46 protein-coding genes and 1 pseudogene are annotated in these 45,123 nt (G+C 71.0%); 24 read left to right on the forward strand and 23 right to left on the reverse strand.

Annotated elements, in window-relative coordinates; all coding sequences use genetic code 11:
- Positions 1 to 806 (reverse strand): FAD-dependent monooxygenase (locus ON36_RS13005; RefSeq protein WP_245558065.1); only part of this gene is annotated, 806 nt, incomplete at its 3' end.
- A gap of 175 nt (positions 807 to 981) precedes the next feature.
- Here ON36_RS13005 and ON36_RS13010 point away from each other — a divergent pair.
- Both ON36_RS13010 and ON36_RS13015 read left to right on the forward strand, forming a co-directional pair.
- A complete protein-coding gene (locus ON36_RS13010; protein ID WP_043651982.1) occupies positions 982 to 1,320 on the forward strand; it encodes a DUF732 domain-containing protein in 339 nt (112 codons plus the stop codon).
- A gap of 63 nt (positions 1,321 to 1,383) precedes the next feature.
- Positions 1,384 to 2,028, forward strand: coding sequence for a TetR/AcrR family transcriptional regulator (locus ON36_RS13015; protein WP_043651984.1), 645 nt, complete (start codon positions 1,384 to 1,386; stop codon positions 2,026 to 2,028).
- A gap of 81 nt (positions 2,029 to 2,109) precedes the next feature.
- Here the strand turns inward: ON36_RS13015 and ON36_RS13020 are convergent, their stop codons facing one another.
- The 6 genes from ON36_RS13020 to ON36_RS13045 all read right to left on the reverse strand — a co-directional run bounded on the left by ON36_RS13020 (position 2,110) and on the right by ON36_RS13045 (position 7,863).
- Positions 2,110 to 3,060 (reverse strand): AurF N-oxygenase family protein, encoded by a 951-nt coding sequence (locus ON36_RS13020; protein ID WP_043651985.1) that lies wholly within the window; start codon positions 3,058 to 3,060, stop codon positions 2,110 to 2,112.
- A 22-nt stretch (positions 3,061 to 3,082) separates the two neighbouring features.
- Positions 3,083 to 4,348, reverse strand: coding sequence for an acyl-CoA dehydrogenase family protein (locus ON36_RS13025; RefSeq protein WP_043651986.1), 1,266 nt, complete (start codon positions 4,346 to 4,348; stop codon positions 3,083 to 3,085).
- A gap of 19 nt (positions 4,349 to 4,367) precedes the next feature.
- Positions 4,368 to 5,246 carry an SDR family oxidoreductase gene (locus ON36_RS13030; protein WP_043651987.1) on the reverse strand — a complete coding sequence of 293 codons (879 nt, stop codon included), beginning with the start codon at positions 5,244 to 5,246 and terminating at the stop codon, positions 4,368 to 4,370.
- A gap of 65 nt (positions 5,247 to 5,311) precedes the next feature.
- Positions 5,312 to 6,181, reverse strand: coding sequence for a MaoC/PaaZ C-terminal domain-containing protein (locus ON36_RS13035; protein ID WP_043651989.1), 870 nt, complete (start codon positions 6,179 to 6,181; stop codon positions 5,312 to 5,314).
- The gene (locus ON36_RS36130) at positions 6,178 to 6,612 is read right to left on the reverse strand and encodes a type II toxin-antitoxin system Rv0910 family toxin (protein WP_043651991.1); all 435 of its coding nucleotides are present in this window, start codon (positions 6,610 to 6,612) and stop codon (positions 6,178 to 6,180) included. Before ON36_RS36130 ends, ON36_RS13035 begins: the two co-directional genes overlap by 4 nt.
- A 45-nt stretch (positions 6,613 to 6,657) precedes the next feature.
- The gene (locus tag ON36_RS13045; protein WP_043651992.1) at positions 6,658 to 7,863 is read right to left on the reverse strand and encodes a lipid-transfer protein; all 1,206 of its coding nucleotides are present in this window, start codon (positions 7,861 to 7,863) and stop codon (positions 6,658 to 6,660) included.
- Positions 7,864 to 8,441: 578 nt separating this feature from the next.
- Here ON36_RS13045 and gadC point away from each other — a divergent pair.
- Positions 8,442 to 9,914: a glutamate/gamma-aminobutyrate antiporter GadC gene (gene gadC / locus ON36_RS13050; RefSeq protein ID WP_083885108.1), complete on the forward strand. Its 1,473-nt coding sequence runs from the start codon at positions 8,442 to 8,444 to the stop codon at positions 9,912 to 9,914.
- Positions 9,911 to 10,360 (forward strand): hypothetical protein, encoded by a 450-nt coding sequence (locus ON36_RS13055; RefSeq protein ID WP_043651994.1) that lies wholly within the window; start codon positions 9,911 to 9,913, stop codon positions 10,358 to 10,360. The genes gadC and ON36_RS13055 overlap by 4 nt, the downstream gene beginning before the upstream one ends.
- 12 nt (positions 10,361 to 10,372) lie before the next feature.
- Here ON36_RS13055 and ON36_RS32710 read toward each other — a convergent pair whose 3' ends face one another.
- Positions 10,373 to 10,912, reverse strand: a complete 540-nt coding sequence (locus tag ON36_RS32710; RefSeq protein ID WP_052313932.1) for a TIGR03086 family metal-binding protein — start codon at positions 10,910 to 10,912, stop codon at positions 10,373 to 10,375.
- 110 nt (positions 10,913 to 11,022) lie between these two features.
- On the opposite strand from ON36_RS32710, the gene ON36_RS13065 reads away from it, so the two are divergent.
- The 3 genes from ON36_RS13065 to ON36_RS32715 all read left to right on the forward strand — a co-directional run bounded on the left by ON36_RS13065 (position 11,023) and on the right by ON36_RS32715 (position 12,367).
- Positions 11,023 to 11,412 carry a winged helix-turn-helix transcriptional regulator gene (locus ON36_RS13065; RefSeq protein ID WP_218001194.1) on the forward strand — a complete coding sequence of 130 codons (390 nt, stop codon included), beginning with the start codon at positions 11,023 to 11,025 and terminating at the stop codon, positions 11,410 to 11,412.
- Positions 11,413 to 11,738: 326 nt separating this feature from the next.
- Positions 11,739 to 12,065: a spore germination protein GerW family protein gene (locus ON36_RS13070; RefSeq protein ID WP_043651995.1), complete on the forward strand. Its 327-nt coding sequence runs from the start codon at positions 11,739 to 11,741 to the stop codon at positions 12,063 to 12,065.
- Positions 12,066 to 12,184: 119 nt separating this feature from the next.
- Positions 12,185 to 12,367 carry a hypothetical protein gene (locus tag ON36_RS32715; protein ID WP_052313933.1) on the forward strand — a complete coding sequence of 61 codons (183 nt, stop codon included), beginning with the start codon at positions 12,185 to 12,187 and terminating at the stop codon, positions 12,365 to 12,367.
- Positions 12,368 to 12,527: 160 nt separating this feature from the next.
- Here ON36_RS32715 and ON36_RS13080 read toward each other — a convergent pair whose 3' ends face one another.
- The 4 genes from ON36_RS13080 to ON36_RS13095 all read right to left on the reverse strand — a co-directional run bounded on the left by ON36_RS13080 (position 12,528) and on the right by ON36_RS13095 (position 17,119).
- On the reverse strand, positions 12,528 to 13,655 hold the full coding sequence (locus ON36_RS13080; RefSeq protein ID WP_281004857.1) for an MCE family protein: 1,128 nt from the start codon (positions 13,653 to 13,655) through the stop codon (positions 12,528 to 12,530).
- 60 nt (positions 13,656 to 13,715) lie between these two features.
- Entirely contained in the window at positions 13,716 to 14,852 is a 1,137-nt protein-coding gene (locus ON36_RS13085) for a CaiB/BaiF CoA transferase family protein (RefSeq protein ID WP_043651997.1), read from the reverse strand.
- Complete coding sequence (locus ON36_RS13090; RefSeq protein WP_043651999.1) at positions 14,852 to 15,994, reverse strand: acyl-CoA dehydrogenase family protein; 1,143 nt, start codon at positions 15,992 to 15,994, stop codon at positions 14,852 to 14,854. Before ON36_RS13090 ends, ON36_RS13085 begins: the two co-directional genes overlap by 1 nt.
- Before the next feature lie 114 nt (positions 15,995 to 16,108).
- Complete coding sequence (locus ON36_RS13095) at positions 16,109 to 17,119, reverse strand: AraC family transcriptional regulator (RefSeq protein WP_169334698.1); 1,011 nt, start codon at positions 17,117 to 17,119, stop codon at positions 16,109 to 16,111.
- Positions 17,120 to 17,270: 151 nt separating this feature from the next.
- On the opposite strand from ON36_RS13095, the gene ON36_RS13100 reads away from it, so the two are divergent.
- The 7 genes from ON36_RS13100 to ON36_RS13130 are packed head-to-tail and all read left to right on the forward strand — an operon-like array spanning position 17,271 to position 24,097.
- A complete protein-coding gene (locus ON36_RS13100; protein ID WP_043652055.1) occupies positions 17,271 to 18,137 on the forward strand; it encodes a MaoC/PaaZ C-terminal domain-containing protein in 867 nt (288 codons plus the stop codon).
- A 31-nt stretch (positions 18,138 to 18,168) separates the two neighbouring features.
- Positions 18,169 to 19,368, forward strand: a complete 1,200-nt coding sequence (locus ON36_RS13105; RefSeq protein ID WP_043652001.1) for a lipid-transfer protein — start codon at positions 18,169 to 18,171, stop codon at positions 19,366 to 19,368.
- Positions 19,369 to 19,409: 41 nt separating this feature from the next.
- Complete coding sequence (locus ON36_RS13110; RefSeq protein ID WP_043652003.1) at positions 19,410 to 19,841, forward strand: type II toxin-antitoxin system Rv0910 family toxin; 432 nt, start codon at positions 19,410 to 19,412, stop codon at positions 19,839 to 19,841.
- Between the two features lie 33 nt (positions 19,842 to 19,874).
- Positions 19,875 to 20,762 carry an SDR family oxidoreductase gene (locus ON36_RS13115; protein WP_043652006.1) on the forward strand — a complete coding sequence of 296 codons (888 nt, stop codon included), beginning with the start codon at positions 19,875 to 19,877 and terminating at the stop codon, positions 20,760 to 20,762.
- The gene (locus ON36_RS13120; protein ID WP_157224864.1) at positions 20,759 to 21,616 is read left to right on the forward strand and encodes an alpha/beta fold hydrolase; all 858 of its coding nucleotides are present in this window, start codon (positions 20,759 to 20,761) and stop codon (positions 21,614 to 21,616) included. Before ON36_RS13115 ends, ON36_RS13120 begins: the two co-directional genes overlap by 4 nt.
- 19 nt (positions 21,617 to 21,635) lie before the next feature.
- Positions 21,636 to 22,469 (forward strand): SDR family oxidoreductase, encoded by an 834-nt coding sequence (locus ON36_RS13125; RefSeq protein ID WP_043652011.1) that lies wholly within the window; start codon positions 21,636 to 21,638, stop codon positions 22,467 to 22,469.
- 20 nt (positions 22,470 to 22,489) lie between these two features.
- The gene (locus ON36_RS13130; protein ID WP_043652014.1) at positions 22,490 to 24,097 is read left to right on the forward strand and encodes an AMP-binding protein; all 1,608 of its coding nucleotides are present in this window, start codon (positions 22,490 to 22,492) and stop codon (positions 24,095 to 24,097) included.
- 489 nt (positions 24,098 to 24,586) lie between these two features.
- Here the strand turns inward: ON36_RS13130 and ON36_RS13135 are convergent, their stop codons facing one another.
- The 5 genes from ON36_RS13135 to ON36_RS13155 form a co-directional block, all read right to left on the reverse strand.
- Positions 24,587 to 25,147: a flavodoxin domain-containing protein gene (locus ON36_RS13135; RefSeq protein WP_043652016.1), complete on the reverse strand. Its 561-nt coding sequence runs from the start codon at positions 25,145 to 25,147 to the stop codon at positions 24,587 to 24,589.
- Between the two features lie 110 nt (positions 25,148 to 25,257).
- Complete coding sequence (locus ON36_RS13140) at positions 25,258 to 27,000, reverse strand: sensor histidine kinase (RefSeq protein ID WP_043652018.1); 1,743 nt, start codon at positions 26,998 to 27,000, stop codon at positions 25,258 to 25,260.
- A gap of 75 nt (positions 27,001 to 27,075) precedes the next feature.
- Positions 27,076 to 27,483 (reverse strand): hypothetical protein, encoded by a 408-nt coding sequence (locus ON36_RS13145; protein WP_043652020.1) that lies wholly within the window; start codon positions 27,481 to 27,483, stop codon positions 27,076 to 27,078.
- Between the two features lie 23 nt (positions 27,484 to 27,506).
- Positions 27,507 to 28,022, reverse strand: a complete 516-nt coding sequence (locus ON36_RS32720) for a GNAT family N-acetyltransferase (protein ID WP_052313936.1) — start codon at positions 28,020 to 28,022, stop codon at positions 27,507 to 27,509.
- Positions 28,023 to 28,037: 15 nt separating this feature from the next.
- Positions 28,038 to 28,958: a universal stress protein gene (locus tag ON36_RS13155; protein WP_043652021.1), complete on the reverse strand. Its 921-nt coding sequence runs from the start codon at positions 28,956 to 28,958 to the stop codon at positions 28,038 to 28,040.
- A gap of 218 nt (positions 28,959 to 29,176) precedes the next feature.
- Here ON36_RS13155 and ON36_RS33495 point away from each other — a divergent pair.
- Positions 29,177 to 30,174, forward strand: a pseudogene (locus ON36_RS33495) (zinc-binding alcohol dehydrogenase family protein).
- Positions 30,175 to 30,207: 33 nt separating this feature from the next.
- Here ON36_RS33495 and ON36_RS13160 read toward each other — a convergent pair.
- Entirely contained in the window at positions 30,208 to 31,071 is an 864-nt protein-coding gene (locus tag ON36_RS13160; protein ID WP_043652023.1) for a universal stress protein, read from the reverse strand.
- Positions 31,072 to 31,272: 201 nt separating this feature from the next.
- Here ON36_RS13160 and ON36_RS13165 point away from each other — a divergent pair, with 201 nt between their 5' ends.
- Positions 31,273 to 32,220 (forward strand): CHAD domain-containing protein, encoded by a 948-nt coding sequence (locus ON36_RS13165; RefSeq protein WP_043652025.1) that lies wholly within the window; start codon positions 31,273 to 31,275, stop codon positions 32,218 to 32,220.
- A 48-nt stretch (positions 32,221 to 32,268) separates the two neighbouring features.
- Here ON36_RS13165 and ON36_RS13170 read toward each other — a convergent pair whose 3' ends face one another.
- Both ON36_RS13170 and ON36_RS13175 read right to left on the reverse strand, forming a co-directional pair.
- Positions 32,269 to 32,913 (reverse strand): response regulator, encoded by a 645-nt coding sequence (locus tag ON36_RS13170; protein WP_043652026.1) that lies wholly within the window; start codon positions 32,911 to 32,913, stop codon positions 32,269 to 32,271.
- Complete coding sequence (locus tag ON36_RS13175) at positions 32,910 to 33,470, reverse strand: flavodoxin family protein (protein ID WP_052313937.1); 561 nt, start codon at positions 33,468 to 33,470, stop codon at positions 32,910 to 32,912. Before ON36_RS13175 ends, ON36_RS13170 begins: the two co-directional genes overlap by 4 nt.
- Positions 33,471 to 33,661: 191 nt before the next feature.
- On the opposite strand from ON36_RS13175, the gene ON36_RS13180 reads away from it, so the two are divergent.
- Complete coding sequence (locus ON36_RS13180; protein WP_043652064.1) at positions 33,662 to 35,368, forward strand: SulP family inorganic anion transporter; 1,707 nt, start codon at positions 33,662 to 33,664, stop codon at positions 35,366 to 35,368.
- Between the two features lie 89 nt (positions 35,369 to 35,457).
- Entirely contained in the window at positions 35,458 to 36,357 is a 900-nt protein-coding gene (locus ON36_RS13185) for a universal stress protein (protein WP_052313938.1), read from the forward strand.
- A gap of 13 nt (positions 36,358 to 36,370) precedes the next feature.
- Here the strand turns inward: ON36_RS13185 and ON36_RS13190 are convergent, their stop codons facing one another.
- Together ON36_RS13190 and ON36_RS13195 are read right to left on the reverse strand one after the other, a co-directional pair.
- Positions 36,371 to 37,348 carry an Acg family FMN-binding oxidoreductase gene (locus ON36_RS13190; RefSeq protein WP_245558068.1) on the reverse strand — a complete coding sequence of 326 codons (978 nt, stop codon included), beginning with the start codon at positions 37,346 to 37,348 and terminating at the stop codon, positions 36,371 to 36,373.
- A gap of 82 nt (positions 37,349 to 37,430) precedes the next feature.
- A complete protein-coding gene (locus ON36_RS13195) occupies positions 37,431 to 38,339 on the reverse strand; it encodes a universal stress protein (protein WP_052313939.1) in 909 nt (302 codons plus the stop codon).
- Between the two features lie 287 nt (positions 38,340 to 38,626).
- On the opposite strand from ON36_RS13195, the gene ON36_RS13200 reads away from it, so the two are divergent.
- Genes ON36_RS13200 through ON36_RS13220 form a run of 5 tightly spaced genes read left to right on the forward strand, consistent with a single transcriptional unit; the run spans position 38,627 to position 43,472 of the window.
- A complete protein-coding gene (locus tag ON36_RS13200) occupies positions 38,627 to 39,631 on the forward strand; it encodes an Acg family FMN-binding oxidoreductase (RefSeq protein ID WP_043652030.1) in 1,005 nt (334 codons plus the stop codon).
- On the forward strand, positions 39,628 to 40,344 hold the full coding sequence (locus ON36_RS13205) for a hypothetical protein (protein ID WP_052313940.1): 717 nt from the start codon (positions 39,628 to 39,630) through the stop codon (positions 40,342 to 40,344). Before ON36_RS13200 ends, ON36_RS13205 begins: the two co-directional genes overlap by 4 nt.
- A complete protein-coding gene (locus tag ON36_RS13210) occupies positions 40,341 to 41,258 on the forward strand; it encodes an ABC transporter ATP-binding protein (protein WP_043652031.1) in 918 nt (305 codons plus the stop codon). The genes ON36_RS13205 and ON36_RS13210 overlap by 4 nt, the downstream gene beginning before the upstream one ends.
- Positions 41,255 to 42,862, forward strand: a complete 1,608-nt coding sequence (locus ON36_RS13215; RefSeq protein WP_043652034.1) for an ABC transporter permease — start codon at positions 41,255 to 41,257, stop codon at positions 42,860 to 42,862. The genes ON36_RS13210 and ON36_RS13215 overlap by 4 nt, the downstream gene beginning before the upstream one ends.
- A 10-nt stretch (positions 42,863 to 42,872) precedes the next feature.
- Complete coding sequence (locus ON36_RS13220; RefSeq protein WP_157224865.1) at positions 42,873 to 43,472, forward strand: Rv1733c family protein; 600 nt, start codon at positions 42,873 to 42,875, stop codon at positions 43,470 to 43,472.
- Here ON36_RS13220 and ON36_RS13225 read toward each other — a convergent pair.
- A complete protein-coding gene (locus tag ON36_RS13225) occupies positions 43,377 to 43,952 on the reverse strand; it encodes a DUF1003 domain-containing protein (protein ID WP_083885107.1) in 576 nt (191 codons plus the stop codon). The genes ON36_RS13220 and ON36_RS13225 overlap by 96 nt on opposite strands.
- A 239-nt stretch (positions 43,953 to 44,191) precedes the next feature.
- On the opposite strand from ON36_RS13225, the gene ON36_RS13230 reads away from it, so the two are divergent.
- The coding region (locus ON36_RS13230) for an alpha/beta hydrolase (protein WP_043652075.1) at positions 44,192 to 45,123 on the forward strand (932 nt) is incomplete at its 3' end.

The raw sequence follows: 45,123 nt of genomic DNA on the forward strand, positions 1-45,123 counted from the left end.
GCGGAGGGGAAGAAGAACATGGCCATGGCGCGGGTGGCGTCCTGGATCGGGCGCAGGCCCGCCGAGCGGCCGCCCTCCTGGTACTCGAGCATCCATCGGTCGAGCCCGAACTCGTTGGGCACACTGAAGAACGCGAGGGCGTAGCCGAGGTGGCGGAGGTACCGGTCGTGCGGGCCGAACACCATCGACCGCAGCGACGAGTGCAGGCCGTCGGCCCCGATGACCAGCTCGAAGCGCCGCCGCGCGCCGCCGTCGAAGACCACGTCGACGCCGTCCGCGTCCTGGGTGAGCCCGGCGATCCGGTCGCCGAAGCGGTATTCGACGTCGGCGCGGGTGGCGTCGTAGAGCACCGCGGACAGGTCGCCGCGCAGGATCTCGATCTCGGCGATGAAGCCGTCCCCGCCGTCGTCGTCGGCGCGGAAGGTCTCGAGCACCGCGCCGTCCGCGTCGACGGTGTGCGCGCCGATGGTCTGGGTGCGGGCCGCGCGGACCGCGGCGTCCAGGCCCATCCGCCGGATGACCTCCTTGGTGACCCCGCGCGCGTCGACCGCCTGACCGCCCGGTCGCAGCGCAGGCGCCCGCTCGACGACGGTCACCTCGGCGCCGTGCCGGTGCAGCCACAGCGCCAGGGCGGGACCGGCGATGCTCGCCCCGCTCACCAGTACCCGGGGTGCCCCCGAGCGGGAGACGGGCTCGCGGTGCCCGTCGGTGTGCCGCTGATCGCCGACGCTCATCGTCGCCTCCTGGTCGTTCTCGTCGCGCCGGATCCGTGCCCGCGCCTGCCCACCGCCGTTCGGTGGGTCCATCGATGCAGACGGGGTGCCCGCCCGGAATTCGTCGGTGGGCCGGGAATCGCCGGGCCCGGGTGCCGGCGCGACAGGGTGGGGCGCACCAGCCCTGGGGTGGGTTCCGCGGCGCGCGCGACTGCCGGATCGTTGGTGGCACAACGACATCGCCTCCCGACCCCGAGGAACCACGATCATGACGATCAGCCGAATCCGCCTCCGTCCCGTCGCCGTCGCCGTCGCGGTGAGCCTCGCGGCACTCGGTGGCCCCGCCCTGGCCGCGGGCACCGCGGCCGCGGACGTCACCCCCGCCGAGACCGCGTTCCTCGACGAGATCGGGCTGAACAACGCCACCCTGCCCGGCCGGTCGCCGGAGGAGATGGTCACCGCGGGCTACGCGAGCTGCAACCATCTGCGCGCGGGGGTGTCGGTGCTCGACGAGATCTCCGCGGTCGAGCGGTCCTACGGGTTCGGCCAGGGCACGCTGTTCGTCAGCGCGGCGACGACGAACCTGTGCCCCGGCTTCGCGTCCTGACCGGCTGACTGCCCGCGCGCGGCGAGTTACCTGCCGAACTGTACGTAACTGTACGATCGGGGAATGCCCAGGCCCGCCGCCGCGACGCGATCCCGTCGTACCCAGGAACAGCGGTCGAGCGAGACGCGTGCTCGGCTGCTGGACGCCACGATCGACTGCCTCGTGCAGTACGGGTACGCGGGGACGACGACGCCACGGGTGGCCGAGCACGCGGGTGTGACCCGGGGCGCGCAGGTCCACCACTTCGGCTCCAAACAGGACCTGGTCGTGGCCGCGATCAGCAGGCTGGCCGAGCGCCGGATCGCGGCGCTGCTGCCGGAGATGGAGCGCGCGGCGGCCGACGACGACGTCGTCGGCGCCGTCCTCGACCTGCTCTGGGACGTCCACCAGGGTCCGCTGTACGTCGCCCTGGTCGAGCTGTGGCTGGCGGGCCGGACCGATCCGCAGCTGGCCGCGGAGCTGCGCCGCGTCGAACCGGTGGTCAACAACGCGATGCTCGGCGCGGTGGCCCAGCTGGTGCCGAACGAGCTGGTGCGCAAGCCGGCCCGCGACTTCATCTACACCGCCATGGACGCGCTGCGCGGCATCCTGCTCTCGACCATGGTGGCCGACGATCCCGAGCGCGCCCACCGGCGCTGGCAGCGCGCGAGCGCGGACCTGCGCATCGTCGGCGAGCGACTGCTCTCGGGCCTCGCCGACCCGGACTGAGGTCGTGCGTCCGCGGTCCGGCGGTCGCGGTGCGGGTCCGCGCCGTGCCGGACCCGCACCGGGCGCCCGCCCGTCGCCCGCTCAGCGGACGGGTTCGCTGCGGTAGCGCGACGGCCTGCCGTCGACCCGCAGCATCCGCCACAGCCGCGCCGACACCGGGTTCATCAGGCCGCAGTCCACCGCCAGGCCGCGCACGTCGGAGAGCATGTCGCGGCGCATCCGCCGCGATTCCGGTGATCGCCAGAACGTCTCGCGCATCACCGCGCGCGGGATGCTCTGCGCGGCGGCGAAACGGGGGGACGGCTTGGCGATCAGGTCGCAGGCGATGGTGAACATCACCGGGAACAGGACCGACAGGACCGCACGGCGCGCTGCGGGCAGGGCGGGCACCGTGCGGCGCAGGTACTCGTGGGCGAAGGAGATGTGTCGCGCCTCCTCGGCCACGTGGATCTGCATGATCCGCAGCATCAACGGATGGGCGGGCCCGCCCGCCCGCAGGATCGTCTTCTGCATGTGGTCGATCGGCTCCTCGCCGCACAGGACCATGGCGAAGAAGAACTCGGGGACGACGCTCACCGTCAGCGGGATCACCGCCTGGAACGCCCGCACGACCGGGTGGACGCCGGGAACGTCGACGCCGGTGCGGTTCACGAACTCCTGGAACATCTGGGTGTGGTGGGCCTCCTCGGTGATCTCGTGGGTGAGATAGCGGAACTCCACGTCCCGGTCGGGCAGCAGGAACACGTATTCCAGCAACCCGCGCATGAGCAGGTTCTCGAACTGCAGGCCCACCTTGGCGGTGTTGGCCTGGCGGGCGAGGCCGATCCTGATCCGGTCCGCCTCCGGCAGGGCGCGGTACCACGCCGAGGCGCCGAGCGGCTCGCACTCCGGCAGCACCCAGCGCGGATCGTGCGGGTCGATCGCGTAGTCCGGATCGTCCCAGGGGATGTCGGTGAAGGCGTCGAAATGCCGCTCCACCGAGCCTTCCGACAGTGTGCGCAGCAGTTCTTCGTAACTCGGCGACGAGGTCATGGCCGTGTACTCCTGACTGGTCTCAGTATCCGAGCAGGCCCTTGGCCACGTGGGTGACCTGGATTTCGTTGGAGCCGGCGTAGATCATCAGCGACTTGGCGTCGCGGGCGAGCTGCTCGACGCGGTATTCGGCCATGTAGCCGTTGCCGCCGAAGAGCTGCACGGCCTCCATCGCCACGTCGGTGGCGGTCTCGGTCGCGTACAGCTTCATCGCCGACGCCTCGGCCAGGCCGGGGAGTCTGCCCGCTGCCGCGCCCTCGAGGACGTTGAAGACCATGTTCTGCACGTTGAGGCGGGCGATTTCCATCCTGGCCAGCTTGAGCTGGATCAGCTGGAACCGGCCGATCTCCTGGCCCCACAGTCTGCGGTTCTTCGCGTAGTCGACGCAGAGCCGGTGACATTCGTTGATGATGCCCATCGCCAGGACCGCGCAGCCGACCCGCTCGCTGACGAACGCGCTGCGGGCGCTGTCGCGCCCGTCCCCGCCGTGATGGTCCTCGGTCTCGCCGAGCAGCCGGTCCCGCGAGACGCGGACGTCGTCGAAGAACAGCTCGCCGGTGGGGGAGGAGTGCATGCCCATCTTGCGGAACGGCCTGCCCTGGGTGAGGCCCTCCATGCCCTTGTCGAGGACGAAGGTGAGCACCTTGCGGTCGCGCCGGTCGGTGCCGCTGCCGTCGTCGAGTTTGGCGTAGACGACGATCACGTCGGCGAAGGGGCCGTTGGTGATGAAGGTCTTCTGCCCGTTGAGGATGTAGTCCTCCCCGTCCCGGCGCACCGAGGTCTTCATGCCGCCGAAGGCGTCCGAGCCGGAGTCGGGCTCGGTGATCGCCCATGCGGCCACCTTCTTCAGCGTGACCAGATCGGGCAGCCACCGCTCCTTCTGCGCGAGCGTCCCGCGCGAGAGGATGGTCGCGGCGCCCAGCCCCAGGCTGACCCCGACCGCGGCGACCGTGCCCAGGGAGACGCCGGCGATCTCGCTGAGCAGCATCACGCCCATCGAGGCCTGCGCGGCCAGCGGATTCGCGCCGCCCTTCTTCCCGCCGGACTTCGCCGCCGGTTCCGTGCCGTCGGCGAGGGCCGCCTCTTTCGCGCGCCGGCGCTCGAGCATCTTCGTCACGGCTTCCTCGGCCATGGCGTCGATCCCGAACTGCGCGAACAGCTTGCGGGCGATGTCGTAGGGCGGCAGGTCGCCGTGCTCGAGCTCGTCGAGGTGGGGGCGGATCTCCTTGTCGATGAACTCCCGTGCCGCGTCGCGGATCATCAGGTCGGTCTCGGACCATTCGAACATCGTTGTCCTCCGGGGTCTCTCAGGGCAGGCGGGCCGCGATGTCGGCGATGCGCCACGGCCCTTCGGTCTCGATGGTCTTCACGTCGTGCCAGCCGGCCAGCTCCGAGATGGCCCCACCCTGCACGGCGAACACCTTCCCGGTCAGCGGGCAGCCGTCCGAGGCCAGGTAGGCCACCAGGGGCGCGATGTTGGCCGGGCTGAAGGCGTCGAACTCGCCGTCGGCGAGCGCGGCCGCCTCGGCGGCCATGACCGCGCCCATGCCGGGCGTGGCCAGGGTGAGCCGGGTCCGGGCGATCGGGGCGATGGCGTTGACCCGCACCCCGTAGCGGGCCAGCTCGTCGGCCGCGACCAGGGTGAGCGCGGCGATACCCGCCTTGGCCGCGCCGTAGTTGGCCTGCCCGGCGTTGGGCACGGTGGTGCCCGAGGCCGAGGCGGTGTTGACGACCGCCGCGCTGAGCGGTTCGCCGGCCTTGGCCCGCTCCTTCCAGTACGCGGCCGCGTGCCGGAGCAGGTTGAAATGGCCCTTGAGGTGGACCGCGAGGACCGCGTCCCACTCGGGTTCGGACAGGCCGGCGATGAATCCGTCGCGCAGGATGCCCGCGTTGTTCACGACCACGTCGAGCTTGCCGAACGCGGCGACCGCCTGCTCGACCAACGCGCGCGCGCCGTCCCACGACGCGACGTCGCCCGCGCTGGCGACCGCGCGCCCGCCTGCGGCGACGATCTCGTCGACGACCTGCTGCGCCGGGGTGGTGTCGGCGCCCTCGCCCGCGTTGCTGCCGCCCAGGTCGTTCACGACGACCGCGGCGCCCTCGCGGGCGAACAGCAGCGCGTGCTCGCGGCCGATCCCGCGACCGGCGCCGGTCACGACGGCGACCTTGCCGTCCAATGCACCCATCGGAGTGCTCCTCTCGGAAGATCCGGTCCCCGGGGAACCGGGCCGTGTGTGGGGGGTGGGGGGAATCAGCCCGCGATCTCGGCCAGGCCGTCGGACAGGACCACGGTCTCGCCGCGCACCGTCTCGAAGGCGTAGGTGGCGACACCGTTCTCCTCGCCGACCCGCCAGATCCGGGTCTCGAGGTCGTCGCCCGGGAAGACCATGCCCGCGAAGCGCACGGCCAGGCGGCGCAGGCGCCCGACGTCGGAACCGCCGACCTCGGTGAGCACCGCCCACGAGGCGAAGGCCATGGTGCACAGGCCGTGGGCGATGATCCCGGGCAGGCCCGCGTCGCGGGCGACCTGATCGTCGAGGTGCAGCGGCACCGGGTCCCCGGACGCGGGGGCGTAGCGGAAGGTCTGGTCGTCGTCGACGTGCTGGGCGACCACCGCGACCGGCTCGCCGGCCCGCACCGCGTCGTCGAGGCGGTGCGGCGGCGCCTGCTCGCCCACGGTGCGCCCGGCGTCGATGTTGCGGAAGTACGCGGTGAGATACTGCTCGTTCACGAGATCGCCGGTGCCGCCGCGGGTTTCGATGTGCACCGTGATCGTGCTTCCCTTGGGCCTTCCGGTGAAGCCGACCGCGCGGGCCCGGGCCGTCAGGGTCTCCCCGGGCACGATCGGACGGTGGAAGCGGAAGTCCTGTTCGCCGTGCAGGACCCGGCCGAAGACGTCCATCGGGGCGACGTCGATGACCGGCATCATCATCGAGTCGAACACCGGCACGATGGCGAACACCGGCGGCGCCACGTCGCCGTCGCGGTGCGCGGCGATGGGATCGTTGGTGGCCAGGGCGTAGTCGGCGATCCGTTCCCGGGTGACCGCGAAGGTCTCCGGCTCGCTCCAGACGCCGAGCCCGGCCGCGTCGAAGGCGACGGCGCGCGTGTCGGCGCTCACGCGACGGCCAGTGTGTCGAGCGCGGTCAGCGACTTCTCCAGCTGGACGAGGCCGTCCTTCTCGACCGCCTTGCCGAGGGCGCCCTTGATCAGCGCGCCCTCGAAGTCGCCCGCGATGCCGAGCTCGCTGCCCGCGCCCGCCGCGGCGACGGTGAAGGTGAAGCGGACCTTCACCCCGGCCATGCCGGTGCCGCCCAGGACCAGCGTGCGGGGCTCGTCCACCTCCTCCACGACCCATTCCAGCTTGTTGGCCATGCCGAGCATGAAGATCTTGGCGACCAGTTTCGCGCCGACGGTGAGGGTGGCGGGCGGCTCCTCCATCCAGCGCTCGTGGATGGAGAACCAGTCGCCCCAGCTGCTCGGGTCGGCGATGATGCTCCACAGCGCCTCGGGGGTCGCGGTCAGGGTCTTGGTGTATTCGATGTGGCCCATTGCCTTCTCTTCTCGTCGTCTCGGAGTGCCGGGGGGTGTGGGGGATCAGCGCTCGGCGCGCTGGTAGGCGGTGACGACCGCGGCGCCGCCGAGGCCGATGTTGTGCTGCAGGGCCGCGGTGACGTCGGGGACCTGGCGGGCGCCCGCGGTCCCGCGCAGCTGCCAGGTCAGTTCGCTGCACTGCGCCAGGCCGGTCGCGCCGAGGGGATGCCCCTTGGAGATCAGGCCGCCGGACGGGTTGACGACCCAGGTGCCGCCGTAGGTGGTCGCCCCGTCGTCGATCAGGTGCCCGGCCTCGCCGGGCCCGCACAGCCCGAGCGCCTCGTAGAGCAGCAGCTCGTTGGCCGAGAAACAGTCGTGCAGCTCGATGACCTGGAAGTCCGCCGCGCCGAGCCCGGCCTGCTCGTAGACCTGCCGCGCGGCACGGACGTTCATGTCGTAGCCGATGATGTTCTTGGCGGTGCCGTCGAAGGTGGAGCGGAAGTCGGTGGTCATCGCCTGCCCGACGATCTCGACCGCCTGCCCGGCCAGCCCGTGCCGCTCGACGAACCGCTCGCTCGCGAGGATCGCCGCGCCGGAACCGTCCGAGGTCGGCGAGCACTGCAGCTTGGTCAACGGGTCGTAGATCATGCGCGAGGCGAGGATCTCGTCGAGGGTGTACTCGTCCTGGAACTGCGCGTACGGATTGTTCACCGAATGCCGGTGGTTCTTGTGCCCGATCGCGGCGAAATGCTCGGCGGTGGTGCCGAATTGGCGCATGTGCTCGCGTCCCGCGGCGCCGAACATCCACGGCGCGGGCGGGAAGAGCACCTCGGAGATCTCGGCCAGGGCCTGCATGTGGTTGGCCATCGGCTGTTCGCGGTCGTCGAAGGTGGTGCCGAGCGAACCGGGCTGCATCTTCTCGAACCCCAGCGCCAGGGCGCAGTCCGCCAGCCCGCCCCGGATCGCCTGCGCCGCGAGGTAGAGCGCGGTGGAGCCGGTCGAACAGTTGTTGTTGACGTTGACCACCGGGATGCCGGTCAGGCCGAGCTCGTAGACCGCGCGCTGCCCCGAGGTGGACTCCCCGTACACGTAGCCCACGTAGGCCTGTTCCACCAGCTCGTAACCGATCCCGGCGTCGGCGAGCGCCGCGGTGCCCGCCTCACGGGCCATGTCGGGGTAGTCCCAGTCGCTGCCGTCGTCGTTCTTGCGGCGGCCGGGCTTCTCGAACTTCGTCATCCCGACACCGACGACGTAGACCTTGTTCGCCATCGAACTCCTCCGTGAGGTCCGCCCGCCACGTCGCGGGCATCTCCGATCCGGAACGGATCATGCGAACAAACATACAGGAATGTATGTGAATGTAAATGGGTCGATTCCTGCGGGATGGATGAGCCGGGTCGCGGGCGCGTCCAGGCCGTGTGCGCCGCGCCGCAGACCTTCGGCGCGGTGGTGACCACCCCCCGGCCCGGCCGTCGCGCCGGCATCGATCCGTTCCGGAAGCGGATCCGCGCGAGCATTCGCCGGAATGGGAATCCGGCTGTCGAGTGCTTACACCGGCCGGTCACTCACGGTTCGGTAAACGCGCCGGATCGCGATTGTCCGCGGGGTGACCGGTGGTTAATATCCGATCCAGTATCGCGACGCATACCCACCGTTTTCCGCCTTTTCGCTGCTGTCTTCGTAGAAAAGAGGTCGAGGCAGTGACCGGCGCCGATGCCGAGGGCATCGGGCAGGTCGATCGTGCGCCCGCGGAATTCCGCGCCGACGCGCACGGCACCGCTGAATATCCCCGATCGGCGGTCCGGTCGATGCGCCGGAGTGGTCGATCCCGTTCCGAGGTGATGGCGATGAGTGATACCGCAATTCCGTCCACCGAGCCGCCGGATACCGCCCGCTCGGGCAGCAGACCGCCGGCGTCGGCGTGGATATCCTGGATCGCGCTGGCCCTGATGACCACCAGTTCCGTGGCCAGTCTGCGGCCGTCGCCGACCATGGCGGTCTACGGCCTGGCGTGTGTGTTCCTCTACGTCGTCCCGGCCATCGTCTTCCTGCTGCCGACCTCGCTGGTATCGGCCGAGCTGGCCTCGGGATGGAGCGGCGGCGTCTACAACTGGGTGTCGCTCGGCCTGTCCAAGCCGCTGGGATTCCTGGCGGTCTGGTGCCAGTTCGCGATGACGATCTTCTACTACCCGAGCCTGCTCGGATACGTCGCCAGCACGCTCGCCTACGTGATCGATCCGGACCTGGCGAGCAACGGCGTGTGGACCGCCGCGGTCATCATGGTGTGTTACTGGGCCGGGGTGTACATCTCATCCCGCGGCACCCAGGGCGTGGCCGGGCTGGCCAGCGGCGGCCTCATCATCGGCACCCTGGTTCCGGGTGTGTTGCTGGTGGTCCTCGGGGTGGTCTTCCTCGGCCAGGGCAACGCCTCCGCCGCACCGATGGACACCGATCACCTGCTGCCCGCCTGGGCGGGTATCGCGAGCCTGGTGCTCATCGTGAACAACTTCCTGTCCTACTCCGGCATGGAGATGAACGCCGTGCACGTGTCCTCGCTGCGCAAGCCCGCCAAGGAGTTCCCCAAGGCGATGTTCCTCGCGATGGCGCTGGTGCTGCTGATCTTCATCCTGCCCGCGCTGGCGATCAGCTGGGTGGTCCCGGCCGAGCAGCTGTCGCTGACCGCCGGGGTGATGCAGGCCTTCGACGCCGTCTTCGCCCAATTCGGCTGGCAGTGGCTGACTCCGGTGATCGGCATCATGCTGGTGATCGCCTCGCTCGGCGGCATGCTGACCTGGCTGGCGGGGCCGTCCAAGGGCCTGCTGTTGATCTCGCGGCAGGAAGGCTATCTTCCGCCGTTCCTGCAGCGGGTCAACAAGCGCGGCGTGCAGCAGAACATCCTGGTCACCCAGGGGATCGTCACGACGGTGATCGCGTTGCTCTACGCGTTCATCCCGAACGTGTCGAGCACCTACTGGATCTTCTCGGTGATCACCACCCAGGTGTATCTGATCATGTACCTGTTGATGTTCGTCGCCGCGATCCAGCTGCGGCGCAAGTTCCCCGACCATCCCCGCGGCTACCGGGCCCCGATGCTGGTCGGGCTGTGCGGGGTCGGTTTCGCCGCCTCGCTGGCCGCCCTGCTCATCGGGTTCGTTCCGCCCTCGCAGTTCGGTGGTGGCAACGCCGGGATGTACTTCGTGATCGTCGCCGCCGGCGCGCTGGGTCTCGGCCTGCTGGTCCCGTTCCTGTTCTACCGGCTGCGGAAACCGTCCTGGCGGCAACCGGATCCGTCGGCACCCGTCGAGGGGAGCGCGTCATGAGCACCGACACCGAGACCGCGGGCAACGCCCGCGAACGCGCCGTGATGTACAGCGTCGTCGCGATCACCTTCGCGATCCTGCTGGTCGTCGGGTTGTTCGCCTTCTCCTCGGCGTCGTCGAACGCGCAGGCCGAGGCGAAGGCGGATCAGCTGATCACGGCGCTGGAGCGGGCCGGGGTGGCGCACCCGCCGTCCCGGGACCAGGTCGTGCGGGTGCTCGGCGAGGACGGCGGTGCGGTCTGCGCCGATCCGAACTCCGCGCTGACCCGCGCGGCTTTGCTCGCCCAGCTGGCCAACGGTGCCGGCGGACCGGGCACGCGCCCGGTCATCGTCGACGAACGCGTTCTGCGCGGCGAGTTGCTGGTGCTGTCGATCTACTGCCCCGAGCACCTCGACGACTTCCAGCAGTTCGCCCACGACCTGCGCACCGGCGACGTGGTCGGCTGAACCGCGCCCGGGTCAGGCCGCGTCCCGCCCGACGAGGGCGAGGAAGCGCCGTTGTGCCCCGGCGGTTTCCGGGACATCCACCGGCGGGGCGAACTTCCCGGTGGCGCCCATCGCGGGCCCGGCGCGTTCGACGAGCGGCAGCAGCACCGCGACGACCTCGGGGTCGAGGCTGTCGTCGGCGCCGAGTGCGCGGGCGAGGTCCCAGGTGTGGGCCGTCAGGTCCGTGGTGAGGATCGCGACGACGTCGGAGACCGGCGCCCGGCCGCCGAAGGGCGAGGGCGCGAGCCGGTCCGCCGTGCCCGGTGCCGAGAGTCCCGAACGGATCGCCGCGCACGCGGTCGTCCACCGCCGGGTCGCGTCCCCGGTCGGATCCGGCGCGCCGCCGCCGAGCAGGGCTGCCGCGCGTTCGTGATTGCCCAGCACGTGCTCGACCAGGTCGCGGACCCGCCACTCCGGGCAGGGCGTGGGCAGGGTCCAGTGGTCGTCGCCGACGGCGGCGAGGCGGGTCGCGAAGCCTTCGGCCGCGCGGCGGTGCAATTCGGTGATGTCCATGGCGATTCCCTCCGGCCGAGCGCGGTCGGCCCAGTCACTTGTGATTTGCAAGTGACATGCTGGCAGGGATACTTGCGGTGCACAAGTTACCGACGGGGAAAGGGCAGGCCGTGAGAGAGACCGCCGCACAAGGTCATCCGGACGGGAAGCTGCGCTCGTCCTGCCCGCTCGCCGCGACGCTCGACCTGGTCGGCGACCGGTGGACGCTGCTGATCATCCGGGACATGAGCGCGGGCAAGACCCGCTACAACCAGTTCCTCGCATCCCCCGAACGGATCACCACCAACATCCTCGCCGACCGGCTCCGCCGCCTCGAGGCCGCCGGGCTCGTCCGCTCCGCCCTCTACAGCGAACACCCGCCGCGCCGGGAGTACACCCTGACCGACGCGGGCGCGAGGCTCCTCCCCGCCCTCGGCGCGCTGGCGCGCTGGGGCGCGGACCACATCGCCGGAACCGCCGACCCCGCGACGGCTCTCGCGACCCTGCGGTCGACGCTCTGATCCGCGGGAGCTCGAGTGGGCGCGTCGAATCGGCGTTCGGGCCACGAGCAGTGCGGATCGCGGGAGTCGGCATCGATCAGGGCAATCCGGTGCGGCGGGGACAACCGTCGCCTACGTGTCAGCTTCTGCTGTCGGCGCTCCGAGGTCGGCGGCGAAAGTCACGTCCTCTACGGACCTTGTCCCGATCGGCAGGTGCCCTTTGCACCTGCGCGCACCGCGCAGCGTCGCCCGAGAATGGACGGGCAACGACATACATCGGACGCGCGGGCACAGTCGGGAAAGCCGACAACGAGTGGCCCGCCGCCACAGACCGCTCGGAGGAAGACATGACGATCGATGACGTGACGAAAGCGGTGAAGGACACGATGACCGTCTCACGTGTCTACAGCGACCCGATCGAGCGGGACGGCACGACCCTGATCGAGGTCGCCGCCGTCTCCGGCGGTGCGGGTGGCGGAGACGGCGGTGACGAGCACGGCAACGGTTCGGGCGCGGGATTCGGTGTCGGTGCCAAGCCGGTCGGGGTCTACGTGGTCACGAACGGCAAGGTCGCCTGGCGGCCCGCGATCGATGTCAACCGGCTCATGCTGGTTGTCGGCACTGTCGCGGTCGGAGCGCTGATAGTCGGTGCCCGAATGGCAGCCCGCCGCTGAAGCCGGACCGCCTCCTCGCCTCCGGTGCCCGAAATCCCACGACGGCGGGATCGGGCGTCGACGGGAGAGGACGCTGTCGGGCGCTTCTCTCCTCCATCGATGACACGGCCGATTCGTCGTTGCTGGACGGCGGGTTCGCGCTGTCGGCGGTGCTGCTGGAATGCACCGCCCCCGATCTGTCGACCTGCAAGGTCGCCCACGTCACGGAACTGGAATCCACGCTCGTGCGGGTCGCTGATCTCGTCGGGCAGCGCTACCCGAAGGCGCTGGTACGGATCGGGCGCGCCCCGTATGCGATCTGACACCGACGGACCGACGGTTCATGTCGGTTCCTGTTCTCGACTTCGACGTGCCCACAGCGGGGCACATCGAAGAGGGAAGCGCGATTGATCTCCGGACTTCCCTTGGAGGGTTGGCGATCGACGCCGACTTCTGCTCCAGCTCGGGGAAGGCCGTGGCGGACTATCTCGGCCCGCTGACTCGTCCTTGGACGACCTGCAGCACTTGGAGGAAGCTTCCGACGAAGTCGTTCAGGTCTCGGATATCCCAGAGTTTGCTGTTCGCGGGGTCGGTGAGCAGACCGATGTCGAGATTCGTCAACGTGGCGTAGGCGGCGAAGCCCTTACCTTTCAGCGTCGCGTTCACGCCGGGTCCGAGCGCGTGGAGCTGATCCATCATGTACCCGAGGCCGGGGCCGGCCGCGGCCAGGGCGTTCGTCAGGTTATCGAGGTCGGCGAGCAGTTCCGACAGTCGGTGGCCTGTAGTAGCGGAGTAGCCACCGAGAGCTGCTGTGGCAGTAGATAACTCGGTGAGCTGGTCACCGATGGCGCGGTTGTTCTCGGCGATCGCGCCGACAGCTTGGGGGAGGGTGTCGGCCATCTGCCCGAGCTGACCCTTGTCGGACTCGATGGTGTCGGCGAAGCCGTTGAACTCCGTGAGTACCGAGTCGATCTTGGTGCTGTTGGCGTTCAGCTCCCCGACGACAGCGGTCATTTCGGTGATCAGGTGAGCCAATTCTCCGCCGTGACCGTTGATGATCGCCCCGAGTTCGGTGCCCAAACGGCTCAGGCCGGCGACACTGCCGCCGTTGAACAGCATCGAGACCGAGACCAGCAGCTCCTCCACGGTCGCTCCCGCGGAGGTCGACTCGAGTGTCAGGGTTTCGCCGTCGGTCAGCGTACCCGCTCCCGCATTATCCTTCGGTGGGGTCAGTGCGATGAAGACGTCGCCGAGGGGAGTGGCCTGGCGTAGTTCGGCAGTGCTGCCCCTGGGCAGCGTGACCTCTGCGTTGATCTCCATGTCGACGACGGCCCGAAAGTTCTCGGCCCTGATCGACGAGACGACGCCGACATCGGAACCACCGACTTTCACCTTGGCTCGGCCGGGCAGGTTCAGCGCGTTGTCGAACACCGCGTGCACGGTGTAGGTCTGGGCACCGGCACCCGGCTCGGGCAGCGGCAAACTCTCCACGGTGAGGCCGCACCCGGTGGAGACGGTCACCGCGGCCACCGCAGCTGTGGCCAGCAGCGTGCGGTAGCCGATCGGACCGAGTGCGCGGCGGTACGCCCGCGGGGTCAGTGACAGGGCCACGAGTGTTCTCCTCCATGCTGAAGCCGCGCGAACGGCGGTGTGCTCGGCGCGGTCGAGAAGTCAGCGCCGGGACGCGCGGTCGGTGATCCGTGTCAGCTGATCGGTCGTGATGCCCCACCCGGCCAAGAGATCCCGGACATGCGCGGCCTCGGCCGTGTTCGGTGCGGGATGCGCTGTGGGGGTGCGCCCGAAGCGGGGTGCGGGCGCGGGCTGACGCAAGCCGTCGACGTCGATGAACGCGTCGCGAGCCTGATTGTGGGGATGGTTGTGCGCCTCCCACGGGCTGAGCACCGGGGTGACGCAGGCGTCGGAGTCGGCGAACAGCCGCGCCCACTCGTCGCGGGTCCGCTGCTTGAAGCATCCGGCGATCCGTTGCCGCAGTTCGGTCCAGCCGGTACGGTCCAACTGGAACGGCAGGTCCGGGTCGTCGATTTCGAGCACGGCGAGCAGTTGCAGGAAGAAGGGATACTCCACGCAACCGACCGCGACATGTTCGCCGTCGGCACATTCGTAGGTGTCGTAGAACGGGGCGGCGCCGTCGAGCACGTTCTCGCCGCGCGGTTCGTTCCACAGACCATTGGCGTGCATACCGTGCATGAACGCCGTCAGCAGCGCAGAGCCGTCGACCATCGCGGCGTCGACGACCTGACCCAGGCCGGAGCGCTCCCGCTCGTAGAGGGCGCCGAGCACGCCGAGCGCGAGCAGCATGCCGCCGCCGGCGAAGTCGCCGAGGATGTTGGCGGGCGGCACCGGGCGTTCCCCGGACCGGCCGACCAGCGACAGCGCACCGGACAGGGCAATGTAGTTGATGTCGTGCCCGGCGCGAGGGGCGAGCGGGCCCGATTGTCCCCAACCGGTCATCCGGCCGTAGATCAGCCGCGGGTTGCGCGCCAGCAGATCGTCCGGGCCGATACCGAGGCGCTCGGCCACCCCAGGACGCATTCCCTCCACGAACACATCAGCGGCCTCGACCAGGGCGCAGAGTGTCGCGTGGTCGGCGGGGTCTTTGACGTCGAGCCGGATCGTGTGCTTGCCGCGGTCGAGGGGGCCGTCGGGCGGTGTGAGCCCGTCGCCGTTGCCGCCCTCGCGCTCGACCCGCACGACCTCGGCGCCGAGATCGGCCAGCATCATGCAGCCGAACGGCGCCGGCGCGAGCCCGGCGAGTTCGACCACCTTCACACCGTGCAGCGGGCCCATCACAGGCTCCGTCCGATGATCATCTTCATGATCTCGTTGGTGCCGCCGTAGATCTTCTGGATCCGCGAATCGGTCCACAGCCGCGAGATCGGGTACTCGGCCATGTAGCCGTAGCCACCGAACAGCTGCAGGCAGTCGTCGGTGACTCTGCACTGCTGGTCGGTGAGCCACCACTTGGCCTTCGCGGCGGTGGGGATGTCGAGCTCGCCCCTGGTGTGTTTGGTCACGCAGTCGTCGAGGAAGGTCCACGCGATGGACTTGACGGTGTCGACCTCGGCGAGGGTGAACTGGGTGTTCTGGAACCCGAAGATCGGCTTACCGAAGGCTTCGCGTTCTCTGGCATAGGCCACGGTGAGCTCGACCGCCTTCTCGATCGCGGCTGCCGCGGCCACCGCGAGGATCAGTCGTTCCTGCGGAAGCTGGCTCATGAGCTGGATGAAACCCAGCCCCTCGGCGACACCGAGCAGGTTCGACTGCGGTACCCGCACGTCGTCGAAGAACAGCTCACAGGTGTCTTGACCGTGCTGGCCGACCTTTTCCAGGTTGCGTCCGCGGCGGAAGCCCCCACGGTCGGTCTCGACCGCGATGATCGACACGGTGTCGGCGCCCCTGCCTTCGGACGTCTTCACCGCCACCAGGACAAGGTCGGCGAGGAAACCGTTGGAGATGAAGGTTTTGGCTCCACTGATGACGTAGTCGTCGCCATCCCGGCGCGCGGTGGTCTTGATATTCTGCAGATCCGATCCTGTGCCCGGCTCGGTCATCGCGATCGCGGCGACGATGTCGCCGCTGCACATCGCGGGCAGCCACCGCTGTTTCTGCTCGTCGGTGCCGTAGGCGTTGATGTAGTGCGCGATGATCCCGCTGTGCAGCGCGATGCCCAGGCTCGGTGCCAGTGTGCGAACCTGCTCGATCGCCACCACGGCTTCGTGGCGGAAGTCGCCGCCACCGCCGCCGTATTCCTCCGGCAGGCTCAGGCCGAGCAGGCCGAGCTCGCCCGCGGCCTTCCAGACCTCCCGGTCGACGTGGTGCTGTCTGCGCCAGCGATCTTCGTTGGGTGCGCATTCCTTCTCGAAGAATCGCCGCGCCAGTTCGGCGAGCGCGTCCAGATCCTCATTCATCCACGGTGATCGGTGGGCCACGGGAACTCCTTCGTTCATCTCCGGTTCTGAACGAAGCTTTCTCGTGGAGGGCGCCGTGGGCGATGATCGTGGCGAGCGGATACTTGACCGCAACGCTCGAGTACGCCGCTGACGTCACTGTCGGCGTTGGTACGCGCTCGGCGGATCGCCGGTCCAGCGGCTGAAGGCCCGGGAGAACGCGCTCGGCTCGGAGAAGCCGAGTCGCCGGGACAGTGCCGCGATCGTCTCCTCGCCGCGGACGAGGCTCGTCACCGCGGCATCGCGCATGATGCGCTCCTTGATCTCACGCGATGAGGTGCCTTCCTCGCGGAGCTTGCGCCGCAGGGTCTGTGGGCTCATCGCGAGCTCGGCGGCCAAGTCGTCGACGCTGGGCCACGCACCGGTGAGGCCGCGTTCCAGCAGTCGACGGACCCGCCCCGTCACCGTGGTGATTGTCCCGGTGCGGGTGAGTACAGCGGCAGGCAGATCACTGAGAAAGGTGACCAGCTCGTCCTCGTCGCGGACCAAGGGCGCGTCCAGGAGATCCGTTGCGAAGACCAGCGCGGGCCGTGGCGCCGAGAACCGCATCGGCGTGCCGAAGACCAGGTCGTAGTCGCCGTTGTCGGGCCCCGCCGGATACGGCACCTCGACGCGGCGCAGGGGCATTCGCTGACCGAGAATCCAGGCGAGGTAGCGGTGCGACGAGACCAGCAGGACATCGACGAGGACGTCGATGGGCGCGGCGACGGCACTGATATCGAACTCGAGCCGCGCCTCGGCGCCGGCCTCCACGAGCTCGATCGGTGGAAGACCGGGGAGGGACCGGCGGAAGGTCTTGGCGCGCTGGATCGCCGCCCGCAGCGTGGGCGCGCTGATCAGCCCGAAACACAGCAGCCGGAAAGTGCCCAGCGGCATCGGTCGCAGGCCGAAACCGAGTAGTTCGTCGTCGGTGGTACGCCACAACCGGCGGAACAGGATGGTGATCTGCTCGAGGGTGACCCGGGCTCGGCCCTGGGCGAGCAGATCGACGGATATTCCCGCCTCGCCCATCATCGACGCCACGTCCCAGCCACGGCGCGCGGCGACGTCCAGCAGCGCCTGGACGCGGGTGATCGGCAGGGTGTAGCCGGGGGGTTCGGAATGCACGGACCAGACCGTACACATTCCGCCGGAACCGCCCCGCGCACCGATGAGCGTTTCGGTCAACGAACCGAGAGGAACGATCATCGCCCCGGGCACCACCGGCTCCTTACCGTCGACACAGGCAATGCCCGACGACGCGCACAGGAGTTACACCGTGGCCGAAAACGAGGGTTTCAACCTCGACCGCCTTGATGTCTGGGGCGAAGAGCAGAAGTTCCAGGTCGACCGAGACCGCACCATCGCCTACGCCGAGGCGACCAACGACCCGATCGCCCAGCACCTGGACGGCACCTACGCGTCCCCGGTCTTCGCGGTCGTTCCCGCCATGGCGACAATGGCCGATGCCACCATGTCGGTGGTGCCGGACGAGCTCATGCTGCGAATCCTGCACGGTGAGCACGACTTCCGGCTGCATCGGCCGATCGTGCCCGGCGAGACGCTGACCGTGCGCGCCAAGCCGGTCGGCATCGAGGGCAAGTCCTCCGGTGTCGTCGTCACCACGCTGCTCGAAACCCGCGACGCGCAGGGAGAACTGGTCAACGAGCAGTACTTCATCGGCTTCTTCCGTGGCGGGCATTTCGACGGGTCGGTCGGGATCACCAGTCCGGAACACGGTTTCGACGACGCTCTGCGCGACCGTACCCCGGAACACGTGGTGGCTCAGACCTTCGACGCCGATCAGACCTTCCGCTACGCCGAGCCGGCGGGCGATCCGATGCCCATCCACCTCGATGACGAGTTCGCCCGGGCAATGGGATTGCCCGGCATCATCATTCACGGGCTGTGCACCATCGCCTTCACCTCGCACGCGCTGATCACCCGGATCGCCGATGGCGACCCGACCAGGCTGAAGCGCCTCGCGGTGCGGTTGACCAAGCCCGCGCGACCCAGCGAGACCATCACCACCGCCGTGTGGCGCGCGGGTGATGTCGACGGGCGCCAGGTCTACGCCTACGAAACCGCCGGTGACGAGAGCCCCGGCAAGTTCGTGATCACCGACGGCCTGGCCGAGTTCGCCTGATCTCGATTCGCACCGATCCAAGGAGTATTTGATGTCCCACCGTGTGTTCGTCGTCGGCGTCGGCATGACGAAATTCGAGAAGCCGGGCCGCCGGGAAGGCTGGGACTACCCGGCCATGGCACTCGAGTCCGGCACAGCCGCGTTCGCCGACGCCGGCATCGAGTACAGCGAGGTGCAGGAGGCCGCCGTGGGCTTCTGCTACGGCGATTCCACCAGCGGCCAGCGGGCACTCTACGAACTCGGCATGACCGGTATCCCGGTCGTCAATGTCAACAACAACTGCTCGACCGGCACCACCGCTCTCTACCTGGCGGCCCGCGCCATTCGTGGCGGGATGGCCGAATGCGCGCTGGCGCTGGGTTTCGAGAAGATGCAGTCGGGTTCCCTGGAAGCCGCCTACACCGACCGCGAGCAGCCCTTGCTGCGGCACATCGACGCGCTGGCCGGTCTGCGTGATTTCGCGATGCCGGTGGCGCCCTGGATGTTCGCCACCGCCGGGGTCGAGCACATGGAGCGCTACGGGTCCACCCCCGAGCACCACGCCAAGATCGCCGAGAAGAACCATCGGCATTCGGTGAACAACCCGTACGCGCAGTTCCAGGATGCTCACACTCTCGCCGACATCCAGAACGCGAAGATGGTGTACGAGCCGCTGGGCCTGACCCGGCTGATGTGTTCGCCCACCTCCGATGGCTCCGCCGCGGCGGTGCTGGCCGGCGAGCGATTCGTCGACGAGCACGACCTCGGCGATCGGGCGGTCGAAATCGTCGGCCAGTCGATGGTCACCGATTTCGAGACCACGTTCACCGCCGAGACCGCTCGGGCCATCGTCGGCTACGACATGAGTAAGGTCGCCGCGCGAAATGTCTACGAGCAGGCCGGAATCGGCCCCGACGACATCGACGTGATCGAACTCCACGACTGCTTCGCCCCCAACGAGCTGCTCACCTATGAAGCGCTGGGGCTGGCGGCCGAGGGAGAGGGCCACAAGCTGATCGACAACGGCGACACCACCTACGGCGGCCGCTGGGTGGTCAACCCTTCCGGCGGCCTCATCTCCAAGGGCCACCCGCTCGGCGCGACCGGTTTGGCGCAGTGCGCCGAGCTGACCTGGCAGCTGCGCGGTGCGGCCGAGGCCCGCCAGGTGCCCGAGGCGAAGGTCGCCCTGGCTCACAACATCGGACTGGGTGGCGCGGCCTTCGTGACCGCCTACCGTCCGGCCGACCGCTGAACCACAACATTCCGTCACAACCCTCACAACAGGAGAAATCCATGGCCAAGGTAGCCATCAGCAAGGACATCGCCGCACCGCAGGAGAAGGTGTGGGAGGTGCTCGCCAATCCCGCACGCTTCGAGGAATGGCTGACCCTGCACACCAAGTGGAAGTCCGAGCCGCCGACCGAGCTCGCCGTCGGCTCGACGATGTCGGAGGTGCTGACCATCATGGGGATGGCCAACACCATCGACTTCACCGTCGGCACCTACGAGGCGCCGAACACCATGAGCATGTCGGGTGTCGGCATGGCGGGTGCCAAGATCACCTTCACCCTGTCGGTCGAGGCAGCGGGCGACGGCTCGACGGTCACCATCACGTCGGAGTTCATCAGCCAGATGATGGTCGGTGCCGTCGGCGGTGCGATCGAGCGCGCCTCCGCCAAGGAGATCGAAGCGTCGCTCGAGAAGTTCCGGTCGCTCGTCGCCTGAGTCGACGACTACACCTCGAATCAGGAGATAGCAATGGGTTCAATGGAGAACCGGGTCGCCGTCGTCACCGGGGCCGGTCGCGGCATCGGTCGTGAGCACGCGCTGCTGCTCGCGAAGGAGGGTGTCAAGGTCGTGGTCAACGACCTCGGCGGCGCCAACGACGGCAGCGGCACCGACGCCGGGCCCGCCCAGCAGGTGGCCGACGAGATCGTCGCCGCCGGTGGGCAGGCCGTGGCCAATACCGACGACATCGGTACCTGGGCGGGCGCCGAGGCGCTCGTGGACCAGGCGATCTCCACCTTCGGTGGCCTCGACATCGTGGTGAACAACGCGGGCATCCTGCGTGACGCCTTCCTCGCCGGCATGAACGAATCGCAGTGGGACTCGGTCGTCGCGGTGCACCTGAAGGGCCACTTCTCGGTCCTGCACCACGCCGCGGCCTTCTGGAAGGAACAGACCAAGGCCGGTAAGACGGTCACGGCCTCGGTGATCAACACCGCCTCGGCGTCGGGCACCTTCATGCCCAACGCGGGCCAGGCCAATTACGGTGCGGCCAAGGCCGGTATCGCCGCGCTGACCGAGGTCGCGGCGCTGGAGCTGGAGCGCTACGGCGTGCGCGTCAACGCGATCGCGCCGGTGGCGCGGACCCGCCTCACGCTCGCGACCCCGGGCATGAGCGCGATGTTCGAAGAGGAGGTGCCCGAGGGCGAGTTCGATGCCTTCAGTCCGGCCAATATCGCGCCGATCATGGCCTACCTGGCCAGTGACGAGTGCACGCTGACCGGCAAGGTGCTCGCGGTGCAGGGCGGCGCGGTATCCCTGCTGCGGGGCTGGTCGGTGGTGGAGACGGTGGAAACCGACGGCCCGTGGTCGTTGGAGAAACTGCCCGCCCAGCTGAATCCGTGGAGCGCCACGGAATGATCGGCGAGCGTCGCGCCCGGTACGCGGGGTACGGGACGCGTGAGCTGTTCGTCGACGGGAGGGAGCCGAAGCTCGTGCTGGTGCACGGCTTCGGCCACCCGGCCGACTGCTGGCGTCCGGTGCTGCAACGGTGCGAACGCACCGGACAGGCCGCGGTCGCACCGGATCTGCCGGGGTTCGGCGCGGCCGACGCGCTCGCGCCGGGTCCGCTGATACCGCAGCTGGTCCGCTTTCTCGACGCGGCGGTGCGTCACCACGCAGGAAACGAGTCGGTGGTGCTGGCGGGCAATTCGCTCGGCGCCGTCACCGCGGTTCAGTTGCTCGACTCCGTACCGGGCGTGCCTGTCTCGGGGCTGGTCGCCTTGGACATGGCGGGTGCGCACTGGGCACCGCTGGTCCGCGCTGTGGGGCGTGGCAACTGGACGCTGCTACGGCTGCTCGCCGCCCTGCCTGCGCCGACCCGGCTGCGGGTCCGCGTCGCCGATGTGTGCGCCGGTGTACTGCTGTACGGGGACCGCCGCGCCGTGGATCCAGAACTGGTGCGGCACCTGAGCTCGCAGATCGGGAACGCGGTCTCGGCGAACGGTCTGATCGAGGTGGGTATCCGGTTCAAAAGGGAGGCCGAGTCGCTGTCGCCGCCGACCCGGATCGACTGCCCGACCGTGATCATCCACGGCAGGAGGGATCGGCTCGTAGCACCCGCGACCAGTCGGGCGCTGCACGCGGCCATCCCGGGCAGCCGGCTCCTGACCCTCGCCGGTATCGGCCACTGCCCGCACCTGGACGCCCCCGACACCGTGACCGCACTGGCACTCGACCTCGCGACGGCGGCGGGCAGATCCGAAACAGCGTGAAGACCAAAGGAGTAGGGCAATGACGCAGGACACCGCGTTGCACGGCAAAGTCATCGCGATCACGGGAGGAGCCCGGGGTATCGGACTGGCGACGGCAACCGCACTACATCGCAGGGGCGCACGCGTCGCCATAGGCGACATCGACGCGGGGGCGGCCGAGAAGTCCGCTGCCGCAGCAGGTGTGGCGCTGGCGGCCGAGCTCGATGTCGCCGACCCGGACTCGTTCACCGCGTTCCTGGACGAGGTGGAGCGCACCCTCGGACCGGTCGACGTCCTGATCAACAACGCGGGCATCATGCCGGTGGGGCGCCTGGCCGACGAGCCGGACGCCGTGACCCGGCGCATTCTCGACATCAACACCTACGGGGTGATCCTCGGCAGCAAACTCGCTGTGCGGCGGATGGTTCCGCGCGGGCGCGGCCACATCGTCAACGTCGCGTCCCTGGCGGCGGAAACCTACGCGCCCGGTCTGGCCACCTACGGCGCCAGCAAGTGGGCCGTGCTCGGCTTCACCGAGGCGGCCCGGGTGGAGCACCGCGGTAGCGGCATCGAGTTCTCCGCGGTCCTGCCCTCTTTCGTCAATACCGAACTGATCTCGGGCACCAAGGGCATCAGAGGCATCCGCACCGTCGAACCCGAGGACATCGCCGCGGGCATCGTCTCGGTGATCGAGCACCCGCGACCCATCGTCCGGGTGAGTCGGCTGGTGGGGGCGCTGATCGGCGCGCAGAAGTTCCTGCCGCGGACCGTCGGCGAAACCGTCGGTCGCTGGCTGGGCGGCCACGACGTATTCACCGACGCCGTCGACACCGCCGCCCGCAAGGCCTACGAAGACCGCGCCCGCGGCCGCTGAACTGATCGAAAGAGGATCTCATGATCGAGCCCGCGGTACTGACGCGCCGACTGATCGACGAAGCTGTCGCACTGCGTGCATGCGTGCGCGCCGGGTTGATAGGACGAATGCCCCTCTCCGCCGCCGCCGCGATGGTGGCGTCCCTGTCGAAATTCGGGACGATCGGCGGCGCGCTGAGCGCGTCGGCGGCGCGTTGTCCCGATCGGGTCGTGGTGATCGACGAGCTCGGCGCCCTCACCTACGCCGAACTCGACGGCGACACCAACGCCATCGCCCACCGCTGGCGCGCCGAAGGACTGCCCGCCGGTGCGTCCGTGGCGATCATGGCGCGCAACCACCGGGGATTCCTGATGGCCCTGTTCGCGGCGGGCAAATGCGGTGCCAGGATCGTGTTGCTCAACCACGACTTCGCGGGACCGCAATTGCGCGAGGTGGCCGAGCGCGAGGGCGTCGATCTGCTCGTCTACGACGAGGAGTACGCCGCCGTTGTCGCGGAAGTATCCGCGGCGCAGGGGAGATGGCGTGCTTGGGCGGACACCCCTGGCGGCGACACGCTCGCGGCCGCAGCCGAGTACCCCGTTCGCGGGACCCCGCCACGGCCTGCTGTTCAGGCCACATTGGTGGTGCTGACCAGCGGCACCACCGGCACTCCGAAGGGCGCGTCGCGCCCGGAGCCGCGCTCGTTCACGCCGATGGGCGGACTGTTCGGCAAGGTGCCCTATCGGTCCGGTGAGGTCATCGAGATCTGCCCGCCGCTGTTCCACGCCCTCGGTCTCAATCAGGCGGTGCTCGCCATCGCCATGGGCATGACCGTGGTGGTGCGGCGTCGTTTCGACGCGCTCACCACCTTGCGCAGTCTCGCGCGACATCGGGTCACGACGCTGATCCTGGTACCGGTGATGCTCCAGCGTATCCTCGATGCCGAACCGAATCCGTGCGAGCATCATGACCTTTCGGCGTTGCGGATCATCTTCCTCGCCGGTTCGCAACTGGGCGCACCACTGTGTACCAGAGGGCTCGACGCCTTCGGTCCGATCCTCTACAACCTCTACGGCTCCACCGAATGCTTCTACGCCACCCTGGCCACCCCGGACGAGCTGACGGCCGAACCGGGGTGCGTGGGAACGGTCGTGCGCGGTGTCCGATTGGAAATTCTCGGCCCCGACGACGAGCCGGTGCCCACCGGTGTGTCGGGACGCATCTTCATCGGCAACCAGCTGCAGTTCGAGGGCTACACCGGCGGGGCCACCAAAGAGCGCGTCCGTGGCCTGATGTCCAGCGGCGATGTGGGTCATGTGGACGCGGCCGGGAGGCTGTTCATCGACGGCCGCGACGACGATATGATCGTCTCCGGCGGCGAGAACGTCTTCCCCGGCGAGGTCGAGGAAACCCTGGCAGCCCACCCTGGCATCGAAGAGGTTGCGGTGCTCGGTGTGACCGATCCCGAATTCGGCCACCGGTTGAAGGCGTTCGTCGTCGCGCGTGCGGGGACCCGGCTCACCGAAGACGACGTGAAGTCCTACGTGCGCGCCACGCTCGCGCGGTTCAAGGTTCCCCGCGACGTCGTGTTCCTCGACGAATTGCCGCGCAACCCCACGGGCAAGGTGCTCAAGCGGCAGCTGTCCTGACGGTGCTGCCCCCGCGACAGAATGGTCGTCGCTGACCTCCATTCCCGTGGCCAACGCGACCGTAGTCGTCCGCAACCCGGCGAACGGCCGGAGGGTGCGGCCGGTTTCCGACGTTTCCGCGGCGGCGGTTGCCGACGCGATCACCGTCCTGCCGCCCACCAGCCGCGCTGAGAATCGCTCGGCCCACCGGGCGATCGACAGGGCTGTTCGCACTGCAGGATCGGATACTCGACAACGCCGTGCGGCTGGCCGATGTCATACAGTCCGAAAGCGGAATAGCGCGTGTCGGGCCGAGCTCGGGGTGACGGCGTGGATGGATCTCGCCGGATACTGGGCTCGCAAGGCCGGAGACGTGACTTGCCTTCCGGCCGTAGCCGGGAGACCTCGAGTGACACCGACCGTCGAATCGACGGTCGTGATCGGGGCGGCAGGGTCGGCCACAGCGGCATCCCTTCCGGGAGGGATCGAGGGAGAAGACGGGCCCGGCGGTCATCGAGGCGGCACCCGGTGAACCTGCGCCGGGGCGAGGCTCAGTGCGTCGGCGATGTCATCGGTCCAACGCAGGACGGCACCCCAGTCCCGGAGGTCGCCGTAGCGGGTGCCACCGAGGAACCGGTAGACCGTGTGTGCGCGCCAGGACACTCCGGCGCGCTCGTAGCGCCCGGCGAAGGCGGTGTAGCCGCGGGGGCTCAGCTCGCGGAGGGTGGACCGGATCTCCGGCGGGACCCGATGGCCGACCCAGCGCCCGAGCGGGCCCCGCAGGGCCGGGCCCAGTCCCACGCTGAACAACCAGACGTCCTTGTGGCCGAGCGAATCGAGGTTGTGGCGGACGAAAGACGACGCCGCGGGGAGCAGCGCACGGTCGTGGACGGCGCTCCCGAGGATGACGGCGTCGATGCCGGTCAGGTCGGGTGGATGCTCGACATCGTGCAGTTCCGCCCGCGCGCCGCGGGCGAGCAGCTCCTCGGTGATGTATTCCGCTATCTCGCACGTGGAGCCCTGTGCGGTGGCATACAGAACGGCGATGCGGGGTTCGGGTGTGGAGGTCATGATCCATCCTGTTCCGCGACGGTTCCCGGGGATCAGGGCCGGTGTGCGATTGCGTGCGGGACCAAAGCCACCGATCCGAGGGCCGCGCCGACTTCCTTCGGCAGGGCCGGTCAGGGCAGCGGAACCGACCAGTGCACCGTGGTGCCTCCCTCGGGACCGCGGTCGATCAGGAAGGACCCGCCGCGCTGCGCGGCACGGGCGGCCAGGTTGGCCAGTCCGCTGCGCCGGGCCGGCTCGGGGTCGATGCCGACACCGTCGTCGGTGACATCGATGGTGACGTCGTCGCCGATGCGCAGCTCCACCGCGACGGTCGTGGCGTTCGCGTGGCGCACGACGTTGCTGATCGCCTCGCGCAGGACGGCCTCGACGTCGTCGGTCAGCGGCGGAGCGAGGACGGTGACCGGGCCCGCGATGCGCACGGTGGTGCGCAGGCCCGCGTCGGCGGTCATGTCGACGATGATGCCGTGCAGGCGTTTCCGGTACTGCGCGGAGTCGGCGACGGTGTTGCTCTGCAGGTCGAAGATCGAGTAGCGGATGTCCTGGACGATGGCCTGGATGTCGTCGACGGTCTCGGCCAGGCGGGTGCGCACCTCCGGGGCGCGGGCGCGCTGGGTGGTGCTCTGCAGCGAGAGTCCGACGGCGAAGAGCCGCTGGATGACCTGGTCGTGCAGGTCGCGGGCGATGCGGTCGCGGTCGGTGAGGACGTCGAGTTCGCGCATGCGCCGCTGGGTGTCGGACAGTTGCAACGCGACCGCGGCCTGGTCGGCGAAACCGGCGACCATTCGCTGGACCGCCTCGTCCAGGTCCGCTGCCCCCGGATGATGCAGGATGCTCAGCACGCCGATCACACCGCGGTCGGCACGCAGCGGGAAGACCCGGACCGGTCCGAAGCTCCTCGGCGCACCGTCCAGGGTGAGGGCCAGTGTGTCGGCCGCGATGCTGTCGCCGGTGCGGAACGCGCGTCCGGTGAGCGAATCGCGGACCGGCAGGCGCCGGCCGGTGAGGTCGTCGCCCTGGGTTCCGGAGGCGGCCGCCACCACCAGTTCCCGCACGTCCTCGCCGGGGATGTCGGGGTCCTCGGGCAGGGCGACGAAGGTGTAGGCGGCGCCGGTCAATTCGCGGGTGGTGCGCGTGATCAGGGCCAGGACCTCGCCCTGGCTGCCGCCCGCGAGCAGGGCGGTCGCCACCTCGCTGGTGGCCTCGAGCCACTGCTGGCGGATCCGGGACTGCTCGTAGAGCCGGGCGTTCTCGATGGCGATCCCGGCCGCGGCGGCCAGGGCCTGCACGACGACCTCGTCGTCCTCGGTGAACTCCTGACCGCCCGCCTTCTCGGTGAGATACAGGTTGCCGAACACCTCGTCGCGGACCTGGACCGGCACGCCGAGGAAGGTGTGCATCGGCGGGTGGTTGGCGGGGAAGCCCACCGAGGACGGGTGGCCGGACAGGTCGGCGAGGCGGATCGGCTTCGGTTGTTCGATGAGCAGGCCGAGCACACCGTGCCCGCGCGGCAGATCGCCGATCAGCACGCGGGTGCGGTCGTCGATGCCCTCGTAGACGAATTCGGCGAGGCTGGTGCTGGTGGGATCGGCCTCGCGGACACCGAGGGCGCCGTAACCGGCGTCGACGAGTTCGATGGCGGTGTGCACGATCGAGCGCAGGGTGTCGTCGAGGTCGAGCCCCGAGGTCACCACGAGCATCGCCTCGACCAGCCGGTCCATGCGGTCGCGCACGTCGATGATCTGGGCGATGCGGTCCTGGACCTGTTCGAGCAGTTCCCGCAGGCGCAGCTGGGCCAGCGCCTGGGTGACGGGAGCGGGGGAGCCGCCGGTGGATTCGCGGTCGTGCTCATCCATGGCGGGATCCTCGCAGGTAGAGTCGGGGGCCGCGAGCGGGCACGACCGATCGTGACCGGTCCGCGATCTCGGCCCTCACACGGAGACGTGCCGGTAACGGCCGGCGAGCAGGCAGACCGCGAGGCCGAGGACACCGAAGATCGGCTGCAGCCAATGGAAAGCGCCGATGATCAGCGGCTGGACGGCGACCCAGCCGATGAGCAGGATCCCGCTCACCCAGCCCGCCCGCACGCAGGCGTGGTCGCCGCGTATCGCCGTCACCGTGGTGACCGTCATCGGGGCGGCCACCACCAGCATCAGCAGCAGGCCGGCGACGGTCTGGCTGTGCAGGGGGAGACGGCCGGTGATGTCCGGGCCGAGGTCGGCGCCGCCGCCGATCAGGCCGATTGCGCCCGCGTAGGCCCAGAACGCGATGAAGCCTGCGGTTCCGGCCAGCGATGCCCGCGCGGCGCGATCGATCCGGCGTTGGTCGAGAGTGGACATGGGGGGACTCCGTTCGCAAGCGGTCAGAGGACGGCGTCGACGTAGGCGATGCCGTCCTGGCGCTGGGCGCTGATCGGGAAATCGGCCTCGATGAGCAGGCGCATCATCTTGGAGTTCGTGGGCAGGACCTCCGCGAGCAGGTGGCGGATGCCGTGCGCGCGGGCGGTGTCGGCCAGCCTGCGCAACAATGCGGTGGCGACCCCGTGCTCCTGGAACTTCCCCGCGACCACGACGGCCACCTCGGCCGCCTCGGTGCCGTCGAGGGCGATGTAGTTGGCCACGCCCACCAGCAGCTCGCCGTCGAACGCGCCGATCGAGGCGTGGGTCGTGTCGTTGCGGACCGCCGCCGCGGCGAGTTGACCGAGATCGCCGGGGAGTGGGAAGAAGAATCGGTTGCGGCGATCGCGATCGCTCATCGCGGTGTAGAGGCGGGCGACCGCCGCCGTGTCCTCGCCGGTCAGCGGACGACAGGTCAGGCCGAGCGCGGTCAGGGGATCCGGCGGGACGGTGCGCCGCGGGGGCGCCGGTTGGTGCAGCATGACCGATTCTCTTTCTCAGGACGGGTGGACGATCATGACGGGGCAGTGCGCGTGCTGGACCAGGGCGTTGCCCGTCGAACCGAGGAGCAGGCCGCGGAAACCGCCCCGGCCTCGATGACCGGCCACGAGCAGCTGCGCGAACTGTGACCACTCGACGAGGTGGTGGGCGGGTCCGTGCCGATAGATCCGGCGGCTGACCTGGACGTCCGGGTACTTCTCCTGCCAGCCGGCCAGCTGCTCGGCGAGCAGTTCCTCGGACTCGGTCACCGCGACCGGGTCGTCGAGCACATCGGGTACCCCTGCCACCTGCTCGAATCGCAGATCGGTCCAGCAGTGCAGCGCGATCAACGGAACCCCACGCAGCGAAGCCTCGGCGAACGCGACCTCGGTCGCCGCCCGCCCCGGCTCGCTGCCGTCCACACCGACGACGACCGGCCCGGCGGTGCGGGCACCGTGCTCGCCCACGCCGCGGTCGCGGACCACGGTGAGGACGCCGTGCGCGTGCGCGGTCACCGCCAGCAGGGTCGATCCGAGGTGGTCGAGGATGCCGCCGGCGCCACCTCCGCCGATGACGGTCATGTGCGCGTACGCGGACTGCTCGACCAGCGCGTGGGCCGGGGATTCGTCGGTCTGCTCGATGTCCACGGTGAGTTCCGGGTCGATCTCGGTCACCAGCTTCCGTGCCGCGTCGAGGTAGGCGGTGGCGTGGGCCCGCATCGCGATCGTGACCGAGGGAACGAACAGGTCGAAGGGGCCGAAAACCGCTTGGCTCGCGGCGACGTCGAGAGCGTGCAACAACCGGATCGGCCGCCTGCGCGCCGACGCGGTGTGGGCTGCCCAGCGAACGGCTTCGCGGCCGTGACGGGAGCCGTCGACGCCGACCAGGATCGGCGCCGACACCAGATCGGCGCGGTCGTGTGGAGACGATGCGTTCATGGGTGACCTTTCCTCTGCGCTGTGTCCACAGTGCGGCACCGGCCCGGCCGCGAAGCAGAGCCGCAGGACCCGATCCGGCGAGGACTTCGGACCCCGGTCGCCTGCGCGGCTCACCCGCCGCAGAGGACCGAAGTCCCGGACACACCGGGCGATGGTCCCGTGACCGGTGGCCCTCCGGCTGCCAGGCTGGTGGGAACGACGAACGACGGAGGCACGACATGCGGGTGTGGCGGGTGGAACGTCCCGGTCCTGTCGCGAGCGGGCCGATGCGGTGGACGACCGCCCCGCGTCCCGACCCGGGCGCGGGGGAACTGCTGGTACGGGTGCTGGCCTGCGGGGTGTGCCGGACGGACCTGCACGTCGCGGAGGGGGATCTGCCGGTGCACCGGCCGGGGGTGACGCCCGGGCACGAGGTGGTCGCCGAGGTGGTGGGAACCGGGGACGGCGCCCGGGGTTTCACGATCGGGGACCGCGTGGGGATCGCCTGGCTGCGCCACACCTGCGGGCGTTGCCGGTTCTGCCTGCGCGGCGCGGAGAACCTGTGCCCGGACTCGCGCTACACCGGCTGGGACGCCGACGGCGGCTATGCCGAATTCGCCACCGTCCCCGCGGACTTCGCGCTGCCGCTGCCGAGCGGATATCGCGACGAGGAACTGGCGCCGCTGCTGTGCGCGGGCGTCATCGGCTATCACGCGCTGCTGTGTGCCGCGCTGCCCGCGGGCGGCGCGCTCGGCATCTACGGCTTCGGCGGCAGCGCCCATCTGACCGCCCAGGTCGCGCTCGCGCGCGGTGCGCGAGTCCACGTGATGACGCGGGGCGCGGCCGCGCGGGAGCTGGCGACCGGGCTCGGGGCGTCCTCGGTGCAGGGCGCCGCGGACAGCCCGCCCGAACCCCTGGACGCGGCGATCCTGTTCGCGCCCGCCGGCGAGCTGGTGCCCGTCGCCCTGGAGGCCCTGGACGCCGGGGCGACGCTGGCGGTCGCCGGAATCCACCTCAGCGACATCCCGCCGCTGAACTATCAGCGGCACCTGTTCCGCGAACGCGCGCTGCGCAGCGTCACCTCCAACACCCGCGACCAGGCCAGGGAGTTCCTCGCCGAGGCCGAGCGGCACCGGCTGTCGGTGACCACCCACCGCTACCCCTCGACGGCGCGGACCGGGCACTGGCCGATCTGGCCGAGGGCCGATTCGACGGCGCGGCGGTGCTGGTGCCGTGAGGCGCTCGGCGGCGTCCCACGGCACCGGGGTGATCAGTCCCGCGTGCGCGGCCGGACGATGATCAGCGGGCATTCGGCGCCGTGCAACACCGCCTGGGACACCGAGCCCAACGCCATCCCGGTGAAGCCGCCGCGTCCGTGGCTGCCGACCACGATCAGCCTCGCCCCGATCCCCGCGTCGAGCAGGGCGCGGGCCGGCTTGTCCTCGATCGCGATCCGGCGGACGTCCACCTCGGGGTACTTCTCGCCGTAGCCGGCGAGGTTCTCCGAGAGCAGTGTGTCGGCCTCGGTCTGCATCGTGCTGCGCGGTTCGTACCGGTAGAACTCCGACCAGGCGTGAACCGCGACGAGCGGCGCCGCGCGCCGGGCGGCCTCGTCGAAGGCGACGGCGACGGCCTCGGCGCTGCAGGCCGACCCGTCCACTCCGACGACCACCGGTCCGTCGGCGGCGTAGGGATGTTCGGGGACGATCGCGACCGGGCATCCGGCGTGGCGGGCCAGGGAGGTGCTGACCGAGCCGAGCAGGGTGCGGCGGAAGGCGCCCATGCCGCGCGAGCCGACCACGAGCAGCCGGGCGCCGTCGCTGTGCCTGCGCAGCACCGGAACCGCCGGGCCCTCGGCGAGCGTGGTGTGCACGGTGGTCGCTGTGAGGGTCGCGGCGTCGGAGGCCGCGTCGGCGAGGATGGCGCGGCCGTCGCGGATCAGCGCGTCATGGTCCCAGTACGGCTGCGACAGCGCGGGGCTGTAGTCGATGGGGATGTCGACGACGAACACCAGCTCCAGCGGTGCCTGGTGTTCGGCGGCGTACTCCGCCGCCCAGCGCAGCGCGGTGGCCGCCTGCTCGGAGCCGTCGACCCCGACGACGACCGGTGCCTCGGTGTGCGTGTGTTCGGACATGGTCTGGCCTTTCTCCTGGGCTTTGTCCCACTGTGCGCCGGACGGCCCGGCCGCCGGCAGTGCCGCAGTGCCCCGATGGGATGGGCCGGAAGTCGCTGCCGGGTGCGCCGTTCGGCGCTGCACGCGCAGCCCGATGGCCCTGGTCGGCGCCGCCGACCCGGAGCAGGGTGAAGGGCACAGACATCGTTCGAGGAGGCCCTGATGAGCGCAGACACCGACACCGCCGACCGGCTCACCGTCGCGACGCCGCCACCGAGCCACCTGCTGCTGGCGGACTATCTGGATGCCCAGCGCGCGGTCCTGCTGGCCGCGCCGATCACGGCCGACCTCGCGGACCCCGCCACCGTCCACGAGCCGGTGGTCGCCGCCCGCCGGGCGCGCAGCGCCCTGAGCGCGCACCGGCCCGTGGTCCGCAAGCAGTCGGAGGTGCGCAGGCTCATCGAGGAACTGCGCTGGTTCGGCATCAGCCTGGGAGCCGCGGCCGAGCTGCGGGAACAGTCCGCGCGGTTGCACGCGGCGGTGGACGGGCTCCGCCCCCGGTACCTGCGCGGGCCGGTCCGCGAACGGCTCGACACCTACTTCGCCGCCCGCGTCCAGCCGGCCTGGGCGGCGGCGACCGAGCTGCTCGCCGCGCCCCGCTACCACACGATGCTCGAAGACCTCACCGCTGAGGAGGGGCTGCTCCGGGCCGGTGTCGTTCCGGGACTCGACGGTGTCGACCAGGCCCGGGTGCTGGGCGAGCTGCTCGAACGGGTGCGCAGGCGGATGCGCGCGGTGCAGACGGGGCGCGACGAGGACGGGATCGACGCCGCCACGCACGCGCTGCGCAAGGCGGTGCGGCGGACCCGCTTCTATCTCGAATCGGTGCACGACCTCGCCCCCACGCGCAGCACCGCCGCGGTGGACGGCCTGCGCGCGCTGCAGGACCTGCTCGGCGAGCACCAGGACGCCGCGGTCGCCAAGCACCATCTGATCCAGCTGACCAGGGAAGCCGAGAGCGCGGGCGAGTCGACGTTCACCTACGGCCTGCTGCTGCAGCGCGAGATCGACCGCGCCGCCTGCTGCGCCCAGGCGCTGCCCGCCACCTATTGGCAGTCGCTGCGCGCGGTGCGCGTGATGGCCGACGTGCACGACGTGCACGACGGGTGACGCGCGAAAGGCCCGGTCGACGAGGGACCGGGCCTTTCGCGGCGCGGGTCAGCGGCGTGGCGGCCTGCCCAGTTCGGCGGCCAGGACAGCGGCCTGCGTCCGCCGTTCCACACCGAGTTTGGTCAGCAGCCGCGAGACGTAGTTCTTGATCGTCTTCTCCGCAAGGAACATCCGGGCCGCGATCTGGCGATTGGTGAGCCCCTCGCCGAGCAGGGCGAGCAGGGTGCGTTCCTGCTCGGTCAGGCCGGCGAGGGGACCGGTCTGCTCGGCGGCCTCGGACCGCAGTTTGGCCATGAGCGCGGCGGCGGCGCGATTGTCCAGCAGGGACTTGCCCTGACCCACCTCGCGGACGGCCTGGACGAGCTCCAGGCTGCGGATGTCCTTGACGACGTAGCCGCTCGCGCCGGCGAGGATGGCGTCGAGCATGGCCTGCTCGTCGGTGAACGAGGTCAGGATCAGGCACTTCAGGCCGGAATCGGCCGAGAGCAGGTCGCGGCACAGCTCGATGCCGTTGCCGTCGGGGAGCCGGACGTCGAGTACCGCGACGTCCGGGCGCAGCGCCGGGATGCGGGCCAGGGCGTGCGCGCACGAGTCCGCGTCGCCGATCACCTCCAGATCGGGCTCGCCCGCGAGCAGATCGGCGATGCCCCGGCGCACGATCTCGTGGTCGTCGACCAGGAAAACGGTGGTCATGACCGCCCTCCGCTCGATCCGGTGCCCCGCTGCATGATCCCGCGTGGCGCGGGAGCGGCGCCGAGCGACTCCCCCCAGGAGACCGCGCGGGCGAGCTCGCCCGCGGTGAGCGGCCCCTCGACGTCCTCCACCGTGAAGTCCTGCGGCGGGCAGGCCGGCCGATAGCCGAGGTGGCGCTGGCGCTTGGCGATCCCGTGCGCCGCCGATCCGGGCAGCAGGCGTGGATGGGCGGCCTTGGTCCCGAACGCCGCCGCGAGGGGCGATCCGGCGACCGGCAGGGCGGCGTCGAGCCACTCGCGGACACCGAGATCGAGGTCTGCGCCCTCGGCGATCCGCGCCCGGGTGGCCCCGTCACGGCGGGTCGAGGGTCTGCTGAGCCCGAAGGCGTGGGTGGGTCCGCCGACGACCAGCAGATCGACGTCGGGCGCCGGCCTGCCCGCGGCCGTGGCCACCGGGCACAGCTCCACCTCGAAGCGGTCCCGCAGACCCTCCGCGACCGCCCGCGCGACCGCCTCGGTGTTGCCGAACAGTGATTCGTAGACGACGAGTGCTCGCATGATGGACTGCCTTCCGATCGGGCAGGCGATCCGGGGTGATGCGCCTGGTGACACCCTGCTCCCAGCCTGGTCCGCCCACCGGGCGGCGGATCAGTGCCTTTGGTCCCCGATGGCAGGGACCCGCGACACGATCCGGGGACGTTCGGCTGTCCCCGGATCGGGCACGGGCGGTCCATCCTGGGACGGTGACGGTGCGCGTGCTGCCGGGGCTCCGGCAATTCGAGGGCTATCAGCGGGCCTGGCTGCGGTCGGACGTGGTCGCGGGGGTGACGGTCGCCGCCTACCTCGTGCCCCAGGTCATGGCATACGCGACCGTGGCCGGCCTGCCGCCGGTGACCGGGCTGTGGGCGTGCCTGGCGCCGCTGGCGGTCTACGCGCTGCTGGCCACCTCCCGGCAGCTCTCGGTCGGTCCCGAATCGACCACCGCCCTGCTGACCGCGGTCGCCCTCGGCCCGCTCGCCGCCGGAGACCCGGACCGCTACGCCGCCCTCGCCGCGATGCTCGCCCTGCTCGTCGGCGGGCTCTGTCTGCTCGGCGCGCTCGCCCGGCTGGGGGTGCTCGCCGATCTGCTGTCGCGTCCGGTGCTGGTCGGCTATCTGGCGGGCACGGCCGGGCTGATGATCATCGGGCAGCTCGGCCGCGTCACCGGCGTCCCGGTCGAGGGCGATTCCGTGCCGGAACAGCTGCGGTCCTTCCTCGCGAACCTGGGCTCCTGGCATCCGGCCACCGCGGTGCTCGCGGCCTCGGTGCTCGGGGTGCTGCTCGCGCTGGCCCGGTGGGCGCCGCGGGCGCCGGGGCCCCTGCTGGCGGTCCTCGCCGCCACGGCCGCGGTCACCGTCCTGTCGCTGCAGGGCTACGGGATAGCGGTGGTCGGCGAGGTGCCCGCGGGCCTGCCGGTGCCCGCCGTCCCGACCGCGCCCGCCGCCGACGTCGTGGCGCTGCTGCTGCCCGCGGTGGGGATCGCCCTGGTCGGCTTCTCCGACAACGCGCTGACCGGCCGCGCCTTCGCGGCCCGCCACGGCGCCCACGTCGAGACCAACACCGAGCTGGCCGCGCTCGGCGCCACCAACGTCGCGTCGGCGCTCACCCACGGCTTCCCGGTCAGCTGCAGCGGCAGCCGCACCGGGATCGCCGACCTGATGGGCGCGCGCACCCAGCTCTACGCGCTGGTCACCCTGGTCACCGTCCTGATCGTGCTGTTCGGGGCGAGCGGCGTGCTGGCCGACTTCCCGCTCGCGGCTCTCGGCGCCCTGGTCGTCTACGCGGCCCTGCGTCTCATCGATGTCGCCGAGTTCCGGCGGATCGCGCGGTTCCGGCGCAGCGAGCTGGTCCTCGCGGTCGCGACGGTGGCGGCCGTGCTGGGATTCGGCGTCCTCTACGGTGTGCTCGCCGCGGTCGCGCTCTCGGTGCTCGACCTGCTGCGCCGGGTCGCCCGCGCCCACGACGCGGTGCTCGGCTTCGTGCCCGGGCTCGCGGGCATGCACGACGTGGACGACTATCCCGCGGCGAAACCCGTTCCCGGACTGGTGATCTACCGCTACGACGCGCCGCTGTGCTTCGCCAACGCGGAGGACTTCCGGCGCCGCGCGCTCGACGCGGTGCGCTGGTCGGCCGACCACGGCGGGGAGCCGGTGCGCTGGTTCGTACTCAACGCCGAAGCCAATGTCGAGGTCGACCTGACCGCGCTCGACGCGGTCGAACAGGTCCGCGCCGAGCTGGCGGCCCGGGGCATCGTCTTCGCCATGGCGCGGGTCAAGAACGACCTGCGGGACGACCTGGACGCCTCCGGCCTCACCGAACGGATCGGCGCGGACCGGCTGTATCCGACCTTGCCGACCGCGATCGCGGCCTACCGCGCGGACCGGGAGAGGGGGCCGATGGACCCATCGGGTGGATGACCTCGGACCCTGGGTAACCGCCGGGGCGGCGGCCATGCTCGAAGGAGACCATCGCGGCGCCGCCGCGCGAGGACGGAAGGGACCCGACCATGTCCGGCAACGCCACCGCACACCCCGCCCCCGGACCGCGACCGATCCTGGCCGCCGTCGACGGATCGGCGAGCTCCTACCAGGCGGCGGCCTGGGCCGCGGCCGAGGCCGCGCTGCACGGACGCCGACTGCACATCCTCACCTCCGGCGCCATCCAGACCGGCTCCGGCCCCGGCGTCTCGCTGGCCGAGGCCGACCTGGAGTGGCTGCGCACCGACGCCGAACGCGTGGTCGGCGAGGCCGCGCGGGTGGCTCGTACGGCGGTACCCGACCGGGACCTGCCGATCACCACCGAGGTGAGCTTCGAGCTGGCGGCGCCCCTGGTGATCGAGCGGTCGGCCGGCGCCGAGATGCTCGTGCTCGGCAGCCGTGGGCTCGGCGCCTTCCAGCGTGGGCTGCTCGGGTCGGTCAGTTCGGCGGCGGCCCGGCACGCGCGCTGCCCGGTCGCGATCGTCCACGACATCGCGGCGCTCGACCCGGTGTCGATCACCCGCCCCGTGCTGGTCGGTGTCGACGGGACCGAGAACAGCGCGCCCGCGGTGGCGCTGGCCTTCGAGGAGGCCTCGCGCCGCAAGGTCGGCCTGATCGCGGTCCACGCGTTCAGCGACTCCAGCGATCTGCCCGCCTACGGGTGGGAGATCGGCCGGGAGTCGGCCGAGGCCGACCTCGCCGAGAACCTGGCCGGCTACGCCGAGCAGTACCCGGACGTGCCGGTGCGCCGGGTGGTCGTCGCGAACCGGCCGGTGCGGGCGCTGCTCGAGGAATCCGGTAACGCGCAGCTGATCGTCGTCGGCAGCCACGGCCGCGGTGGGTTCGCGGGCATGCTGCTCGGTTCGACCAGCAACGCCGTGCTGCACAGCGCCGACATCCCGGTGATCGTGGTGCGCGACCGGCGCTGACCGCGTCGGCGCCTCAGGCGAAACTCAGCACGTCGACCAGCGGGCGCCGGGGCGTCGGTGGCGGCAGGGGCTCGTCGGGGGCGGAACCGATACGGACCAGCGCCTGGGGAATCCCCGGGTGCCCGGTCAGCGCGGCCAGCAGCCGCCGTCCGGCCGGATGCTCGGTCAGATGGGTCAGCGCACAGCTGACCAGGCCGCTCGCGGTGCATTCCAGCAGCACCGACGACAGCGCCTCGCCGGCGTGCAACCACTCCGCCGTCGTGTCGCCGGTCGCGGTGAGCACCGCGAGCCGCGCGTGATCGTCGAGTCCGGTCCGCCGGGCCGAGGGACCGACCTCGGCGAAGGTGCGGGCCACCCCGACCCTGGCCTGTTCCGACGGCGAGGCGAGCGCCTCCGGCGGCACCCCTTCGGGGGTGTCGGAATGCCCGCTCCACCAGCTGATCTCGCGCTGGTACTGCGGATCGTAGCGGCGCAGCGCGTCGGACTGTTCCGAGGCGGTCACCAGCCTGCCCCGCGCGTCGGCGTCGAGAATGTCGAGCGTCAGATCGTGGGCGGCGACCAGGTCCTCGACCGCAAGCCGGATCGAGGCCCAGCCGGCGGGTTCCCGCATCGGCAGGCGGTCGGTGTAGCGGCGATCGATGGCCTCGGCGCGACGCAGCACCGCCACCGGGGGAGCGGGCCACGGCCGGAAGGTGATCGCCGCCAGCAACTCCGGGCGCTCGGGGTCGGGCAGCCGGGTGACGTCGGTGTGCCAGCGGTGGGCCGCGAAGGCGGTCCGCACGTGGTGCAGGACCGCTCCGCAGCTGATCACGGCCTGGCGCCCGTTCGGGTCGGCGGCGGCCAGCCTGCGCTCGGGGTCGGCGCGCAGCGTCAGGGTGGCGCCGTCCAGATCCCAGTGCCAGGGCTGGGTGTTGTGCACCGAGGGCGCGCGGCAGCCGAGCCGGACCGCGGCCCGCACCGTGTGCCGGTCGGGAATCGGGTGGTCGCTCATGGTCGCATTCTCCCTCGTCATCCCGGCGGGGCCGCTGAGGACGACCGCGCGTCGTCGCCCGGTCCCGGCGCGCGGATGGCCGTCACTCCGGGTGGGCGATCAGCACCGGGCACCCGGCGTGCTGGATCAGCCAGTTGCCGGTCGAGCCGAACAGCAGACCACGGAAACCGCCGCGGCCCCGGCTGCCGACCACGACCAGCTGCGCGGTGCGCGACCACTCGCCCAGGCGCTCCCGCGGGCCGCACAGGACCACCTCGCGGCGAACCCGCACCTCCGGGTACTTCTCGCTCCATCCGGCGAGCCGTTCGGACAGCAGGGCGGCTTCGCCGGTCTCGAAATCGGCGACGGGCAGCTCGAGGTAGCCGGTTCCGGCGAACTGCCCGGCCGACAGATCGCTCCACGCGTGCACCGCGACGAGTTCCGCCTCGCGCTGGGCCGCCTCGGCGAACGCGGCGGCCACGGCGGGTTCGCCCACGGGGCTGCCGTCCACGCCGACCACCACCGGCCCGCCGGTACGTCCGGCCGCGCCGCGGACCACGACGACACCGCCGCGGGCATGGGCGGTGACCGCCAGCAGCGTGGAGCCGAGATGCGCGGCCCTGCCCGCGGATTCGGTGGTACCCAATACGAGGAGATGGGCGGTGCGCGACAGGTCGACCAGCACGGCCGCGGCGCCGCCGGTGCGCACCTCGGTCACCGGTTCGATGTCCGGCACGGTGTCGACCGCGATCTCGCGGGCCACGGTGAGCGCGCGTTCGGCGTCGAGCCGCAGGTCCTGCATGGTCGTATAGGCGAGCGTGGCACCGACATCCGGCGGTGGGGTCGCGTCGAGGAAGTCCGAGCACGACACGATGTGCAACCGCCGACCGCGGTCGGCGGCGGTTCGCGCGGCCCAGCGCACGGCGGCGGCCGCGCCGTCGGAGCCGTCGGTGCCGACGACGATCCGGGCGTCCGCGCTCAGGTGCGGGTGGTCACTGGTCCGGGGAGCCATCACTGCCTCCGTCTCTGGCCGCCGGGTGCGAGCCTCGGCTCCAGTGTCGTCGTGGGGTGCGGGCCGCGGTCACGGGCGAAGGTCCTGTCGCCAGCGGACCTTCGCCCGCGGCGACGGGTACCTTCGCATCTCCCCGTTCCGCGCCGACGCGCCGACCATGAAGACATGCCCCTCGCGCCGAACTTCCGTCAGGCGACAGCGTCGTCGCCCGGGTGAGGAGACCGCACGACGACGTGCCGGCAGACCCCACCGCCGCACCGGCGACACCACGACAGAGAGCAGGGACCATGTATCGCGGACTTCCCGACGACGAGACCGTACGCGCGGCCCTGACCCTGGCCGGCCGCGCACCGTCGGTGCACAACATCCAGCCGTGGCGCTGGCGGGTGACCGATCACGGCCTGCACCTGTACCTCGACCCCGATCGGACCCTGCCCGCCACCGACCCCGACCAGCGCGACATCCTGCTCAGTTGCGGTGCGGCCCTGCACCATCTGACCGTCGCGCTCACCGCGCTCGGCTGGTCGCCGGTGATCCACCGCCTCCCCGATCCCGACCGGCCCGATCACCTGGCGGCCCTGAATCTGGTGCGGCACCGTCCCACCGACCGCGACATCGAACTCAGCGCCGCGATCACCCGCCGCCACACCGACCGGCGCCGTTACACCTCCTGGCCCATCCCGCCCGGGTACCTGAGCCTGTTCACCGAGCGCGCCGCCGCCCTCGGCGCGGTCGTGCACCACATCGACGATCACGCGCGCGGTCAGCTGGGCACCGCGATGCGCGCGGCGGCCCTCGCCCACGCCGCCGACGCGCCCTACGCCCACGAGCTGGCGGTGTGGTCGGGCAGGCACGGCAGCGCCGACGGTGTACCCGCGCGCAACGTGCCCGAGGCGACGGCCGGGGACCTCTTCCCCGTGCGGCACTTCGCCGGCGCCGAACTCCCCGACACCGCCACCGAACCCGACCACGCCGAGGTCCTGCTCACCGGCACCTGGGCCGACGACCGGCTCGCGCGGCTGCGCGCGGGCGAGGCCGTCAGCAGTGTCCTGCTCACCGCCACCAACATCGGGCTCGCCACCTGTCTGCTGACCGAACCCCTCGAGGTGGCGGGCCAGCGCGACCTCATCCGCCGCAGGCTGCTCGGCGACGGCAGCTACCCGCAGGCCTTCGTCCGGGTCGGCTGGGCACCGACCAGTGCCGACGAGGTCCCGCCGACGCCGCGCCGCGCCGTGCGCGAACTGCTCCTCGACGCCGAATCCGGCGCCGCGACCGAGCGATTCCGGCCGTGACCACTCCTGCGGGCGCGCTCTGGTCGCGCTGGACCACCACCGTCACGGTGGGCGAGATGATCGGCTTCTCACTCCCCGCCGTCACCGCCGTCGCGGTACGCGACGCCCCCGGCCCGGTGGCCTTCTGCGCGCTGCTCGCGGCGGGCGCGGGTGAGGCGGCGGTGCTCGGCGCCGCCCAGGCCAGGGTGCTGCGGACGGTGCTGACCGGACTGTCCGGTCGCCGCTGGACACTGGCGACGGTCGCGGGCGGCGTGACGGCCTGGGCGATCGGTTCGGCCGCCCCCGTCGTCGGCGCGCGCGCCGATTCTCTCGGGCCGGTGCTGACCGGCACGCTGTTCGGTGCGGGCGCGGTCGCGTTGCTGCTGGCGATGGGGATCGCTCAGTGGACCGTGCTGCGCCACGCGGTGGACGGCGCGTGGCGGTGGATCCCGGCGACGATCGCCGGGTGGGCCGTCGGACTCGGCGTCTTCGCCGCGATCACCACCCCGCTGTGGCATCCGGGGCAGGACGCCGCGCTCGTCCTCGCGATCGGGGTGTTCGGCGGTGTACTGATGGCCGCCTCGATGGCCGCGGTCACCGGGGTGTTCGTCGTCCGCCTCGCCGGATCGGCGCGCCGGAAGCACGGCTCCGGTCCGGCGAGGACCATCGCTGACCCCGCCGGGACTTTCGGCACTGCCCACGATCGGGTTCCCGGAGAAACGATCACACCATGACAAGCGATGTCGCCATCTCGGTCGCCGGGCTCACCAAAGCGTTCGGCCACACCGTCGCGCTGGACGGGCTCGACCTGCAGGTGCGCCGCGGGGAGATCCACGGCTTCCTCGGCCCCAACGGAGCGGGCAAGACCACCACCATCCGGGTGCTGCTCGGCATGATCCGCGCCGACGCGGGCACGGTCGAACTGCTCGGCGCCGACCCGTGGCGTGACGCCGTCGCCCTGCACGCGCGCCTGGCCTACGTACCCGGCGAGGTCACCCTGTGGCCCGGGATCACCGGCGGCGAGACGATCGACCTGCTGGGGCGGCTGCGCGGCGGCCTCGACCCCCGCCGGCGCGACGAGCTCCTCGAGCGGTTCGACCTCGATCCCACGGTGAAGGGCCGCGCCTACAGCAAGGGCAACCGGCAGAAGGTGGCCCTGGTCGCCGCGCTCGCCTCGGAGGCCGAACTGTTCCTCTTCGACGAACCGACCGTCGGTCTCGACCCGCTGAAGGAGATCGAATTCCGCACCTGCGTGCGGGAACTCGTCGACCGGGGCCGGACCGTGCTGCTGTCGAGCCACATCCTGGCCGAGGTCGAGGCGCTCTGCGACCGCGTCAGTATCGTGCGGCGCGGCCGCACCGTCGAGAGCGGGAGCCTGGCACGGCTGCGGCACCTGAGCGCGGTCACCGTCACGGTCGAGACCGCCGGGGATCCCGCCGCCCTGGCCGACGTCGCCGGTGTGCGAAACCTCGTCGCCGACGGGCACCGGGCACGGTTCGACACCGAAGCCCGCTTCCTCGACGACCTCCTGCGCGCCCTCGCCACGCTGGGCGTCCTCGATCTGACCGTCGGCAGGCCGACCCTCGAAGACGTCTTCCTGAGCCACTACACCGACCGGCCCGCGGCGCCCGCGCCGGTGGCGACATGACCACCGTGACCCGGGCCGGCGGGTCGTCGGCGGGAGTCGCGGAGCTGACGCGCTTCGCGCTGTGGCGCGAGCGGTGGATCCTGCCGTGGTGGCTGGGCGGCGTCGCGGCGCTGCTCGCGGTGCAATCCGTCAGCAGCGCACGGCTCTACGACGACCCGGGCGCGCTGGCCCGGTTGCGCGCGACCATGAGCGCGAACGCGGCCATGGTGTTCATGGGAGGACCCGAGCGGCTGCTCGAGACCCTCGGCGGCGAGATCGTCTTCGAGGTCTTCGCCTACCTGGCTGTCGTCGTCGCCCTGATGAACATGTTCCTGGTGTGCCGCAACAGCCGATCCGACGAGGAGAGCGGCCGCGCCGACCTGGTGCGCGCCGCGCGGGTGGGGCGCCGCGCACCGCTGTCCGCCGCGCTCGCCCTCGCCGCGTTCGCCGACCTCGGTGTCCTCGTCGTGGTGTTCCTCGCTGCCGTCGGCACGGGCCTCCCGGCCGGCGGGGCGCTCGCCCTGGCCGCCGCACTGGCGGCCGTCGGGACAGTCTTCGCGGCGGCGACCGCGGTGGCGGCCCAGATCTTCGAGAGCCCGCGCGGGGTCTACGGCTGCGTGACCGCGCTGGTGGCGGTGGCCTACCTGCTGCGCGCGGTCGGCGACACCGGGCCCGCGGCCGCCGCCTGGTCGTCCCCGATCGGCTGGGGGCAGCGCATGTATCCGTTCGTCGACAACCGCTGGTGGCCGCTCGCGCTGTACGCCGTCGCCACGATCGTCGCCGTCGCGGCGGCCTTCGCACTGCTGGATCGGCGCGATCTCGGGGCCGGGCTGATCCGTCCCCGCCGCGGCCGGGCGACGGCCTCCCCGCGGCTGCGATCGCCGTGGGCACTGGCCTGGCGGCTGCAACGCGGATCCGTGCTCGCCTGGTGCGCGGGCGCGTTCGTGCTCGGCATCGCCTACGGCGCGTTCGCCGACAGCATCGAGCAGTTCCTCGCGGACTATCCCGAACTGCGCGCCTACTTCGCGGCGGGAATCGAGCAGGCGGTGAACAGCTATCTGGCGCTGACGATGTCGATCGTGGCGCTGCTCGGCGCGGCCGCGGGCGTGGCGAGCGCTGTGCGGGCACGCAGCGAGGAATCCTCGGGGCGTGCGGATCCGGTGCTGTGCGCGCCGGTCGGGCGTGGACGCTGGTTCCTCGGCCAGGCCGCGACCGCGTTGTCGGCCGCGACGATCACCACCGGCGCGGGCGGCCTCGGTCTCGGACTGGCCGCGGCGGTGACGATGCGCGAGGCCGACCAGATCCCGCGGCTGCTCGGCGTGGCCGCGGCGACGCTGCCGGCGGTCTGGGCGATCGTCGCCGTCGCGGTCGGTGCGGTCGGGCTGACCCCTCGTCGGGCCGCGGTGGTGGCGTGGAGCGCGTTCGCCTACGTGGCGGTGGTCGCGATGTTCGCCGACGCCTTCGACCTGCCCGCATGGTCGGTGACCGCCTCGCCCTTCCGGCATCTGGCCGCGGTCCCGCTCGAACGTTTCGACCTCGTCGGCGCCGCGCTCGTCAGCGCGGTGGCCGCCGCCTGCGTCGTCGCGGGCGTCCTGGGATTCCGTAGCCGAGACCTGACCGCGTGAGGTGATCGCCATGGCATCGACGACTTTCCGGTTCGACGACGTCGTTCGTGGGTTGGCTCGCCGGTGGCGCTGCGCGCCGTGGAGCCGCAACCCCCTGGTGCGGATCGGTGACCGGCTGCTGACCCTGGTGCGGCTGGTCGCGGTGCTGGCGACCCTGGCCGCGGTACCACTGGCCGGGGCGGTCGGCTCGATCACCTACGCCGACGACGCGGCGCACATCCGCGCCGAACGCGCCGAGCGGACCACGGAGCAGGTGCTCGTCCTCGACGCCCCGCGCCGGGACGCCGACGGCGGCTACCGCGCGCCGGTGCGCGGCCACCCGGGTTCGGCGACCACGATCACCACGGCGACGGTGTCGCGGACGACCAGCGCGGGTGACACGGTGACGATCTGGATCGACGCCACGGGCGCGCAGACCTCCGCGCCCCGGGAGCCCGTGGCCGCGGTGGTCAACGGAATCGGTGCCGCGGTGGTCTGTTTCACGGCCGTCGCGCTGCTGTGCTGGTGCGCGGTGTCACTGGCGGAGTGGTCGGTCGGTGGCCGTCGCAGCGTCGGCTGGGATCGGGAATGGGCCAGGTTCGCCCATCCCGCCCAGGGCGGCAGGCCCTGAGCCCATCTGCGGTGCCGTGTCGTCCAGCCGCCGCTGCAGCTCCGACAGCATCGTGTGGATCGCCCGGGTCAGCTCGGTGTTGGTCTTCAGTTCCAGTTCCTGTTCGAGGAAGTCGTGGTCGGCCTTCATCTGCTGGAACGTGGCCTGGCGGTTCTGGCCGATCATGACGAACGTCGAGAGGAAGATCGCCTCCAGCGAGACCACCAGCGTCAGCGTCGGCCACGGACTCGCCTCGGCCAGCATCATCCAGACCGCGAAGCCGATCGCGTGCAGGTAGACGAACCACATGGAGCCGGCGAAGCGGGTGATGGTGTCGGCCAGGCGCAGTTGCAGGTCGGAGTGGCGGTACTCGCGATGCGCTACCACGACGGGGTGGTGGTGGCCCGGATCGGTGGGGTCCGGAACGGCCGGGTGCGCGAGCGTCACCTCCGTGAATGCGGTCGGTGGCGGCGCGACGGGACGGGGCGGATCGAACGACATGTCTCGAGCATGGTCGTGCGTACTCGGCCGGGGCAGGGCCACAGGTCGCCGCCCGTGGGGCCGGTCGTCCCGCGTTCCGACCGAGGGGTTTCGCTGTCGGTCCCGCGCCCGGAAGGCCCGGCTGCGCGCCCCCGAAACGGCGTCATGCCCCGCGCCGGGGACCGGGCACCACGTCGTGCGGGCGATCCGCGATCGACCCACCGCCGCAGGCCCGTTCGCCGCTTCCGTACGGTGGGACCATGCGACTGGGAGTGGCCGAGCTGATCGATCCACGGCTGTGGCCCCTGGCCGAGGAGTCGCGCGCGTTCTATCGCGATCGCGTGCCGGGCCGCGGTCCCGACGGCCCTACCGAACTCGTCGCGGCCCGGGCCGCGACCCCGGTGCCCGCACCGGTCGATCCGCCCCCGGTGACCGAGACCCTCACCGTCGGCGGGCACGGCGTCGCGGTCCGATGGCACGTGCCGGTCGAGGGCCCGGCGCGCGGGGTGTTCCTCGAGCTGCACGGGGGCGGGTTCTACCTGGGTTCGGCCGCGGCGAGCGATCGGCGCAACCGGCAGCTCGCGGACGCCCTCGGCGTGGTCGTGGCGAGCGTGGACTACCGGCTCGCGCCCGAACATCCCTGGCCCGCCGCGCCCGACGACTGCGAGACCGCCGCGCTGTGGCTGGCCGCGCACAGCGCGGCCCGCTTCGGCACGACGACGCTGCTGATCGGCGGGTTCTCCGCGGGCGCGACCCTGGCGACGACCACGCTGCTGCGCCTGCGCGATCGTGGCCCACACGTATTCGCCGGCGCCGTCCTGCAATTCGGCACCTACGACCTGAGCGGCCTGACCCCGCCCGGGCGGCTGATCGCCGACGAGTACTTCCTCGACGCCTACGCGGGCACGCTGACCGACCGTACGAATCCCGACTTCTCGCCCCTCTTCGCCACCCCGGCCGGTCTGCCACCGGTCCTCATGGTCGTCGGCGAGGCCGACATCCTGCTCCAGGACAACCTCGCCATGGCCGGGCGGCTGTCGGGTGCGGGGGTCGACGTCGATCTGCGCGTGTATCCGGAGGCGCCTCACGGGTTCACCGCGCATCCCACGCCCCTGGCCGCGGCCGCGCGCGCGGACATCGAGTCCTGGCTGGCCGAACACCTGCCCGCCGTCACGGCGCCAGGAAGTGCTCC

The organism is Nocardia thailandica NBRC 100428, from assembly GCF_000308795.1.
In the GTDB taxonomy this organism is placed as follows: Bacteria; Actinomycetota; Actinomycetes; order Mycobacteriales; family Mycobacteriaceae; genus Nocardia; species Nocardia thailandica.

What these genes read in the sequence shown, in the direction of transcription:
- ON36_RS13010 (WP_043651982.1), top strand. Translation starts at nt 982, where the DNA reads ATGACGATCAGCCGAATCCGCCTCCGTCCCGTCGCCGTCGCCGTCGCG.
- ON36_RS13015 (WP_043651984.1), top strand. Translation starts at nt 1,384, where the DNA reads ATGCCCAGGCCCGCCGCCGCGACGCGATCCCGTCGTACCCAGGAACAG.
- ON36_RS13020 (WP_043651985.1), bottom strand. Translation starts at nt 3,060, where the DNA reads ATGACCTCGTCGCCGAGTTACGAAGAACTGCTGCGCACACTGTCGGAA.
- ON36_RS13025 (WP_043651986.1), bottom strand. Translation starts at nt 4,348, where the DNA reads ATGTTCGAATGGTCCGAGACCGACCTGATGATCCGCGACGCGGCACGG.
- ON36_RS13030 (WP_043651987.1), bottom strand. Translation starts at nt 5,246, where the DNA reads ATGGGTGCATTGGACGGCAAGGTCGCCGTCGTGACCGGCGCCGGTCGC.
- ON36_RS36130 (WP_043651991.1), bottom strand. Translation starts at nt 6,612, where the DNA reads ATGGGCCACATCGAATACACCAAGACCCTGACCGCGACCCCCGAGGCG.
- ON36_RS13045 (WP_043651992.1), bottom strand. Translation starts at nt 7,863, where the DNA reads ATGGCGAACAAGGTCTACGTCGTCGGTGTCGGGATGACGAAGTTCGAG.
- gadC (WP_083885108.1), top strand. Translation starts at nt 8,442, where the DNA reads ATGAGTGATACCGCAATTCCGTCCACCGAGCCGCCGGATACCGCCCGC.
- ON36_RS13055 (WP_043651994.1), top strand. Translation starts at nt 9,911, where the DNA reads ATGAGCACCGACACCGAGACCGCGGGCAACGCCCGCGAACGCGCCGTG.
- ON36_RS32710 (WP_052313932.1), bottom strand. Translation starts at nt 10,912, where the DNA reads ATGGACATCACCGAATTGCACCGCCGCGCGGCCGAAGGCTTCGCGACC.
- ON36_RS13070 (WP_043651995.1), top strand. Translation starts at nt 11,739, where the DNA reads ATGACGATCGATGACGTGACGAAAGCGGTGAAGGACACGATGACCGTC.
- ON36_RS13085 (WP_043651997.1), bottom strand. Translation starts at nt 14,852, where the DNA reads ATGGGCCCGCTGCACGGTGTGAAGGTGGTCGAACTCGCCGGGCTCGCG.
- ON36_RS13105 (WP_043652001.1), top strand. Translation starts at nt 18,169, where the DNA reads ATGTCCCACCGTGTGTTCGTCGTCGGCGTCGGCATGACGAAATTCGAG.
- ON36_RS13110 (WP_043652003.1), top strand. Translation starts at nt 19,410, where the DNA reads ATGGCCAAGGTAGCCATCAGCAAGGACATCGCCGCACCGCAGGAGAAG.
- ON36_RS13115 (WP_043652006.1), top strand. Translation starts at nt 19,875, where the DNA reads ATGGGTTCAATGGAGAACCGGGTCGCCGTCGTCACCGGGGCCGGTCGC.
- ON36_RS13120 (WP_157224864.1), top strand. Translation starts at nt 20,759, where the DNA reads ATGATCGGCGAGCGTCGCGCCCGGTACGCGGGGTACGGGACGCGTGAG.
- ON36_RS13125 (WP_043652011.1), top strand. Translation starts at nt 21,636, where the DNA reads ATGACGCAGGACACCGCGTTGCACGGCAAAGTCATCGCGATCACGGGA.
- ON36_RS13130 (WP_043652014.1), top strand. Translation starts at nt 22,490, where the DNA reads ATGATCGAGCCCGCGGTACTGACGCGCCGACTGATCGACGAAGCTGTC.
- ON36_RS13135 (WP_043652016.1), bottom strand. Translation starts at nt 25,147, where the DNA reads ATGACCTCCACACCCGAACCCCGCATCGCCGTTCTGTATGCCACCGCA.
- ON36_RS13140 (WP_043652018.1), bottom strand. Translation starts at nt 27,000, where the DNA reads ATGGATGAGCACGACCGCGAATCCACCGGCGGCTCCCCCGCTCCCGTC.
- ON36_RS13145 (WP_043652020.1), bottom strand. Translation starts at nt 27,483, where the DNA reads ATGTCCACTCTCGACCAACGCCGGATCGATCGCGCCGCGCGGGCATCG.
- ON36_RS32720 (WP_052313936.1), bottom strand. Translation starts at nt 28,022, where the DNA reads ATGCTGCACCAACCGGCGCCCCCGCGGCGCACCGTCCCGCCGGATCCC.
- ON36_RS13155 (WP_043652021.1), bottom strand. Translation starts at nt 28,958, where the DNA reads ATGAACGCATCGTCTCCACACGACCGCGCCGATCTGGTGTCGGCGCCG.
- ON36_RS13160 (WP_043652023.1), bottom strand. Translation starts at nt 31,071, where the DNA reads ATGTCCGAACACACGCACACCGAGGCACCGGTCGTCGTCGGGGTCGAC.
- ON36_RS13165 (WP_043652025.1), top strand. Translation starts at nt 31,273, where the DNA reads ATGAGCGCAGACACCGACACCGCCGACCGGCTCACCGTCGCGACGCCG.
- ON36_RS13170 (WP_043652026.1), bottom strand. Translation starts at nt 32,913, where the DNA reads ATGACCACCGTTTTCCTGGTCGACGACCACGAGATCGTGCGCCGGGGC.
- ON36_RS13175 (WP_052313937.1), bottom strand. Translation starts at nt 33,470, where the DNA reads ATGCGAGCACTCGTCGTCTACGAATCACTGTTCGGCAACACCGAGGCG.
- ON36_RS13185 (WP_052313938.1), top strand. Translation starts at nt 35,458, where the DNA reads ATGTCCGGCAACGCCACCGCACACCCCGCCCCCGGACCGCGACCGATC.
- ON36_RS13190 (WP_245558068.1), bottom strand. Translation starts at nt 37,348, where the DNA reads ATGAGCGACCACCCGATTCCCGACCGGCACACGGTGCGGGCCGCGGTC.
- ON36_RS13195 (WP_052313939.1), bottom strand. Translation starts at nt 38,339, where the DNA reads ATGGCTCCCCGGACCAGTGACCACCCGCACCTGAGCGCGGACGCCCGG.
- ON36_RS13200 (WP_043652030.1), top strand. Translation starts at nt 38,627, where the DNA reads ATGTATCGCGGACTTCCCGACGACGAGACCGTACGCGCGGCCCTGACC.
- ON36_RS13210 (WP_043652031.1), top strand. Translation starts at nt 40,341, where the DNA reads ATGACAAGCGATGTCGCCATCTCGGTCGCCGGGCTCACCAAAGCGTTC.
- ON36_RS13215 (WP_043652034.1), top strand. Translation starts at nt 41,255, where the DNA reads ATGACCACCGTGACCCGGGCCGGCGGGTCGTCGGCGGGAGTCGCGGAG.
- ON36_RS13220 (WP_157224865.1), top strand. Translation starts at nt 42,873, where the DNA reads ATGGCATCGACGACTTTCCGGTTCGACGACGTCGTTCGTGGGTTGGCT.
- ON36_RS13225 (WP_083885107.1), bottom strand. Translation starts at nt 43,952, where the DNA reads ATGTCGTTCGATCCGCCCCGTCCCGTCGCGCCGCCACCGACCGCATTC.